Consider the following 57,671-nt stretch of genomic DNA (forward strand, 5'->3'; position numbering starts at 1 on the left):
TTGATGTTGCGTAATAATGCGCGATTAAAAATAATAGACCTACAATGGCGACCAGAACTAGATCTCGATGGTGAATATCAATTACAAGTTTTAAATTTTGTAGAGAATTTTAACCCAATCACTAACGAATTCGATACAGAACCTAATTGGGAATGTCCTGTTTTAAATTTTGCTATAAAATCTAGGTTAGTTCTTGTTGAAAAACTAGAAGACTTATTGCGAACGCTACCTGTTTTTGAGGACCCAAGAATGACAGAAAGAAGAGGTGTGATCAATGAACTTTCAGAATCATACCGTTTGAAAATAGTAGAAAACGGTATCTCTACCGACGACATCAATGATATACTAGAAAACGGCAGCGCTCAACTCCAAGTTTACATCTTAAATCATAAAGATCTCACACGAGAAATACTATTAAAGTTCGCAGAAAACGGAGTCACCAAAAAGGTAAAAAACCAGGCAAAGCAAAAATTGACAAGTAAAGGTTTTCGAGAGTAAAATCTAATGAAAGAATCTCTTTTCTTCATTACTTAGAAACCAAATGATATAAAGGCTCATAGAATCTAATAATTGATTCTGGAGTTATTATAAATACAACTTTAAACATGGATGTTGAATTCATACTTTGAAAGTAAACCATTATAAAAATAGAATTTCAAACAATCTCAACAGCTCATCGAATGAACACTATAGAAAATCGAACGAACTACATAGATACTTAAATCATCCTTTCCCACTGCGCATTGATGAAGTAGTTTTAAAATAGATTTATAAAACAATTATTATGAAAATATTATTTAAAGCTGCCTTAGTGGTAGTAATTTGTATGTCACTTTTTAGCTGTAGAACTGATGACGACACGCCTCCAACACCATTGAACACTGACGTATTTTTCAAGTATAGTTTAGATAATGGTGTTACTTTTAAAGAGATCACTTTTTATAATTATGACGCAAAATTTCATAATAAGATAGCACCAGATAGTGATACTTTTGCATTTGATATAGAAGGATCACCCAACTTTGTAGAAAAAGTTTCAGGACAATTTTTCTTTCCATCTGATTCATTTGCTACTTTTCTAACAAATCCAGTTTCGACAACATATCCATGGTCCTATCCTAATTATGGTACAAATCTGGCCAATGCTAGTACGTTCTTTTTTATGGATTCTGTGTCACCTAATCCTTTATTCATTAGTCTAGACAGTTCTATTACTTGTACTATTACAGAATATCCAAGTGCTATAAATGATTACATAGCATTTGATTTTTCAGGTAACTATATAGACGCCACTGATCCTAGTATTACTGGGATGATAACTGGTAGTGCAAGATTACAAAGAGGTCTCGATAGAATTGACTAAGATCATTCAATAAATTTTAGCTTCTTTAAGGAACAATCCTTCCAAGCTCATAGATTCCTAAACTGGATTCTTTGAGCTTTTTTTGATGTAACATGACCTAGGTCGTTGAACAACAAAATGCCTTAATTCATAGAAATTCGGTAATTTCACTTGCCTATTTCAATACCTAAAAGGTCATTGCTTAATGGTTGTTACACCATAACTTAACGACTACATTTATTAGTCTATTATTTTAAAAAATGAAAAATAAAACTTTTGGATATATAGAAGATTGGAAAACGAGTCACATGGCCTATTGGGTTCATATCGAGGCAGATGATAAGCCTTGGTACACATCTGAAAAATTTGATCCTCCAGCACCAGTTCGTCACGGCAGTTTAGGCTATCGTTACTTGACTATTGAATTAGATGGATTTAGATTTTCGTTTACTAGTGAAGCTCAATTTGAAGAATTTAAAACGATAATGGGTAGAAAACTACTTCCTACGACTATGGAGCTATCCAACAAAAGACCAGGAAGTAAAGGACCAAACAGTCATTGGTTAAGTCGTTTACCAGCCAAAACAAAACCATGGAGATACCGAGAAAAGTTAATTAAATTTTGTAACCAAATAGATTTTAACGAGAACTAAATAACTCACATAAGCAAAGCTTAAAAATGGACTATTCAGAAATAGCTCATAAGATCATTCAACTTAAAGACGCAGATCTAGCCTTGCGTGATGAGCTTATTAAAAAAGCTAGGTTGAATAAGGATATAAAAGATTAATTATGGGCAAATGAGGTTAAAGAATTTGGAATTATTTTTTATAACATGCACTTTATCGTAAAAAAATAAAAATCTCTAGTTATTAAAATATTCTTGTATATCTTTTAACTTCATTAAAGTATTTCTTTTGACGAATAAGCTACTCCTTATCTTACTACTATTTTGCTATAGCGCATCTACTTTTTCTCAAAACAGTACAAGTAAGGTTGCAGATAGTGTGAACGTTTTAATTTCCTTATCTAAGAATAAAAATATAAGTGGTAACTATAAAGATGGATTGAAATTTGCAACTTCAGCAGTGCAACATGCAAATAAAACTAAGGATAAACTATTGCAAGCACGGGCTTATGTGAGTCTAGCTAACACCTATCAGGCCATTAATGATAGTGATAATGCAAAAGAGTATTACCAAATAGCACTAGACAAAAAAACAGATGACTATTTTGTAAATGTAGCCTCACTTAATGGATTAGGTAATATATATTCAATAGATAAGAGTACAGCAGATAAAGCTGCAGGTTATTTTGAAAGATCGATATCATACACTCTAGAAGCAGGAAAAAATGAACATTCATTTTACACCTACTATAACATAGCTGGTATGTATTTAAATTTTAAAAATCCAGACAAAGCATATCCTTTTATTCTTAAAGCTAATGAGCTACTACCTAGAATTGAAAAAGAAAACCCTTTGCATCCATTATTGCAAAATTTAAACTTTGCTATTTATCACAACCAAAAAAGAGATCATAGCCTTGCACTTAAATATATTAATAAAGCTCTTAAAATAGCAGAAGAACATGCGCTTAATAAAGAACTCATAGATATATATGATTTCAAAAGCGAAATACATGAAGCGTTAGGAGCTTATGACCTGGCCTTAGCAAGTCTTAAGAAAATGCATTATTATAAAGATCTAGACTTTAATACAGAAAAAAGTCTTCAGGTAGAAGAAGTAACAGCAGATTTTAAGGTTAATGAATTTAAAGAAAAAGCTGAAGCCTCTCAATTAAAGGCAAATTTTATTACCGTAGTGGGAATCGGTACGTTACTATTTCTAAGTACTTCCTTTCTTATTTTTTACAACTATAAGAAGCAATTGTCTTATCAAAAACTTGAAAAAAAGAATAAAGCACTTGTACGAGCTAAGAATGAAGCTGAACATGCTAATAAATTGACATCAGACCTATTAATAAATATTAGCCACGATTTAAGAACACCGTTGTATGGAATTATGGGTATTACCGGAATGCTTATTGAAAACCCATCAATAATAAATACAAAAAAAGGGCTTTTAAATTCTCTAAAATTTTCTGGAGACCATTTAAAAGTCGTTATAAATAATATTCTTAAAATTAAGGAGGTAGAATCTAATAAAATCAGTTTAAAAGTAGCTAAAACCAATTTACACGATTTATTAAGAAACATAGTAAATTCATTAAATTATCTAGCCGATCAACAAGAAACTCAATTAACACTTGATATTTCAGATGACATATTAGAACACTATATTATAGATGGTAATAGTCTATCAGAAGTAATCACTAAACTCATTGATAATGCTATAAAGCATACTACAAATGGTGCTGTTACCTTTTCCATAAAATTGATAAATAAAGAGGCTACAAAGCATTATATTGAATTTAAAGTTTCTGACACAGGATCAGGGATTTCAAAAGAGGATCTGTCTATAATTTTTGATAATTTTAATCAAGGTAATCTAGAAGAAAATACTTCTTATGGAATAGGTTTAGGACTACCCATTGTAAAGTCTCTAATAAAGATGATGGGCAGCAAATTATATGTTAAGAGTGATGTAGGTATAGGATCTGAATTCTCTTTTATACTAGAATGTGAAGTTCCAAATGGAGAAACCACACGATATACTAGTACAGAACATAAAAGTCTACAAATATTAGTTGTCGAGGATAATAAAATCAATCAAATAGTAACTCAAAAACTAATAAATTTGCTAGGGCATGACTGTACCATTGCCATCAACGGACAAGAAGCTCTAAAAGAATTTAACAGTAACCATTTTGACTTAATCCTAATGGATCTCAACATGCCTATTATGAATGGGTTTGAAGCCTCAAAAGCAATTACTGCACAAAACAAAAATATTCCAATAATAGCATTAACAGCATTACAAATCAGTGAAGTAAAAGAGCGATGCAATAATGTTGGAATACGGGATATTATCAATAAACCAATAGATAAAGAAACTTTAAAAGCTATTATACAGAGTGTTTACAGTTAACATACCTAAACGATAACTTTTAAATTACAAAAATTATAAATCAATACTCGTTGTATCATTAGCTTCATTTATTCTTGTGATAATTCTAGACGGCATGATTCAAACTCTTAAATTTGCAGCCAGATAGTAAATGAGAGAATTACATTGCAAGAAGAATTAAAACAGCATAGAAACCAGTGTTATACTTGTATGAGGCCAGTAAGCACTTGCATTTGTAACCTTATTAAACCGTTGACAACTAACACTCGCTTTGTTATCTTAATGCATCCTAAAGAGTATAAGAAACAGAAAAACGGTACCGGTCACATGACCCACCTACAGCTGGACAATGCAGAAATTATCGTAGGTGTTGATTTTAATAAGCATCAACGTGTTAATGAAATTCTTTCAGATCAAAATAACGCTTCCTTCCTACTCTATCCTGGTAAAGAAAGTTTCAACTTATCCACCAGTAATAGTACAGAAATGAATGATTTTATGGGACAGCATCCCTATCTATTTATACTAGATGGTACCTGGCCATGTGCTCGTAAAATGCTTAAACTGAGTAAGAACTTACAACAGCTTAAAAGAGTGAGCTTTGACAATACTATTAAATCAAAGTTTATCATCAAGCAGCAACCAGAACCTCTATGCTTAAGTACGATTGAATCTGTTTACACAGTAATTAATTTGCTTAAAACTAACAATTTGGAAAATTGTGATACGAGTAAGTTTCTCGTTCCGTTTGAAAAAATGATTGAATATCAAATGGAATATTTCCTTAACCCAAATAGTAAGAACTATTCTCGAACAGCAAGCAAAAAGATCGCTCCTAAAAATCAATACAAAAAGAATACACAAAGAAGTACTATTCTAGAGTCGTAGTTTTCAACAAGAAATTTATAATACAAATACTTCTTTTTACTCATTAAAAACTAAACCAATTTAGGACACTGCGTTTAGAATACATAGTACTAACTCAAATATCGAGTAATACAAAACACTATAAGAGATAGATGTTTAATTCGCTTTCGCGAAAGCGATAACACATTACCACATAGGCAATTGTATTATACTTGTCTATTGTAGTACTTTAAGAATTTTAATAAGTTGTATATTTTCTCATAATATCTAAAACCTTAACAAATGAAAAAGAACATTTTATCGTTACTAACTCTCTTTGCCATTTTTCCAGTTATACAAGCACAAGAAATCCCCTTAGAACAATTAGAAACACAATCGATTAGTAATTCTAAGATGAATTCTAAATCTATTTTAGAAAATGAAATAGAAGGAATTCATGTGGATCACGTCGCTTTAGGAGATGAGAAAACTCAAGTAGATACATACCAAGAAGGTTATAGAACCATTTATTTATTCATGAAAGGATCAGGAAAAGTCATTGCGGCAGATAAAAGCTATGAAATTGTGCCTGAGACTATATTTTTACCTAATGCTATTGATCATATTAAAATAGAAACGACACCTAGTGAAACGTTGCACTATTTAAAGATAACCAGTAAATTAACGGATCAAGATATAATGGACTTAAAAGAATTCCCTAAAGAGAATACTGAAAATGTATATTATGCAAAATTCACCGATTGTAAATCTTATACAGAGCCTATTAAAAGTCCTAATACAGTAAGTCGTACTATTTTACCTAATAAAATTATTCCTAGAATAGCTATGGGAACCGTGCAAACTACTGGTCCTGATAAAGTAGGTGCTCATGAACACCCTATGTTAGAACAATTATTCTTAGGTTTAACTGATAATGATTGTACCGTGTATGCAGACGATGCTCAAGTAGATTTTCCAGAATACTCTGTTTTACACATTCCTCTAGGCTCCAGCCACTCTGTAACAGTAGAAGAAGATAAAGTTTTATATTATGTGTGGATGGACTTTTTTAAAGATAAGAAAGGTGAAGAATGGTTAAAAACTCACAATCAAGATGAGGATAAGGACCACAAAAAAAAGAAGTAAGATTCTATTATTTTGTTTTAATTAAAAAATCTCCCAAAAACAACAAGTTGTTTTTGGGAGATTTTTTTAATCTGAGATATCTATAACTAATTATCTTACAAATAGCTGTACTCTATCTACTGGTGTAGAGTTAGAAGGAAGACCTCCATTCCAGGAGTTAACACTACCTATAGAATAAAACCAGTTACCACTGTTAACTGTTCCATCTAGATAGGTATTACCACCAGATGATTCAAGTCCACCCCATCCATTGTTAGTCATAGAAATATTTATAGGTGTGTAACCAGTTACAGGACTTGTACTAGATGCTCCACTTCTAGGGTCAAATGTTTGGCTCCAGTGATTAGTTAAATTTAACGTTGGGTAATGCAATCTAAATTCATAACCTGCTGCAGATTTGACTTCATCTAGTTTGCTTAAAATAGAATACTTATTAGTAGTTAATCCTGGAGAGGCTACATTAAATTCGTTTGCTTCTGAATCGTTTGAAAAATAACCACCAGCTGTATTATGAGCAAATACTAAAGTCCAACCACCGCCATCGTTAGTCATATCACAATAACAATCATAAGATGGGTTACTACCAGCACCATCAGGATCTATCGTATAAACACCGTCAGTTCTAGCGCCAGCATTATAATAAGCGAGACAGGATTCAAACACATTAGTCACAGTAGTACTTGCACTACAACTAGCGCCACGTCCCATTAAGGTAACTGTAAAATTATCTGTTTGTTCATTTATAGGAGTACCAGTACCGTTTAATGTAATCGTATTTAAACCTATAGAAGTAAATGCTCCAGATGCAGAAAAGCTATATCCATTCACAGTATCGGTAGTAATGGTATAAGATTCTATCACATTAACAAATACGTCTACCGTTAGTGTATTACTAGGATTTAAAGGACTTCCCGCTTGGTAACCTCCATTTATACTAGTAGAAGAACAATCTAATGAGTTAATAGGCATTTCTCCTAAACATCCAGACCAAGAAGAGCCTTTATAGTATTGAAAACAATTACTGTCTAGATTATAAATAAAAAGACCTTCGGCAGGAGATAGAATATTATCCCTTTGTACTTCAGTCATTCTAGGTAATAAAACACCTTGATCTGTAGATTCTATATGTAATGCACTAGAAGCATCTGGAGCCGCAGTTCCTATACCTACTTGTGAAAAACCAACATTAAAACTAATCAGAACAATTATTAATACGCAATGAAACTTGAGCATAGAATTTAACTTAATATTAATAGTATTACCCTACAATTATAAGTCATTAAATCATTTAACTTTAGATAATTAATAAGAAATTTTAATAATAATTAGATTCCTTCATGCAACCACTTATAAACCGTTTTAAATAGTATAAATTATGCTGTATTTAATCGATAAATACAGTATTTACACGTATTAACAAAGCAGCATGTACTTATTTTAAACGCTTTTGTTTCATTAAATAGCTCCATATTTAAATTAAAATTAAACACTATATACCTACTTAGATGTTCTAGAACGCAACAAGTGTTTTACCTTTGTAGGAAGAACTTATTTTATGTCCCTTACCCATCGCATACTTTTTGAAGACAATCATCTTATAGCGATTAATAAACAATCTGGTGATCTAGTTCAAGGAGATAAAACTGGAGATGAAATACTGCCAGATTTAATTAAAGACTATATTGCAAAGAAATATGATAAACCAGGCGCTGTATTTTTAGGCGTTGTACATAGGCTAGATAGACCTACTAGTGGTGTAGTGATATTTGCTCGTACCTCAAAAGCATTGCCTAGAATGAATAAACTTTTTTCTGAGCATAAAACAGAAAAAACTTACTGGGCGATTATAGAAGGTAAAGCACCTAATAAAACCGCTCGACTAGAGCATTACCTCGTGCGCAATCCTAAACAGAATAAAAGTTATGCTCACGACCACGAAGTGCCTAATTCAAAAAAGGCTGCACTTTCCTATACTGTAATTAAAGAATTAGATCGTTACACCTTATTAGAAGTTAAATTAGAAACTGGTAGACACCATCAAATAAGATCTCAATTAAGCAAGATAGGTTGTGTTATCAAAGGCGATTTAAAATATGGAGCAAAACGCAGCAACAAAGATGGCAGCATACACCTACATGCTAGATTTTTAGAGTTTATTCACCCTGTAAAAAAAGAAGCTGTAAAAATTACCGCACCAGTAAATGTTAAAGACCCTATCTGGAAAGCTGTTTCAAAGCTTTAATTCTTATGTTTTCTTAATAGTTAACATTTTACGTTGATTATTACTTAGCTTTACTTTTCATAGTCACAAAATATGAATGCAAAGCAACTCCATAAATCACAACTAGACTTTTTTAAAACTCGTAAAACGGTAGATGTATCTTATCGCGTTAAGAGTTTACAGCTTCTTAAAAGAGCCATAGAAAGTCGAGAAAAAGAGATCTACAAAGCACTTGCTACCGATCTTTCTAAGAGTGAATTTGAAGCTTTTCTTACCGAGTACAATGTTATCTTAGGAGAACTTAAAAGCTACATTAAGAAAACTCGTAAACTATCTCAACCTAAAAAGGTTAGACCTTCTATACTCAACTTTCCATCTAGGTCAAGAAGATATCCAGAACCTTATGGTAATACATTAATTATCTCACCGTGGAACTACCCATTTCAACTCGCATTAGGCCCATTAATAGGTGCGGTAGCTGCTGGTAACACAGTGGTGTTAAAACCGAGCGAATTCACCACTGCTACCTCTCAATTATTAAGTGATATTATAGAAGAAGCTTTTGAAAAAGAGCATGTTTGTGTTGCTCTAGGTGATGCTACCGTGGCACAAGAATTAACTGCTTTGCCATGGAATTACATCTTTTTTACAGGTAGTCCGGCCGTAGGTAAAAAAATATATCAGGCCGCGGCAAAACACCTCACTCCTGTGACTCTAGAATTAGGTGGTAAAAATCCATGTGTCATAGATAGTACTGCGCATATAAAAGTTGCTGCAAAACGTATCGTCTGGGCAAAATTCTTAAACGCAGGACAGACTTGCATTGCTCCAGATTACTTACTCGTGCACAAAGATGTAAAGAATAAGCTAGTTAATGAGATTAAAAAACAAATTCATGAATTCTTTGGAGCCGATGTAAAAAACTCTCCAGACTTACCTCGCGTTATAAGAAACGATCAGTTTGATAGACTCATGGAAATGTTAGAAAATGAAACTATTCTACAAGGTGGTGATAATGACAGGGCATCGTTATACCTCGCTCCTACTTTGATAGATGAGCCTAGTCGTGAGAGTAAGGTGATGCAACAAGAAATTTTTGGTCCTATTTTACCTGTCATCAGTTATGAAAAAAAAGAAGACCTTGAACAGTGGATAGATAGTTATGAAAAACCTCTAGGTGCTTATTGTTTTACCAGCAATTCTAAATTTGAGAAATGGTTTTTGAACAGATTTTCCTTTGGCGGTGGTGTTATTAACGACAGTATCGTTCAGTTTATAAATGACCGCCTTCCCTTTGGTGGTGTCGGTAACAGTGGTATGGGATCGTACCATGGAGAAAAAACGTTTGAAACTTTTTCACATTACAAGAGTATTGTACATCGTGGCACCTGGATAGATTTACCTTTAAAATATGCTCCATATCAAGGGAAATTGAAAACTATAAAAAAATTACTTCAGTGGTTATAGCACTTATGAGGGTATTCACAAAACGGTCATAAAGTGTCGTTAAGATGTTGTTAGCACGCTTTCGCGAAAGCGGAACCACAACTATCTTTAAAGAAAAAAGACATGATTAAGGAAGGGTCTATGGTAAAGTGGAAATGGGGAAACGGTACCGCAACAGGTAAAGTAGAGTCTACGTTTACTAAGAAAGTAACGAGAAAGATCGATGGAAATGAAGTCACTAGAAATGGTGAAGAAGGAAACAAAGCACTTTATATTAAACAGGAAGATGGTGATAGTGTTTTAAAACTAGAAAGTGAAGTAGAACGTGCCGATTAATCATTTTAAATGACTAAATTTAACCATATAATATACCCATTTTGGATCTATCTTTAATTACATCACAACAATTGCTAGCGTCTAGCGCACAAAGCCTTTTGGGCTTGCTATTTATAGCGAGTTTTTTTGTGGTCGCCTGGTTGTGGTTTTTAAAAAGTCAACGCTCAAATACCGACGCTCCTAAGAGCTCTGTTTCTATAAAAATAGATAGAAACGGAAAATATAGATACGAAGCAGTACCTAATTCTGGTAATAGCAATCTTAAATTTTGGATTAAAATAATTATTGCAATTATGGCACTTGCTTTTTTATGGATTCCTATAAAATCGTTTATCAATCCGCAGTATTAAATTATGGCACAGTTAATTAAAATTTACGAGGATAATCCTAATCAAAAAGAACTAGAACGTATAGTTAAAGCAATGCGCGCTGGTGCTCTAGTTATATATCCTACAGATACTGTCTATGGTCTAGGGTGTGATATTACTAATAAACCTGCCTTAGAAAAAATTGCTAGAATTAAAGGTGTGAAACTAGAAAAGGCTAACTTTTCTTTTATCTGTGAAGACTTAAGTAATCTAAGTGATTATGTAAGCCAGATAGACTCTCATACTTTTAAAATATTAAAGCGCAACCTGCCAGGTCCTTATACCTTTATTTTACCAGGTAATAACAATTTACCGACTTTTTTTAAGAAAAAGAAAACGGTAGGAATACGTGTGCCGGATAATAATATTGCTATAGAATTAGTAAAACTATTAGGCAATCCTATTATCTCTACTTCTATTAAAGATGAAGATGAAGTGGTAGAATACACTACAGACCCCAGTCTTATTGCAGAGAAATGGGATAACCTAGTGGACTATGTTATAGATGGCGGTTATGGTGGTAACATAGGTTCTACTATAGTAGATCTTACTGAAGATGAGCCAATAATCATACGTGAAGGAAAAGGATCTATAGATTTATAAACCTTGATTTCTAGATTTCATAAGACAGAGTTTTATACTAGTATTCTAATTTTTGCGATTAGCATTATTACTTATATGTATGTTTTATCAGAAACTATACATTTAAGAGAGTCTACAATGGATATCAATATTCATGACACCTATTACCTTTTTTCTTCTATTGATTTCTTTACTCTTATTCTTATTTTCGGAATTATTTCAAGTTTGATAATTTTTATTTTAAGCTTGAAAAAATTTAAAGCTTTTTCATTACTATTATTAATATTTACAGTTAGTTTTTCTTTATTTGTCTATTCTACTTTATCAAATTTTGTATACTCAACAATTTATTTGCCTGATCTTCCAAAACGGTATTACATAAATACAGTTTTTCCAGAAGAAAATAACTTTAGGTTACTTATTATCATCTCTTTACTTATCTCTTTTCTTTCTTTATTGATTTTAATAGTTTGTAAACTCCTGAGAGTTAAAAAGAAGGTTAATTAATTCCTGTTTACTTTACTCACAAAGCTTTCTTATTTCACACTTTCTTATTAGAATGGTATCTATTTAATCTCTAATTTTAGAAGAAATAAAAACACTATAATAATGTCTTATTTAGAAAAAGAAACTGCACAACAAGATGCTAACGTAAGTATCTATTTTGAAGATCACGGTAGCGGACAACCTATAATTTTAATACATGGATGGCCTTTAAGTGGAGCACAATGGGAATATCAAGTACCTGTACTAGTAGATGCTGGATATCGTGTAATCACTTATGACCGTAGAGGTTTCGGTCGTTCTTCTAGACCATATAATGGTTATGATTATAACACTATGGCTAGCGACCTACATGACTTAATTGAACAATTAGATCTAGATAACGTTATTCTTGCTGGTTTTTCTATGGCAGGTGGTGAGCTGGCTCAATATGTTGATACTTATGGAACTAGTAAAATAGACAAGTTAATTTTTATAAGCTCTATCGCTCCTTACCTACTCAAAACAGATGACAACCCTAGCGGTGCTCCTGACGAAGTATTTAAAGGAATGGAAGATAATGTGAGAAAAGATCGCACAGGATTCTTAAAAGGTTTTGGTAATGGGTTTGTGAACTATGACGATAATAAAGATCGCATTTCTCAAGGTCAGCTGGACTATAATTTCCAGATAGCAGCTAGTGCAAGTCCTAAAGGCTCGCTGGATTGCATCAACGCATTCGGTAGAACAGATCTTCGTCAGGCACTAGAAAAAATAGATGTCCCTACCCTATTTATACATGGTGATGCAGATAACATAGTCCCTATAGAACCTAGTTCTAAACAAGGACACGAGATAGTAAAAGACTCAAAATTAGAAATTATCAAAGATGCTCCACATGGACTTTATGTTACTCATAAAGAAGAACTTAATCAACTGCTATTAGATTTTATCAAATAACATTTTTTAAAAATCTAAAACTTCATAGCGCTCTAGAGATTTTTCTAGAGCGTTTATTTTTTGCTCTATTTTATTGAAAAAACGTGCACGCTCTTTAGAATTAGAATGTGATAAGGAAGTAGCCTGTTTCAACTGGTGTTTAAAATATCCTTCAATGCGGTGCAACATATTACTAGCCGTAAATCTTATGTAACCCAACATGGTCATAGTGACAAAGCCAGCCACAGGCTTGTCATGCTTATAAGCAATAGAATTATTGGTCATTATTAATAATTCATGATAGTGTATGTCATAACGATCTGTAAGCAGTTCTTTTTGCTTTAAAGCAATTAGGTTTTTAATGTCTTTACACAATATTCTAGCATCCTCTAGTCGTAACATTCCTGCGGTAAGAAAATAATCAATCTGCTTGAGACTGCTAGTTACTGTAGTATCATTCCATATTTCACACACCTCAAATCGTTCAATGAGTTGTGCTATTTCCTTCATCGCCGACTTCATTTCCATAGTCAGGTGAAAGTTCTCATATTTAGTTTCCATAAATGTAGGATCCATAAGTTGCAACCACACATAAATTTTAAACCTAGCCAGTTCACTATTATCAAAATGATGGTATACAGGAATATCCTTTGCACTGTACTCAAATCGCACTCCATCTTTACCTAGTTGCGTGAGGTTCTTGACTGTTTCTACTAGATATTCTTCCATACTCTTAATAGAATTTACATGAGTAGTAGCCTCGCCTAGTGCACTTAATTTTACATCTTGCACCATAATATTATCCAGTGAGAACTGCCCTGTTTTTGCCAGTTCCATAGCTTCATCTGCTGTTAATTTTGCCTTGCCTTGAATACGTCTATAGGCAGCATCATAACTTATATCTAAGACATTTGCTACTTGTTGTATAAAAGATGTTTGATCGGTTACGCTTTCGCGAAAGCGATTAATAATTAAGTCTTGTTTTCCCATCTTGCGTTATTCACAAATTAAAAGTACGAAATACTTATTTAACGCAAATCTTGTTTTAAAAAACACAATAGATTTGGAACATAATAAAAAAACTACCTATTATGAATATTCCTAAAGTGCTCATTCTATTCCGTTTATTACTTGCTCCCATTATTTTAGGACTTGCCTATTTTATAGGTGACGATTCAAAAATCACTATAGTCGTACTTATGTATTTGGGGTTAATTTCTGACATTCTAGATGGTATCGTGGCTAGAAAACAAGGTGTCTCCAGTACTAGTTTGAGAAGAATGGATAGTCAGACAGATATGGTATTTTGGCTTTCTATAGGATTTGCCACGTGGATACTCTATCCACAACTTATTGCAAATAATTACGTTTCTATATATGTAATTCTTGCCATGGAGGTAGCATGTTATGTGATAAGTCTGGTTAAGTTTAAAAAGGAGACTTGTACGCATGCATTTCTATCAAAATTGTGGGGTATTACTTTACTCGTTGCTTTTACATCGTTGATAGGTTTTAATCATTCAGGAATTCCCTTTGCACTAGCGATAGTCATGGGACTTATATCACATATAGATAGAATACTTATCACTATCATACTTCCTAAATGGACGCATGATATACCGAGTGCATACCATGCTTATTTGATAAGAAAGGGTATCGATTTTAAAAGAAATGATTTATTAAACGGCTAACTAAAACCTATAATTATGAAAAACCTAGTACAACAATATTATGCCATATTTGAAGAAAAGGTATCTACTACTACATTTACACAACTGTGGATTATGCTACAAAAAAATCTAGGTACAAGTTACTTAGACTTAAAGCTAGACGAATTGTGCAACACAAAGAGAAAACAATTACTCTCTTTAATGCCTAGCCACATAAAGGTAGGAAAAGAGTCGGTATTGAGTATTCAATTAACCAATTCTAAAATTGAAGAATTGAGAATGGTTTTATTAACCTCTGGACTTTCTTTACTTAAATTAATTAGAATACCTGTTACTATGAAAGAGCAAGAACTCGCAATACCACCACAAATAATGAGAGATCTATTCTAGAGTTTCTGCTTGCAGTTCTCCTAAGAACTCGTAGAATTCTTCTTTAAATCGTTCATGCTTCTGACCAGTTGCCAGTCCATTATAACCGGTGTGTATACGTCTCACTTTACCAGATTTATCTATATAAATACTGGTAGGGTATGATAATACATGGTTAAGCATTGGCAACTTTTCATTTGCTGTTTTCTTATCTGTAGAACCATATTGAGCTAATAAAATAGGATACGTAACGTTCTCTGCCTTAATCAGTCTTTTTATAGATTGCATAGCAGCTTTTTCTGTAGGTGCATATTCAAATGCTAGACCTATAAATTTTACATTAGGGTTTTGAGAGTTGATATATTCTTGAAAAAATCTAGTCTCTTCTAGACAGTTGGGACACCAGCTACCTAATAACTGTACAACAACTACTTGATCTTTAAATTCTGCATCTTGTAAGCTAACTTGCTTTCCATTTACATCTTTAAAACTAAAATCTACAGAATCATACCCTTCTTTTAAATAAGTAAGCGTTGTAGCATCTGGTAGATTATAATCGTTATTAAGAACTGCGGTAAATGGTTCTTTCCAGTGATTACCACTATAAAAATATCCTTCTAGAACACTGTCTTTTACAGCTGCTTCAAATAGAAAAGCATGAGCACCGTCAAAGGTGGATAACTTTAAAGTATCATTTACCACAGCACCTTCAAGAAATCTATAATCTCCGGTTGTAGTTTCAAAAGTACCTGTAACTTTATTTCCTTCTTGAGTAAAAACACCTTTTGCAATGTAACGATCTGACTCACTGTCTGGACTGAAAACAGTTTCATAGCTACCAGATAAAAACGAAGATGTTGTAGCATCTTCAATCGACGCAAAACGATAATCTTTTCCTGCAGTCATTGTAAATGGTACTACTCTATCTAGACTAGGTTTAACGTGTTCTCCTGTTATCAACTCATTAGATTGAAATTTACCTTTAAAGTATCCTTCAAAAACTGGAGGTTTTATAAAAATAGAGTCTCCTTCTATGGTGATCTCTGTAACGATAATTTCTTCATTTGAATTAAACATCGTTAAGGTATGGTCTTCATTTACCTTTAATTGTACCGGTAATTCTTTATCATTACCTAAATCAAAGGTTAGTCTCCAGTTGCCAGGAGATAATGATAAAGCTACGACTTGGGTAGACTCTTCTTTACAAGAGGAAAGTAGTATAACGAGCGAAAGAAATAGTAATTTTTTCATACTGCAAGTTTATTGCATAATTATCACGTAATTATTACGATTCAATTTATTAATATTTATTTAGTAAATCGGCTATATTTTAAGAACTTCGCCACATGGAGCATCGACACTTTTTAATCTACAAACCTTATAAAATGCTTAGTCAGTTCATGACTAACGACAGGCATCAAAAAAACAAGAAGTTTTTAGGAGAGCTATTTGATTTCCCGACAGATAGCATGGCTGTAGGCAGACTAGATGAAACTAGTGAAGGCCTATTAATGATTACTACAGACGGCAAGTTGAGCAGTCATATCAATAAACATGGTAAGGTAGAGAAAGAATACTATGCACAAGTAGATGGAGTGATTACAAAAGAGGCAATTGAAAAAATGACCTCTGGACTAGAGATAAGTATAAATGGCTCTATTTACTTAACCAAAGAATGTCAGGCAAAAATAGTAGAACAAACCCCTGATTTACCAGCAACGTTACAACGTGTACGAGACGATCGCCACGGTCCTACTTCTTGGGTTTCTGTGACTTTAAAAGAAGGAAAATTTAGACAGGTACGTAAGATGTGCGCTGCAGTAGGATTTCCTGTATTGCGACTTGCTCGTGTACGCATAGGAGCATTTACCTTAGAAAATCTTAATAAAAAAACTGTTGTGGAAATTACCGACCTATTATAGTTTTCCTAACGAGAGGATCTACTTCTTTCCATGGATTTGTAATTGATCTCCATTCAGAAGCAGTGTTTTTTAATCCATTCATAGCCATTGCAGTGGATTTTATTTCATAACTCAAATTGGGATCAAATCGCATATTACCACCACATTCCCAATAACCTATTTCAAAATTGCCTTGATAGGGCTTCAAATAAGTTCTATACATTTCTCCTTTTGAATTTCTTATAGTAACCTCATACCAGACCTTATAACTCAAGAGAAAATAATTAGGCTCCAAGCCTACCAAAAGTGTAAAACCTACTGAAGATGATTGCTTTAATTCCTTTGCACCTACTATCACTTTATAATCTAAGTGTAAATCTTTGTGTACACTATAATCCTTTGCAGAGTCTACAATAAAAAATTTACCTTTCCATCTTTTTTTTTCAAACCATTCATCAGGTAAGTCAGCAAATTTTTCATCATTATATTTAAACTGAGAATAAAAAAAATACTTAGTTCCCATTTTTAATGGACAGTCAGGCTTTAATAGTATTTGAGCATGTAAATTTATTCTTGTAGAATCAAAAATAAGTAGGTCGATTATTTCACCTTGTTCAGATCTCAAGGAGTAATCAAAATTATTAATAGAAAATAGGCTCTTCTCTGTTTCCATTCCATTTTGTAGCATAAATAGTTGATCTACATCAATATTATGATTTTCAGGAAATAACTGTGTAGTACTTATTCCGCACTCCATTCCTAAAGATAAAAATGGAATAAAAAATAAAATTACTACTAAAGCCTTACTCATTCTTCAAAATAATCAAAGTAGCTTTTACACCAGACGCAAGGTTCCATATGTTTTGTTGTACTACTTTACCTTTAGTATCCATCACTTTAAACTCTGCTGTGTTGGGACCAGAAGACCCTTGGTTTAAGGCTTCAATTTCTATTTTATTGAATCCATCTTTAAGAGGTATACTAACTCCTTGATAGACATTTCTTAGGTATATTTTTTCCACAAGAATCTTATCATCTTGCCATATACGCACTAGATCTCCATCTTCAAATTGGTGATCTCTACAAACAAGCCTAAGTAATTTCTCACCGGTTCTTATTTCGCCTAGAAAAGTATCACTTCTAAAACCTGCACCTACCGGAGCATCTTTTTTAAATTTTTGCTTTTGATACTTAATACCTGGATCTACAAGATCGGTCTCTTGACGCATTTTGATCTCGTTATTTTCTTTGGGTCTGGTATATGTTTTAGTCTCCTTCTTTTCTGGAAACAACATAGATCCACCTGTAGTAGTTTGTGGAACTGGTTCTATAGTACGTGGAGCTGTGTTAGGAATCTCTTGTGCAAAAGAATACCCTGTAGATAAAATAAATATGAATGCAATAACCTTTCTCATACCTGCAAGTTATCAAATTCCCTGCCTAAAATGATCACAGAGAAGTTATTTTAAGTTAAAATGTCGTGATAACTCGTTGTTTTTAAGCAAGATTTAAACAAATGAAATTTATTATTAATTATCTATTCTGGTTACGCTTTCGCGAAAGCGTAACCTAAAACAGAAATCTTATAGTTTTTAAAACTTAATCTAATCGCTTGATTTTGGCACCTATTGCACGCAGTCTGCTATCTATGTTTTGATAACCACGATCGATTTGTTCAATGTTATGGATGGTACTTGTCCCTTTTGCACTTAAAGCAGCGATAAGTAAAGAAATACCAGCTCTAATATCTGGGCTAGTCATAGTGGTAGCCTTTAATTGAGATTCAAAATCATAACCTATTACACTCGCTCTATGTGGATCGCAAAGAATAATTTTTGCTCCCATATCGATAAGCTTATCCACAAAGAATAAACGGCTTTCAAACATTTTCTGGTGTATTAATACACTACCTCTAGCCTGTGTTGCCACTACTAGAACGATACTCAATAAATCTGGAGTAAAACCTGGCCATGGAGCGTCAGAAATGGTAAGAATAGAACCATCGATGTAATTCTGGATTTCATAACCGTCATTGTGTGCAGGAATGAAAATATCATCTCCACGACGTTCTATAGTAATTCCTAGTTTTCTGAAAGTTGCTGGAATGATACCCAACTCGTCATAAGCTACATTTTTAATGGTAACCTCTGACTTAGTCATCGCAGCAAGACCTATCCAGCTACCTATTTCAATCATATCAGGTAGAATGCGGTGTGTTGTACCACCTAATTTTTCCACACCTTCTATTATCAGCATGTTAGAACCTATACCAGAGATATTTGCACCCATGCGCACTAGCATGTTACATAGTTGCTGTAAATAAGGCTCACATGCAGCGTTGTAAATAGTTGTTTTTCCTTTGGCAAGAACCGCTGCCATAACAATATTTGCTGTACCTGTAACTGATGCCTCATCTAGTAGCATATACGCTCCATGAAGCTCGTCTGCCTCTACACCATAGAAATATTCTTCTTTGTTGTATCTGAATTTTGCTCCTAGTTTAATGAAACCTTCAAAGTGTGTGTCTAGACGACGACGTCCTATTTTATCACCACCTGGACGTGGAATATATCCTTTTCCAAAACGTGCTAATAATGGACCTACTAACATGATAGAACCACGTAGTCCACGACCTTGTATTTTATACTCTTCGGACTGTAACCAGTCTAGATTTATATTATCTGCTTGAAAAGTGTAAGATTCCGGACCATTTTTAGTCACTTTTACACCTAGGTTATTCAATAAAGCAATCAGTTTATTAACGTCGATAATGTTCGGAACATTATTAATCTCTACTGGCTGGTCTGTTAGTAAAACGGCACAAAGTATTTGAAGTGCTTCATTTTTAGCTCCTTGTGGTTGTATATCACCTTTTAATTGATGTCCACCTTCTATTATAAATGTTCCCATGTATTTCTTTAATTGTAATTTTTAAAAATAACGAACTCGCCGAAGTTTTTAAAACATTATGAAGGTTATAATTCATAATTAATGAACATGATAGATTCTTACCTTAATATCTATTTTAAAAGCGGTTTATATCTCTTAAAATAGTATAGAATTATATTTTACATTTGTTACCAACCAAATCCAACCTTAGTGAAAACCATTACCTTATCCATTGCCTTTTTACTTACAGCTTTATTCTCAATAGCTCAAGTAGAAACGGGAATCGCACCCAACTGGCTAGAAAAAGTAACTTACAGCCCTACTCCAGATGTTAATTATGATGATTTAAATCAAGGAACCTTAACCTTACTTTCCGATCACCAAGTAAACATACCTAAACAGGAGTCCTATACAAAATATGCTACTAAAATATTTGAAAATGTAGGCGTACAACAAGCATCTACCATAAATGTAAGTTATGACCCTAAGTATCAAACCTTAAAATTCCATTCTATAAATGTCCTTAGAGATGGAGAAGTTATCGATAAATTAAAGCCAGATAATTTTCAATTAATGCGCCGTGAATCTGATGCAGAAAATTATATGTACGACGGTACAATGTCTGCCGTTATGAATATATCTGACGTTAGGTCAGATGATATAGTGGAATACAGTTATACTATTAAAGGTTTTAACCCTATTCATAAAAACAAATTTTCTGACTCTTATTACCTCAATAGTTATGAACCTATAGGTAAAATGTCTATCACATTACTATCAGAAAATGAGTTACATATTAAAGGTATCAACAACCCTAGTGAGCCACAAATAACTACTGTTAATGGTTTAAAAAAATACCACTGGAATAATGAGAACACAAAAACAGTTACTTATGAAGATTACAGTCCTAACTGGAAAATAGATTACCAACTAGTAATTGTTAGTGATTATGATTCATGGAAAGAAGTGGTAAAATGGGGAATAGATACTTTTACCTTAAAAGAAAAACCAAATAGAGAATTATCAAAAACAATTAATAACATCAAACAAGAAAATTCTACTGATGGAGAGAAAATAGCTGCTACTTTAAATTTTGTTCAAGATGATATCAGGTATCTAGGTCTTGAAGACGGTATAGGAGCCTATAAACCTTTTATGCCTAATCAGGTCATTGAGCAGCGCTTTGGTGACTGTAAAGATAAAAGTTTACTCATGTCTTCTATGCTCAATGAAATGGGAATAGAAGCCTACCCTATGTTAGTTAGTAGTTTTTTAAAGCAATCTATCACAGAGTTTCTTCCATCACCTATTTTCTTTGATCACTGTGTAGTAAAAGTTATTGATTCTACAGGAACAGATTTATACTATGACCCTACCATTAGTAATCAAGGTGGTGTTTATAATAAAACACATTTCCCAGATTACCAGTATGGACTGGTTATTAAACCAGAAAACACAGACTTAGATCAAATTACGAGTCATTCTAAGAACACTGTAGAGGTTTATGATGTCTATGAACTAGAAGAAACTGGCAAAGGAGCTACTTTAAAAGTTAAAACTGTCTTCTATGACTATGAGGCAGATGCTATGCGAGGATACTTTAAAAACAATAGTATCAATACGATAACCAAAGAGTATAAAAACTATTATTCTAACTATTATTACAATATTGAGTCTACTAAAAAACCAGAGTTTAAAGACGATTTAGAGCTCAATAAATTTGAAGTAACCGAAGAATACAAGATCGATAGTCTATGGAGACCTATGCCAGAAAAAGATGGCTACATCATGGCACATTTTACACCTTCTAGCATAGAAGGTATTTTATATACTCCTAATAAGGAAGAGCGCAATGATCCTTTAGATTTATATTACCCATCAACTAAGCAACATAAAATCAAAGTGATATTAGGCTCTCGATGGGATGTGAATAACGAGCAAGAAGAATTTAATTGTACCGCTTTTGATTATAAATGGGATGTAAAATATAATAAGCGTAAAAACGAAATAGACTTAACATATTTATTAAAATATAAAAAAGACCATATCAACCCATCTGAATTTAAGGAATATTCAAAACAAGTAAATAAAGTAAATGAAACCCTAGGTTACCAGATATACATCCCTTCTAGCATGGCTGTAGGAAATAGTTTCATTAATAAAGCTAGTAAATCTTCTAATACAGTAGAGACTTTTATGATCATGCTTTTAGTTCTATTTGTAATCATTGTTATCATCTTATTAATAGTCTGGTACAGTCAGCGTAATAAGAAACATATCGACCCTTTTTATTAATATTAACCCTTTACATTTTTCGACTATTCATTCTGTATAAATAATAAATAGAAAAATATCTGATTAAGTACAAACTTAAAAAGGCTGAAAACTATACCGTATAGTTTTCAGCCTTTTTATATATCAACTATTTAAAGTTCGTAGTAATTAAATTCCTTAATACTGCTCCTCATCATTAGGAAAATCTACAGCCTTAACATCCTTAACGTAATTAGCAACAGCATTACCCATCTCTTCATAAAGATTTAAATAGCGTCGTAAAAAACGTGGGTTAAACTCATGTGTCATACCGAACATGTCGTGAGATACAAGAACCTGTCCATCTACACCAGCGCCTGCCCCTATACCTATTACAGGAATAGTAAGCTGCTCTGCAACCTTTTGTGCAAGTGCAGCAGGTACTTTTTCTAGTACTAGAGCAAAACAACCCCATCTTTCTAACGCTAGCGCATCTTGTACTAGTTTTTCAGCCTCTTCAGCTTCTTTAGCTCTTACCGTATACGTACCAAATTTATAAATAGATTGTGGCGTTAGACCTAGATGTCCCATAACCGGTATACCAGCATGTAGAATACGTTTAATAGATTCTTTTACCTCGCTACCACCTTCTAACTTCACACTATGGCCACCACTCTCTTTCATAATACGTATCGCACTACGTAAAGCCTCTTTTGGGTCACTTTGATAACTACCGAATGGTAAATCTACCACAACCAGTGCACGCTCCACAGCTCTCACCACACTACTCGCATGATAAATCATCTGGTCCAGCGTTATAGGTAACGTAGTCTCATGTCCAGCCATTACATTACTCGCACTATCACCTACCAGAATAACATCTATACCAGCACTATCGATAATCTTTGCCATGGTATAGTCATAAGCCGTTAACATCGAGATTTTCTCGTTGTTTGCTTTCATTTCAGTAAGTGATTTTACAGTCACTCTTTTATATTGCTTCTTTGCAGTAGACATAAAACTTGTTTTAAGTGTAGCAAAAGTACTAATATTACAGCTCAATTAAATTGTAAGATTATGAGACATCTATTTATTATTGTTTTCGTTCTCGCTTTCGCGAAAGCTAACTCTCAACAAACTGTACAACAAGACACTACACAAGTAGAAATTAAAGAAGAAATAAAAACACCTACCGCTGTAGATGCCGTAAAAAGCTTTTTTAAGAATTTTCATGCCCGCGATACTAGCGCATTGAAAGAATCGATGCTTCTAGATATACAACTCACGTCTATGACCATAAAAGGAGAAGAACGTAAAATAAGTACTACAGGAACCTCTCTTTTCTTAAAAAATCTAGCCGCAATACCAGACAGCATTCCATTTGAAGAGCGACTTATCGAGCTTAGTTATGACAGCGATTCTCAAATAGCGACCGTTACCGCTACCTATGAGTTCTATTATAATGAATTTCTATCCCACATAGGAACAAATAAATTTACCCTATACTTCATAGATGATAAGTGGATTATAGCCGGCATTGCAGACACTCGTATTTTTGGGTAAAAGTCGATAATTAGCAAATAAATGGATGTACGCAAACTGGCACAAAATCATATTGAAGCTATAGAAATTTCAGGATTAAAGCTTGAAATTCTAGAAGAAACTCTAGAATATTTTTGTTTTTCCTATTCACATCCTACGCTAACATTAGCTGGTGCTGGACCTACTTTTATTGATAAGATAGAACTAAGATTTTTTGAATATGGATCAGGTGATTCAGATCCAAAAGCAAATTTTATTAAAAAAATAAAAACAGAAAAACTTATAAGAAAGACATTACCTGAATTTGATATTCTAAAATCTTATAATCTCAACATAACTAAGATATTCAGAAAAATGAATTTAATAGAAAAGTTGATGGATTTGAACTTAGCTTACACGATTCCAGAAATAGTTGGCAAAGATATATTTAGAATTTCAAAACCATATAACTCAAATCTTATTGAAAAGCGATTAACAATCTTACCTTGTAAATTCTCTAATATACCGGCTGAAAAATTAAGCAATCTCATAATTAGCAATAAAGAAATAAAGTTAATCGAATTCACAATCACAGAATTTGAAGAAACCACAAAAACAAATCGAGTGGAAAAATCTACTGACGAAGATTTACTACCTACTTGGTAAAAGTATAAATACAACCACCTACCCCAATTACATCTCAATACAAAATTTCCCTTCAGCCGAAGGGAAAACAGGTTACACAGCTTTGCTGTGAACCAAAAGGGTTTGATGAGAGGCTTGTTCTATTGTAGTCGTTTATCATAAAAAATATTCTAGTATTAAACCTTACTTCTGAGATATGTAAACTCTCAATTTGTTTCGTATTTTCACAACTACAACTTAACCAAAAACACATAAAAGCACTTAAATACCCTTGTAATATTATATTTTTAGTTGCTTTCACCAATTACTATAATGGATATAATCTCACATACGTTTACAGGAATTGCCGTTGGTACTTTATCTGCTACAGTTTCAAATAGTTCATGGAAAAATAAGGGATTAATAATACTAATTGGTGCTCTTGGCGGTGCTTTGCCAGATATTGATGCGATTTCACTGTGGTCAAAATTTGATTCTACCATTGGATCATTTCTTGGGTTAAGTCATTCAGGTAGAGAAATATATTTTGGAAAATTTTGGTATTCTCATCATGCTTTTATGCATTCATTGATAACTCCTATACTAATTATACTGTTAATAAGTATAACCAAAACTATAATCCGCAGAGAATTCAAAATAAATAAAATTCTAAAGAGGATTAAGAAAAATAGATTTTTGAATCTAGCTTTCTTTTTGGGCTTTCTGTGTCATCTTCTTGAAGACATGCCGACACCTTCTAGTGTTTGGAGTGGAGTTAATTTATTTTTCCCTAGTTCAAATTACATAGGAGGATTTGGTAATATCTGGTGGTGGAATAATTATGATTTGGTATTAATAATAATCGGAGTAATACTATTGAACTTAACAATAAACCTTATTCCAGCTCATTATCACAAAATCAAAGTCAGATCTTGTATATCCGTATTCGTTTTTGGTATTACCCTATTTCTTATTCAAATAAATACAAGAACTACAGACTTTTCTTATAATGGTCATACCAACAATTATTACAATTATGAATTGCAATCTAAAAACATACAGAGAGACATACTAGGAGAGAATTTATTTGAAATAATGACTAACATCGATAATAAAATCCCTTTAAATTTTTAATTAAACTGCTCTACAAAACATTTCACATTCAGTCGAAGGGAAAACAGGTTACACAGCTTTGCCGTAAATAAAAAGACTTGAAGAGTAGCTAATTATACGATAGTCTCTAAAAAATAGTGAAATAATAGAAACAATTATTTTAACCACCCTAAACTAAAAAAGCTCCAATTCTAATTTAGAATTGGAGCCTTTTTTAATTAACAATAGTAATCTTATTGATTCCCTAAAATAATTGGTAAACCACCGCTTTCGCCACCGCCTATAACTACTACTTTGGAGTTAGGAGATTCGGCTAATTTTAAAGTAGCCTCAATTCCTTTTTCTGTAAGAATTTTGTCTGTTAAAGATGCGCTTAAAATTTTGTTAGCTACCGCTTTACCTTCGGCATCAATTTTTTGTCTTTGAGCTTCTTTTGTTGCTCTAGCAAGTCTGAACTCGTATTCTAATGCTTCTTGTTCTTGTTCTAGTTTACGCTCAATAGCTGCCTTAATTTTAGCTGGTAAAGTAACGTCCTTTACGAGAACTTCACTTACTATTATGTATTGAGAAGCTAGTTTATTTTGTACTTCTTCTAGAATCTCGTTTTGTATCACATCACGCTTACTAGAGTACAATTGTTCTGGTGTATAACGTCCTACCACACTTCTTGCAGCAGCACTTATACCTGGTATTAAGATATCGTCTTTGTAAGTACGACCCTTTTCTTGATGTAAATAAGGTAATTTTGAATACTCTGGCTTATACCATACCGTTGCATCTACCGTTACTTCTAGTCCATTTACAGATAGAACTTTCATTTGATCAGAAACAGAAAGTTGTCTTACTGGATAAATAATCATATCATTCCATGGGGCAATGATATGAAAACCTTCTCCATAAGTATTTTCTCTATCGATACCACTATTTAAAGTTTGAAACAAAACTCCTGCCTGCCCAGATTCTATTACTACCGAACTTTTAATAATGACGATAATAAGTAATACAACGCCTGCTAATGCAAACACTACTGCCTTGGGTAATTTTTCCATAATTCTATTTTTTTAAACTAATCCGTTATATTTTCTTAAAAACCATTCTAAACCGAGCAATAATAGGATAATACCTAGTAAGTACTGCCAGTCTATGAGGCTGCTCTGTTTAATCGTTGCTCTCTCGATGATTTGTAATAAAGGGTCGTTATTTAATTTATTAATTAACTGATTAACTTGTCCTTGATACATCACGTTAGACGGACCGACTAATTTTTTCATACCAGCATCGCTAGCATTTACTTGTTGTTTTTCTATATCGTACTCTAGAATACTGAAAGAGCCCGACCTAGATAATTGATCATTTTCTACTTTTACCGTAAATGTGTAATCACCAGCATTTAAACCACTTAAATCTACCGAGTACGAGTTACCACTCAATACAAATGGTCTTGTGACACTTTCCTTAGATTCCTTATTTTTTAAAACTATATTTAAGATTCCATTATCTTCAAACTCATAGTTTTTATCTAGGTATTGAGCATTAATTTCTATCGCTTTATTTTGATAGTAAAATGTCTCATAAGTAACCTCTAGTCTATTGCGTTTTTTATTACTCGCAAGGTATTGCACCTGACTGCTCACAAGATCATCAAAGTTTTTAAAGTCTTTATTATTTAAAAAGCTTTGAGCTCTCCACCTCCATAACCCACTTGCTAGAGTCACCGCATGTTTAGTTTCTCCATTTTCATACGTAAACCATATAGGTTGTGTAGTCGCAATACTACCTATTTGCTTATAGAAAAGAACATCTATATTAGTATTAAATTTAATATCACCGAATGGTACCGCCACAGGTGGATAATCTTCAAAATTGAGTTGATCTAAATTAAATGTTGCGTAAGAATCATTGAGTATAGGTTGTGCGTCATCATACTCGTTATCTGTTTCTATTTGAAATGCTTTATTATTAGCATTGAGATAACCTAAATCTGGATCTGGTCCAGTAATTACCCAAGTATTTTTATTAAATGCAGCTTGTTGTGAGTACGCTTTCGCGAAAGCGGAACCTACACCATACATCACAACCAAATTATAATCATTAAGATCATAAGATTGAGATGTGTTTTTAATAGTCACTTTACGTTGCTGGTTAGACTCAATAGCCTTTTTTAAATTACCGATATCTGGATGCATGATATCACTTAATATCAACACATTAGTTTGTTGATCGATCACCTCTACGGCAAAGCTGCGGTAATTATTCTTAGTATTTTTTTCACTAGATAGTGTTGCAATGGCAGCAACCATAGACTGTGTCCCTACTGAAGTACTGGTCAAATTAAAACTAGCAATAGCAGACCTGTGCGTAGCATCAAAGTTAAACGACTCTTTATATAAGGTCTTATTTCCTTGAGTAATGGTAAAATTGCGTGTCACATTTTCATTTCCTTGATAAGAGATAAAAACCTCTACTGGGAACTCGTTATCTAGATAAGAATATCTATTAACGTTTATGTTGGTAATTTGTAAATCGGCATATTGGGTGGTATCACCGTAAATAATAGGATATAAACTAGTCTTAGCATCTAACTTAGAGTATCCATAGCTGTTACCGGTAGTCTGGTTACCATCGGTAAGTACCACTATAGCTTTATTTCTATTTTTAAATAATTCTTGTGGTTGTGTAATAGCTTTACCTAAATCGGTATCAGCCTTATTAAATCCTAAGGAGTCTATGGGTTTTATATCTTCAGAAAATTGGAAAACCTGAATATCAAATTTAGATTGTAGATCTTCATTTTCTAGTAATAGATCGAGATCATTTTTAATCGTGCTTTTAGCATCTAAATAATCTACAGATTTAGAATCGTCTACCATAACGATAAGTTGTGGTAATAAAGACTCATAAGTTTTTGAGTCAAATCGAGGGGCAATAAATAGCAATAGAATACAAAAAACCGTGAGAAAGCGCAATAACGCAAACCACGGTTTTTTCTTAGTATTCTTAGTCTTACTTATGTAACCGTATTGAAAAAGAGCTATTAAGGCAGCTACTACTGCAGCAATAATCATTAAAATTACGGTCATGAAATAATTCTTTTATTATGTTAGCATTCCGCCATCCACGTTAAGTGTCTGACCTGTAACGTATGCAGATAAATCACTAGCTAGAAAAACACAAGCGTTTGCAACGTCTTCTGGAGTACCACCACGTTTAAGTGGAATGGCATCTCTCCAGCTTTGTACTGTTTCTTCATTAAGAGCACCAGTCATTTCAGTTTCTATAAATCCTGGGGCTATCGAGTTACAACGTATATTACGAGAACCTAATTCTAGTGCTACAGATTTACTAAAACCTATGATACCAGCTTTACTGGCAGCATAGTTAGTCTGTCCAGCATTACCTTTAACACCTACCACACTACTCATGTTAATAATGCTACCTTTACGTTGCTTTAACATGGTACGTTGTACAGCTTTAGTCATGTTAAAAACAGACTTAAGATTTACTTCTATCACTTTATCAAAGTCGTCTTCACTAATTCTCATTAATAAATTATCCTTAGTGATACCTGCGTTATTGATAAGTACATCTATACTATCAAAATCCTTACTAACAGCATCTACTAATTCTTGAGATTGTGTAAAATCGGCAGCGTTACTTTTGTAAGCCTTTGCCTTTACACCAGCCGCAGTAAGTTCTTTTTCTAATTCTAGAGCTGGACCTTCAGAACTGGCATATGTGAAAGCTATATTTGCACCATGTTGTGCAAATACTTGTGCAATCCCTTTACCTATACCACGACTGGCACCGGTAATGATTACGTTTTTACCTTCTAATAATTTCATAAGTAGTTGGTTTAATATAAAAAGCCAAAATAATTATTATCCACGAAATGAATAATAATTATTCTGGCTCAATAAAATTTATGCTAAAACTTCAGCAACTTTTTTACCTATTTCAGCTGGAGAATCTACTACGTGGATTCCACATTCTTTCATAATAGCTTTTTTAGCTTGAGCAGTATCTTCAGAACCACCTACTATAGCACCAGCGTGTCCCATAGTACGACCTGCAGGAGCAGTTTCACCAGCGATAAAACCTATAACAGGTTTTTTGTTACCAGTTTCTTTGATCCATTTTGCAGCATCAGCTTCTAACTGTCCACCTATTTCACCTATCATAACGATAGCTTCAGTTTCTGGGTCATTCATGAAAAGCTCTACAGCTTCTTTAGTCGTAGTACCTATGATTGGGTCACCACCTATACCTATAGCAGTAGAAATACCATAACCTTGTTTTACAACCTGGTCAGATGCTTCATAAGTAAGTGTACCTGATTTAGAAACGATACCTACTTTTCCTTTTTTGAATACAAAACCTGGCATGATACCTACTTTTGCTTCACCTGGAGTAATTACACCTGGACAGTTAGGACCTACTAAACGACAATTTTTATCTTTAATATAATCTGCAGCTTTAACCATATCTGCTACTGGAATACCTTCAGTAATTGTAATAATTACTTTAATTCCTGCATCAGCAGCTTCTTTAATAGCATCAGCTGCAAAAGCTGGTGGTACAAAGATGATTGTTACATCTGCTCCTGCTTTCTCAACAGCTTCTTGTACGGTGTTAAAAACTGGTTTTCCTAAATGTTCTTGTCCTCCTTTACCTGGAGTAACACCACCTACTACATTCGTTCCATAGTCGATCATCTGACCTGCGTGGAATGTACCTTCACTACCAGTGAAACCTTGTACTATTATTTTAGAATCTTTGTTTACTAAAACGCTCATTTATATATATTTAAGTTGAGTTTCTATTTATATTTTATTAACTAGTATGACTAGTCTGGTATACTTCTATGATTTTATTTTCTGAAAGCCTAAAGATAGAGATAAAATAGCCTACTGGTATTTCTTCTTGAGGATTTTCTAGTGTTTTTACGAACACTGTAAATCGAGCCACTACTTCGTCCTTTTCACTTAACAAATGTGACACCTCAGATCTTGTACTTACATAAGAAGAAGATACTGCTTCTGTAAGTCTTAGATAATCTTTATAATCAAATTCTCTATATCCAGAACTGGCGTGCCAATGCATGATAAAATCTGGATGTATGAATTCGCCAAATTCTTTGGGATCTACAAAAACATCTGAATCTAAAAAGCCTTTTACTATTTTCTTAGCTGCTGCTGACATCTATTTATTTTTGATAAAGTTAGGTAACATTCTTATAGCAGCCAGCTCTCTAAACTTTACTTTAGCATTTGAAGCTGGTGAGCCGAAAAGTACATCACCTGGTTGAACATCTTTTGAGACACCACTTTGTGCCATTATCTCGCATCCTTTGCCTAATCGTATGTCACTACGTATACCTACCTGACCCCATATTTTGACTTCATCTTCTATCACCACACAACCAGAAATACCGGTCTGACTGGCTACTAGAACATGCTTACCTAATACGGTATCATGACCTATATGTACTTGGTTATCGATTTTACTTCCATAACCTATAGTAGTATCACCACTGACACCACGATCTATAGTACATAAACTACCTATTTCTACATGGTCATCTATTACCACGCGTCCATTACTTAGTAATTTATCATAACCTTCTGGTCTACGTTTATAATAGAAAGCATCTGCTCCTAAAACTGTTCCAGAATGTATAATAACATTATCTCCTAAAATACATCTGTCATTTATCGATACATTACTATGTATGATACAGTTTTTACCCACTACAACATCGTTACCTAAAAAGGCATTAGGTTGCACAATCGTTCCTTCTCCTATTATAGGTGGATTGGATTCCGCTTTCGCGAAAGCGGAAAAAGGAGCAAAATATTGTGTTAACTTATTAAAATCTCTAAACGGATCGTCAGAAATAAGTAAAGCCTTACCGTCTGGGCAGTCTACTTCTTTGTTAATTAATACTATGGTAGCCGCACTTTCTAACGCCTTATCATAGTATTTAGGGTGATCCACAAAAACAATATCACCAGCTGTAACCACGTGAATTTCATTCATACCTTGAACAGGAAATGAAGCATCACCGACGTATTTACAATCGATGATTGTAGCGATTTCAGAAAGCGGATATGTTTTAGTGAACTTCACTTATTTTTTCATTCTTTCGTGATAGTTCCCTTTTTCAGTATCAATTCTAATGATGTCACCTTCGTTGATAAAAAGTGGTACCATAACCTCTGCTCCAGTTTCTACTGTTGCAGGTTTTGATGCATTAGTAGCTGTGTTACCTTTTAAACCAGGCTCTGTAGCTGTTACTTCTAACACTACGTATTGAGGCATGTCTACAGATAATGGAGAATCATCTTCTGTATTGATTTGAATTTTAACAACCTCACCTTCTTTAAGTAAACCAGGTGCATCTAGTACAGATTCTTGAAGCTGTATTTGCTCATAAGTCTCTGTATTCATGAAGTGATATCCTTCTTGATCTTGATAAAGAAATTGAAAAGCTTGTGTTTCTACACGTATATCTTCAATCTTATGTCCTGCAGAAAAAGTATTATCAATAACTTTTCCTGTAGTAATAGATTTTAACTTTGTTCTTACAAAAGCAGGTCCTTTTCCAGGTTTTACATGAAGAAACTCTACTATTTTATAAATATCGTGATTATAATGAATACATAATCCTTTTCTAATGTCGCTTGTACTTGCCATATCTTATTGTTTGCTGATGTATCCTCTCATGATACCTCGCTTTGTGTTTTTAATAAATTCTAATATTTCGTCACGCTCTGGAGTTGCGCTCATCTCTGCCTCAATGATTTCTACACCTTGGGAGACGTTATAATTTTTTTGATATAAAATTCTGTAAATATCTTGAATTTCGCGTATTTTTTCAAGGTCAAATCCTCTTCTACGCAATCCTACAGAATTGATACCCACATAACTTAAAGGTTCACGACCTGCTTTTACAAATGGTGGTACATCTTTACGTACCAAAGAACCACCTGTTACAAAGGCATGACTACCTATCTGACAGAATTGTTGCACTGCTGCCATACCTGCTAATACAACATAGTCTCCTACAGTAATATGTCCTGCTAGAGTACTGTTGTTAGAAAATATACAGTTATCACCTACGATACAATCATGAGCAATATGGCAATATGCCATAATCCAACAATTTTTACCGATTACGGTTTTCATTCTATCTGAAGTACCTCTATTAATAGTAACACACTCTCTAATAGTAGTGTTATCTCCTATTATTGTTACTGTATCTTCATCTTCAAACTTCTTGTCCTGAGGGATGGCACTTATTACTGCACCAGGAAAAATACTTACATTTTTCCCAATACGAGCACCTTCCATTATGGTCACGTTTGATCCTATCCATGTGCCTTCACCTATAACTACATCGTTATGAATGGTAGTAAAAGGCTCTATGACTACATTTTTGGCGATTTTAGCGCCTGGATGTACGTATGCTAGTGGTTGATTCATTATTTAACTTTTGAAATTTGTGCCATCAACTCAGCCTCGGCACAAAGAATACCATTTGCATAAGCATAAGCTTGCATGTGACAAATACCTCTTCTTATAGGAGATATTAAATCACATTTAAATATAAGTGTATCACCAGGAGATACTTTTCTTTTAAACTTAACATTATCCATTTTCATAAAGAAAGTTAGATAGTTCTCTGGATCTGGTACGGTACTTAAAACTAAAATACCACCAGTTTGTGCCATTGCTTCTACTATAAGAACACCTGGCATAACTGGTTGCCCTGGAAAGTGTCCTACGAAGAATGGCTCATTCATCGTTACATTTTTTAAACCTACAACATGACTGTCCGATAGTTCAAAAATCTTATCGATTAAAAGAAATGGTGGTCTATGTGGTAAAACCTCCATTATTTTTACAACATCCATAAGTGGTTCTTGATTAATATCCACTTGTGGCACGTTATCTTTAATATCTTTTTTAATGATTTTAGCTAACTTTTTGGCAAATTGAGTATTCACAAAATGTCCAGGTTTAGTAGCTATTACCTTACCTCTAATTCTATAACCTGTAAGAGCAAGATCACCTATCACATCAAGTAATTTATGACGTGCCGCTTCATTAGGATGATGCAGTTCTAGGTTATCTAGAATTCCATTAGGTCTAATGGTAATGTTATCTTTATTAAATGCTTTTTTAAGGCTCTCTGTAGTTTTTTCAGAAAGTTCTTTATCTACATAAACGATAGCATTGTTAAGATCGCCACCTTTTATAAGACCATGTTCTAAAAGCATTTCTATTTCATGAAGAAAACTAAATGTTCTAGAACTAGAGATTTCTTCTTTAAAATCTGAAATTTTGTTTAGAGTCGCATTTTGAGTACCTAATACTTTAGTACCAAAATCAACCATAGCTGTAATCTGGTAAGAGTCTGAAGGCATGATCATGATCTCGCTCCCAGTCTCTTCATCTTTATAAGAGATGATGTCTTTGATTACATATTCTTCTCTAAATTGCTCTTGTTCAATTTTACCTGCTTTTTCTAGAGCTTCAATAAAGAATTTTGAAGAACCATCCATAATAGGTGGTTCACTACTGTCTATCTCTATTAAACAGTTATCTATTTCTAGACCTACTAATGCCGCCAGTACATGTTCACAAGTGTTTATTTGCACACCTCTTTTATCTAGTGTAGTACCTCTTTTAGTATCTGTCACGTATGCTGCAGATGCTTCAATAATGGGACTTCCTTCTAGATCTACACGTTGAAATGCATAACCATGATTCTCTGGGGCTGCCTTAAAAACTAACGTTACTTCTTTACCTGTGTGCAATCCTACACCAGATAAGGTCACTTCATTTTTAATCGTGGTCTGCTTAAATTCTGTTACCGTCATTTATGCTATTATTTTTTTTCAAGAGTTGAAATTCTTGATTCTATTTTTCTAAAATTCTTAAATAAAACGTAAGACCTATTCCAGTCACCAAAATCAAATGCTGGCGAACCTTGTACGGTCTCTCCTTCTTTTAATCTTCTACCTATACCGCTTTGCGCCTGTATATTTACAAAGTCTTCTATAACTATGTGTCCAGCTATACCTACCTGACCACCTATTTTACAATTCTTACCTATTTTAGTAGAACCTGCTATACCGGTTTGTGCTGCGATCACTGTATTCTCACCTATCTCTACATTGTGCGCTACCTGAATTTGATTATCCAGCTTTACACCTGCTTTTATAATAGTACTTCCTAAAGTAGCTCTATCTATAGTAGTAAGAGCACCCACGTCTACGTTATCTTCTAAAACAACATTCCCTATTTGAGGTACTTTTTTAAAAGTACCATCTTTATTAGGTGCGAAACCAAAACCATCTGCGCCTATAACGCAACCTGAATTTATCACCACATTCTTACCCATTACTGTGTCAGACATAATGTTTGCACCTGCATGGATAATAGAATTATCACCTATAGTCACGTTGCTACCTATATTAACGTTAGAAAATATCTTTACATTATCACCGATTTTGACATTTGCGCCTACGTAACTAAAAGCCGCAAGATACAAGCCATCACCATAAGTTGCCGTTTCATCAATAAAACTAGGTTGTTCAATGCCTTGTTTATTCATTTTGGCCATTTGGTAAAACTCTAAAAGTTTTGAAAATGCATTATAGGAGTCCTCCACCCTTATCAAAGAACATGATACAGGTTGCTCTACAATAAAGTCTTTATTAACTATTACTGCACTCGCTTCTGTCGTATATAAGTAAGGTGTATACTTTGCATTTGATAAAAAGCTCAAACTACCAGTGGTACCTTCTTCTATTTTGGACAGTTTACTGACCTCTACACTTGAATCACCTTCAATAGTTCCTTCAAGGATTTCGGCTATTTGTTTAATGTTAAATTTCATTACCGCAAAAGTACTAATTTATATCAATCTTGTAGCTTAGGATAGCAACAGTAATATTTTCTTACTTCTTTAAGTAATGCTTTAAAGCTATCTTCTTTACCAGCCTTGATTAATTCTGTCAATTTTCCTTTTTTATTTAATATTTGAATAGGTTTCGCTTTCGCGTAAGCGAGATTAACAACAACACCAGAGAAAACAAAATAAGACGCTTCATGCGCAGAAAGATTGCGATAGGACATCAGGTTTTTAAGATGTTTAGCAACTTTGTTTTCTGAAATAGGCTTATTACTGAATTTAATTTTTAACAATTGCCTGTTTAAAATCATATGGCAAAGTTCACTAAGAACAAAATCTTCATGATCTTTACCCAATTTCAATGTTGCAATAATATCAGAATCATCAAGTGAAGCAAATCTTTCTAGATCATCTGTATTATTTACAAAATCTACCTGATCCGTTTTAATAAAATATTCTAGATTTTTAGGCAGCTCTACCGGTATATTCTTTTCTATCAATTCTTTGATACGCTTAATAACAGATTGTAATAAATGCTCTGCTCCTATACCTGTCTTGTGAAGATACACCTGCCAGTACATCAATCTACGTCCTGATAAAAAGTTCTCTACACTATAAAGTCCCTTTTCTTCTACCACTAACTGGTCATTCACAACGTTTAACATGGTAATTAATCGCTGGCTATTTATATTACCCTCGGCAACACCTGTATAAAAACTATCCCTTTTGAGATAGTCTAGCCTATCCATGTCTAGCTGACTAGAAATTAATTCTAACATAAAAGGACGATGATATTCTCCCTTAAATATTTGAATAGCAAGAGTTAAACTACCGTTAAATTCATTATTCAAATGATTCATGAAATAGGACGACAATTCTTCATGAGTGACACCATTAACTATTTGATATTCTAGTGCGTGAGAAAATGGCCCATGTCCTATGTCATGCAATAAAATGGCTTTATAGAGCGCGTCTTCCTCTGCATCTGATATCTCAACAGACTTAGACCTAAGTACTTGTACTGCTTTTTGCATAAGATGCATACAGCCCAGTGCATGATGAAATCTAGTATGGTGCGCACCTGGATAAACCAAGTAACTTAACCCCATTTGTGTTATCCTGCGCAAGCGCTGAAAGTAGGGATGCTCTACTATTTTAAAGATCTCTTCTGAAGGAATCGAAATAAATCCGTAAATAGGATCGTTTAATATTTTAAGTTTGTTCTGTAGTTTCAAAGGAACAGCTATTTAAACACAAATATAATGATATGGCAGAGATCAAAATACTATGGGTAGACGATGAAGTTGATTTACTCAAACCTCATATAATATTTTTAGAGAAAAAAGGATATACTATAGACACAAGAGTCAGTGGTACTGAAGCGTTAGAAGCGATAGAAGAAAATAGATATGATTTAATTTTTCTAGATGAAAACATGCCTGGTCTTACTGGATTGGAGACTTTACATGAAATAAAAGAGAAGCAAGCGCAACTTCCTGTCATCATGATCACTAAAAGTGAAGAAGAATATATCATGGAAGAAGCAATAGGTTCTAAAATTGCAGATTATTTGATTAAGCCTGTAAACCCTAATCAAATATTACTCGCCGTTAAGAAGAATCTAGATCATTCTAGACTGGTTAACGATAAAACAACCAGCGACTACCAGAGAGAATTCCGTAAGATAGCTATGGACATGTCCATGATTAATAGTTATGAAGAATGGGTACAATTGTATCAAAGATTAATTTATTGGGAAATAGAACTGGAAGATGTAGATGATTCTGGAATGTTCGACATACTAACTGCTCAGAAGAACGAGGCAAATCAGCAGTTCTGTAAATTTATTGATAAGAACTATCCAGACTGGTTTGACGGTCATGAGAGTAACCCTACCTTGAGTCACGATTTGTTTAAAAAGAGAGTTGTTCCACATCTTAAAGAAAAAGAGCCGGTTTTACTGGTAGTAGTGGATAACCTGAGGTACGATCAATTTAAGGTTTTTGAAAATTTAATTAATAACCATTACAAAAAACTGGAAGAGGAAGCCTACTGCTCTATTCTACCTACTGCTACTCAATATGCTAGAAATGCTATTTTTTCTGGATTAATGCCAGAAGACATGAAAAAACGTCATCCAGACTTATGGCTAGACGATACAGATGATGGCGGAAAAAACATGCATGAAAACGCTTTTCTTATCGCACAATTAAAAAGACTAGGCTTAAACATTAAGCACCAATACCACAAAATAACTAATGAAAACAATGGTCGCAAACTAGCAGATAATTTTAAGTCTCAAAAAGACAACGACCTAACTGTGGTCGTTTATAATTTTGTAGACATGCTATCTCATTCTAAAACAGAGATGGAAGTAATTAAAGAGTTAGCAAGTAATGATAAGAGTTACCGCTCATTAACATTGAGCTGGTTTAAAAACTCTCCCCTACTAGATATTATACAAAGAGGACAAGAATTAGGTTTTAAACTTATTCTTACTACCGACCACGGTACTATTAATGTAACTTCACCTAGCAAAGTTATAGGTGATAAGAATACAAGTTTGAATTTAAGGTATAAAACAGGTCGTAGTTTATCCTATGAATCAAAAGACGTACTAGCCGCAACAGATCCTAGCTCTATCAAGCTACCTAAAATAAATATGAGCAGCAGTTTCATTTTTGCTAAGGGTGATTTATTCTTTGCCTATCCTAATAACTATAACCATTATGTAAGTTATTATAGAAACACTTATCAGCATGGTGGTGTATCACTAGAAGAGATGTTGATACCGTTTGCTGTTTATGAACCTAGATAGAAGAAAATGAAATATAAATTAGAAGAAATAGATCGTATCGCACGAGAGATTTTAAAAAGATCAAAATCAAAAGTAATTTTATTTGACGCACCTATGGGAGCAGGTAAAACTACATTGATAAAATCCGTTTGTCGAGAGCTAGGTGTAGAGGGAGAAATCACCTCTCCGACCTTTAGTATCGTTAATCAGCACTCTGGAAGAGAAAATAAAATTTATCATTTTGATTTATATCGAATAGAAAATACTAATCAATTGTTTGATATCGGTTTTGAAGATTATCTAGAAAATGATGCATTTTGTCTGATCGAATGGCCAGAAATATCGATTTCATTATTATCTGATTATCAGAAGGTAAAAATAAATATATTAGATCCTGAGACTAGAGAAATTACTTTTATTGATTAAAAAACTGTTAAAACAATGTAACTTTCGTAAGTAATTAACTACCCCTTTTATCTAAAATAGGTGTTAGATAGAATAAAAAAGTGATTGAACGAAAAAACAAAAAAAAGCTATTACCTTTTTGGATATCGTTTGTAAATTGCTGTCACTTATTTACTTAAACCCTACATTATGAACAACAAGTCAATCAAAGCGTTAGCATTATTAGCAATTTTCAGTGTTTCTCTAGCTGGTGCAGCTGTACAGTTTCAACCAGAATCAACTAAAGAAACTAAATCGAAAAAAATCGAAAGAAGTTACATGGCCAAATTTAAAGTTCCTAAGCACGGATAAAATTTAATTTGGATCATAAGTATAAAGCTCACTACATTTACTTGCAGTGAGCTTTTTAAATTTAACACATTTATGTCCATAAAGAAAACATTTCAAAGAGGTAAAGGTAGCATTGCTGTAGGAAGTATGGTAGCGATAAGTATGGCTATTTTACCTTATGCTTTCTACTATTATGAGGCTCTACCAGACTGGTTATGGGATTTAAGTTTCTTTAAAGCATTATCAAAATCATTTGATGGTAATAGATTAATGGCATCATGGACATTTTTTCAAAAACTAGTACCTTTAGTATTATTACTTCTTTGGTTTTTAACTTGTAAACACTGGTGGTATCATACTATATTAATACCTATTAGCTTATACGTGTTCCAAATTTATAGTCTTTTAGATTTTTCAAATAATTATATAGACTCTGGAGAACTTTACTTTGTAGTCCCAGTTGTTATTTTTTCTCTATCCTTAACATATTTAGCACGTTTAAAAATATTCGATAAAATACATGGTATCGATATAAGTGAAATAGAAGAAAGTGTAAAAAAACCTAGTGATCGCTGGTTCAAATAATAAATAATTTATTCTCATGCCTACTATCTCTACACCTTTTACTAAGGACCAACTCATACCGCAGGAAGAACGTCTTGAAATTAAGCGTACTAAAAAGGAGTTGTTTATAGGTATACCGAAGGAAACGCAACATCAAGAAAAAAGAATATGCTTAACTCCTGATGCCGTTGCCGCTATTTGTGCACATGGACATCGTATTATTATAGAAAAAGGAGCTGGAACTGCTAGTAATTTCTCTGACAAAGATTATAGCAACGCCGGAGCAAAAATCACTACAGATACCGCAAAAGTATTCTCCTGCCCTACTATTTTAAAGGTAGCACCTCCATCTCTAGAAGAGATAAAATTAATGAAACCGCAAACGGTTTTAATATCTGCTTTACAATTAAAAACACGCGATCAAAATTACTTTAATAAACTAGCTGAAAAGAAGATAACAGCTCTAGCCTATGAATTTATAACAGATGATGAAGGCAGATTTACTGCAGTTAATGCATTAAGTGAAATATCTGGTATCGCCTCGATTCTTCTAGCGTCAGAGCTTTTATCTACAGGAGAGAACAGTACAGGTCATCTCTTTGGCAATATTACAGGTGTACCGCCCGTAGACGTCGTAATACTGGGTGCTGGTGTAGTAGGAGAATTTGCTGCTAGAACTGCCTTAGGATTAGGCGCTAGTGTAAAATTATTTGATAATTCTATATCTAAGTTACGTAACGTACAAAATAATATAAGCCAGCAGCTTTACACATCTACTATACAACCTAAGTATCTTTCTAAAGCGTTAAGACGTTGCGATGTTGCCATAGGAGCATTAAGCGGCGAGAATAGAACACCAGTGGTCGTATCCCAACCTATGGTAGAAAACATGAAAAAAGGTGCCATAATTATAGATGTAAGTATAGATATGGGAGGTTGTTTTGAGACCAGTGAAATTACTAGTCATGCACAACCTACCTTTAACAAATTAGGCGTTACTCATTACTGTGTTCCTAATATTCCCGCTAGATACTCAAAAACAGCCAGCATTGCGTTAAGTAACATATTCACACCGTATATACTCAACATGGCAGACGATGGCGGTATAGAGCATGCCATACGTATGGATAAAGGTCTTAAATGTGGTATTTATCTATATCACGGTATTGTAACTAATAAATCTGTAGGTGAATGGTATAATTTGCCATATAGCGACGTAAATTTGTTGATCTTTTAAACGAAGTATGAAATTTATACAAAGACTTGGATTTTACGGTGGTGGTTTTGCTATAGGAATAGTATTCTTACTCTTTTTTCTAACAGGAAAACGCACACAATGTACCTGGTTACCAGAAGATCGTGTTATCAACGACATACGTAAAAAGAATGCCATAAGATTCTCTCCAGAAATACGCACGATGTTAACCGATCGTAAACTAGATACACTTACCATTCAACTAATTTTAAAATATGGTAAAGTAGATTTTTCTAAATCAAATACCGATACCATACCCTGTAATTTCTACCACATCTCTGGTAGAGAAGAACTAGCAAACACTAGTTTATGGGTTAGAAATTGTGAACGATTTGTAAGAGTAGAAAAAGTTCTTAGTCAGTAAATGAATTAAGACTAAGAAATTCCTCTTCTTTTCATTTCTTGTTTTATTAAAGTAAGCTCTCTACCAGTCTGCCCTGCTACAGAGGTGTTTTCTTGTGCTCTTCTTATTAAGTAAGGCATCACATCTTCTATAGGACCGAATGGCAATATCTTAAACGTATTATGACCCAAAGCCGCAAGATTAAAGGTTAAGTTATCACTCATACCGTATAACTGTCCGAACCACACATCTGTAGTATTAGGTTCAATTTCGTTCTCTGTGAGCACCTTCATAGCATTTAAAGTACTCAGCTCATTATGAGTACCTATGCATAATTTAATAACATCTAGTCTATCTAGAATAAAATGCATCACGTTATTAAACATGTCGTCAGTTGCTTCTTTACTTTCACAAATAGGACTAGGGTAGTTTTCCTGAGCAGCTCTATGACGTTCTTTTTCCATATAAGCACCACGTACTATTTTTGCCCCTACTATGTAATTATGAGCCTTTGCATGTTCATAAAGCTCCATAATATACTCTAATCTATCATGACGGTAACACTGCACCGTATTATAGATATAAGCTTTACCATGGTTATATTTTTGCATCATCTCACCGATCAACTCATCTGCTGCATCCTGCATCCATGTTTCTTCACCGTCAAAAAGTAAAGAAATATCATTATCCACCGCTGTTTTACACAATAAATCTACTCGATTATATATGCGCTCCCACTCGGCTTGTTCATCTGGAGTTAGTACTTGATTCTCTGTTATTTTTTGCCATATGTAAAAACGTCCTATTCCAGTAGGCTTTACTACTTCAAAGGGTAAGGCATTATTCTCACTAGCCATATGAATTAAGGTAAGCTTCTTCCCTACCACTGCGTCAAAATCGGCCTCGTTCTCTTTTCCTTCTACAGAATAATCTAGAATTGAACTCACCCCTTTTTCAAACATTTTACCAACTAAAGGCATACACTCTTCGTCTGTCGTACCACCGCAAAATTGTTGAAAAACAGTATCTCGTATAATACCTTTTACAGGTAAGTGCCATTTTAAGGCAAGCATGGTAGCCTTAGAACCCAAATTCACTAACCAGGGTTTTGACATAGAACTGAATATAAAATGTGCTTTCTTTAGATCTTTATCAGATTTTAAAGAAAAGGCATTTGCCGTATTGTTAAAAGGATTTTCATTCATGTGGCAAATATAATTCCGAAATCGATTTAGTTAATCATATAGATGGTACTTTTGATAATTCTTAGTAAAGAGATTAAATAATTATTTATATTTCGCTTTCGCGAAAGCGGAATCACCACAATATCACAATACTATCATTTAATGAATTCTATAACAAACTCATCTTACAGCATACATTTTAAGGAAGAATCTTATATACAACTCAATAAATTTATAGCAAAGAAGAAACCTAGCTGTATTTTTATTCTTGTAGACGAGAATACGATGCAAAATTGCTATCCGGTTTTAATGCCTCAAATAGAAACTGAAGCACGTATAGAAATCATAGAAATAGATGCTGGTGAAGAATTTAAAAACATAGAAACATGCACTGGTGTATGGAACGCAATGATAGAACTGGGCTGCGATAGAAATAGTCTAATGATTAATTTAGGTGGTGGCGTCATTACAGACCTAGGTGGTTTTATAGCCGCAACTATTAAAAGAGGGATTTCTTTTATTCACATACCTACTACTGTTTTAGGAATGGTAGATGCAGCTATAGGTGGAAAAAATGGTGTGGACATAGGACATCTTAAAAATCAAATAGGTGTTATTGTACCACCAGTTATGACTTTAATAGATTCTACTTATTTAAATACTCTGGATAATAGACAGTTGCTCAATGGTTCTATCGAGATGTTTAAACACGGACTCATTGCAGACCGTGATTACTGGAAAAACATGAAAGACGTAGGTGCAGATTATTATTCTGTAACGTTTGATAAACTTATCCATCAAAGTGCAGTTATTAAAAGTGATGTAGTAAAAAGCGACCCTTTTGAAAAAGGACCACGCAAAGCACTTAATTATGGTCATACTATAGGTCACGCTATAGAATCTTTCTGTTTATCGAGCGACAGTCATGACTCTCTATTACATGGAGAGGCGATTGCAGCTGGACTGTATCTAGAATCTTACCTAAGTAATTTACACGCAGGCCTGTCTGACACGGATTTTGCCGAAATTGGAGACTGGTATAAAAGTCTGAAAATGAATCTTAACTTTAGCCCGCAGGATATTGAGAACATGCTAGAGTTAATGACTCATGATAAAAAGAATGTAAATGGCGAGATACGTTTTGTTCTTATAGACACAATAGGTTCTTTTATAACCGACCAGACAGTACCAGAAATAGATGTTATCAAAAGTTTCAGCCTGCTCTAAAGTTTAACAATAACTTCATTTTACAGCTTAGTAAATTATCAAAAATGATATAATTTAGATTTACCTAAAATGATATGGTAATGAGAAATATTATTGTTGATTATAAAAAACTAACTCCAGAGCTTCTTGCTTTACTTGTAGAGAAATACCCTGATGGCTATGGTGATGACGATGTGATTACTTTTAAGAATCATAAATATGAAACCATAGAAGCTGTAGAAGTTCTTACAGAAGATACCAAGTATCTCGTGAAAATTTCTAAACGCTTATCCATGCAAATGGAATCCTTTGACGAAGAAGACTATTCTGATAGAGAGATGTCAGACCCTGATGCGTTACCAGAAATAACCGCTGACAATCTTAAAAAAGTTGAAGAAAACCTCTAAAAATTATTTAATAAAAAAGATCTCTTTTTATTAGATTTGGAAAAACTAATTCTAAAATGGAGAATAAAAAACATTATAGAAAAGCTTTACTGATCATAATTCTAGTTAGTTTTTTATTAGGTAGCCTTTTTTACATGAGTGATATCAATTTTCAATTAGAATACTTCAATTGGAAACAATATATGAGTATGATGTTCATGATAGGTGTTCCTATCACCATAACCGGAATCATTACTATCTATATGTCTAGAAAAGCATTGATAAATAGAAAACAAGATGACACTATTAAATAGCTAGTAATTTTCTTAAATGATTAGAACGCATAAAAAATCCCCTTAAAGCGATAGCCTTAAGGGGATTTTTAATAATATCTATATGATAATTACTTAGCTAGTACAGCCTGTACTTTATCTGCAGCTTCTTGAAATTCAACAGCACTCTGTACATCCATACCACTGTTGTCTATTAGTTCCTTAGCGATTTCTGCATTAGTACCTTGTAATCTCACGATCAATGGTACATTCATAGCATCACCCATATTTTTATAAGCATCTACGATACCTTGTGCTACACGGTCACATCTTACAATACCACCAAAGATGTTTACAAGAATAGCCTCTACTTTATCATCTTTAAGAATGATACGGAAAGCCTCTTCAACACGTTTAGCATCTGCAGTACCACCTACATCTAAGAAGTTTGCAGGTTCTCCACCAGCTTGTTTGATAAGGTCCATTGTTGCCATAGCAAGTCCAGCACCATTTACCATACAACCTACGTTACCATCTAGATCTACGTAGTTTAATCCTACCTCTCTAGCTTCTACTTCAGTTGCATTTTCTTCTCTAACATCTCTTAATGCCTCAAGATCTTTGTGACGGAATAAAGCATTTTCATCTAGAGTGATTTTACAATCTACTGCGATGATAGTATTATTAGAAGCTTTAAGAACTGGGTTGATTTCAAACAAAGCAGAATCTGACCCTAAGTAAGCATTGTATAAAGAGTTAACAAACTTTGTCATTTCTTTAAACGCTTTACCGCTTAATCCTAAGTTAAAAGCAATACGTCTTGCTTGAAAACCTTGAAGACCATGTGCAGGATCGATAGTTTCTGTAAAGATTAAATGCGGAGTTTCCTCAGCTACAGTTTCTATATCCATTCCACCTTCTGTAGAATACATGATCATATTTTTACCTTGTCCACGATCTAAAAGTACAGACATATAGAATTCCTCTATTTCTGCCTCTCCTGGTTCGTATACATCTTCTGCAACAAGAACTTGGTGAACTCTTTTACCTTCAGCCGTAGTCTGAGGAGTAACAAGGTCCATTCCTATAATCTGTCCAGAGATTTCTTTTACTTGATCAAGGTTTTTTGCTAGCTTTACACCACCACCTTTACCACGTCCACCTGCGTGTACTTGTGCTTTGATAACGTGCCATCCAGTACCAGTTTCTTCAGTTAATTCTTTTGCAGCAGCTACTGCCTCGTCTGCAGTTGTTGCTACTTTACCTCTTTGTATAGTTACACCATAACTAGCGAGAATTTCTTTTCCTTGATATTCGTGAAGATTCATAAATGTTCTTTAATGTTCAATTTAAGTCTAGCAAAAGTAAGAAAGTGAACCTTGAATTTGAAACAAATCCTTCTAAAAGAATTCTTATTTTATAGATATTCCTCAATTATGCACAAGTATCTTATAATAAATGGAATTTTTAAGAAAATATTGACTTTTAATTCCTCTAGTCTATTACTTTTGTGGGCTTAATTTTTTAACATGAATAATCAAGATTTATTAAACATAGCCCGAGAACACGGTAGTCCGGTTTATGTCTATGATGCAGAGGTCATTGTAGCACAGTATCAACGTTTAGTTTCTGCCTTTGATAAGGCTAAGAATCTAAGAATACATTATGCTGTAAAAGCGCTGTCTAACATCTCTATCTTGAAACTTTTTAAACAGTTAGGCGCTGGACTCGATACCGTGAGTCTACAAGAGGTAGAATTAGGTCTGGCCGCTGGTGTAGACCCTAAGAAAATTATTTTTACTCCTAACGGTGTATCACTAGAAGAAATAGAAAAGGTTGCAGAAAAAGGCGTACAAATAAACATCGATAACCTTTCTATACTAGAACAATTCGGTTCTAAACATCCTAACACACCAGTTTGTGTAAGGATAAATCCACACGTTATGGCTGGTGGAAATGCAAATATTTCTGTGGGTCACATCGATAGTAAATTTGGTATATCCATTCATCAAATACCACACATCCTACGTATAGTAGAAAACACAGGTATGAATGTAAATGGTGTGCACATGCATACTGGTAGCGATATTCTAGATATAGGTGTATTTCTATATGCAACAGAAATTCTTTTTGAAACTGCAGCAAAATTTAAGGATTTAGAATTCATAGATTTTGGTAGTGGATTTAAAGTACCTTATAAAGAAGGTGATGTTTCTACAGATATTGAAGATCTAGGAGCTCAATTAAGTGAGCGTTTTAATAAATTTTGTAAAGAATACGGCCGTGATATTACCATGGCTTTTGAACCAGGAAAGTTTTTAGTTAGTGAATCTGGTCAGTTTCTTGCACAGGTCAATGTTGTAAAACAGACCACATCTACTGTATTTGCAGGGATAGACTCTGGATTTAATCATTTAATAAGACCTATGTTATATGGTTCTTACCATGGTATAAGAAATATTTCTAACCCAGATGGTAAGAATAGATTCTACAGCATTGTGGGATATATTTGTGAAACAGACACATTTGCAAACAACCGCCAGATATCTGAAATTACTGAAGGTGATATTCTTTCATTCTCTAACGCTGGTGCTTATTGTTACTCCATGGCTAGTAATTACAACTCTAGATATAGACCTGCCGAGGTACTTTGGTACAATGGTAAATCACACGTTATTAGAGAGCGTGAGACCATGGCAGACATTCTGAAAGGCCAGGTTCAGGTTAACTTTGAAGAATCTGTTACAGAATAACGTTACAGTTTCATTTATACTATTAAAGCTCGGTTCATAGAATCGAGCTTTTTTTGTGTTCCGCTTTCGCGAAAGCGGAATTATAACAACTAAAATTCAATTAAATACATACCAGATCGCACTACCTTTTAAAAGTTTGTATAAAAAAAGTCTGTGTTATTGTAAACACAGACCTTTTAATTCATCAAGCGAGTTAATCGTTTATTTAATAATTACCTTTTTAGTAACTACTCCTAGATTGGTATTCATTTTTATAAGATAATTACCACTAACTATTTGTGATACATCCAATTTAAGGACACCCACTTTTCCAGTCATGTCATATGTTCTCACTTGCTGGCCCAGCATATTGATTAAGTATAAATCACTTATTTCTATTTCTACAGGCTTTTTAATGTGCACCTCAGTAACATGATTAGGAGTAAACACCACAAGATCTGTTTCATCTAGTTGTTCTAATTCATTGCTCAAAGTTTCTGGTAATGTAAACACTACAGAAAACCTGTCTTCATAAATACCAGCAGTTAATACCGGACTTGTGTAATCGCCGTTCATTAAGTTTACATACGTATTTAAAACATTATCCCTAATAAAAATATTTTGAGTAGGTAATACATTAAGTAAGTCATCTATGGTAATACTAAAGTTACTATCATCTTTTAATTTAATAAATAACGGTAACTCTGCTCCGTTCTCAATAGATGGCACTCCTTGTATGGTAAGTTTATCTGTGTTTACTATCCAGGACATATCATCTATTTGCTCATCTAACAGTCTACCATCATAACCTCTATCCACTTGATAAGTAGTCAAAGAATCTACCGTAAGCAATAGCTGTCTGTGAATTAAGTTAGAAGAGTCAAAACCTAATCTTATCTTTAATCTAGTATCTCTTGATGTGTTGATAGCACCATCGCTAAGAATAGGGTCACTACCTGGTGCAGCTACAAATATACTCTCTCCGTCAGATTCTTTTTCAAATTCTCGTTGGCCGTTTCTAAATCTAATTTGTCCACCATCGTTAATACCAGTTACAAAGAACCCCTGACCTACTGGTATGTATCGTTTAGGCAATTTAGTCGGGACACCACCTTGATTTACATCTGGATTAGAAGTTCCAAAAGTCGCATTACCTACACCTCCAGAATAGTTATAAGTGGCATAACCACCTTGATAACTGGCTAAAATATGAGTGTCACCACCCCAATGTTCCCAAAAATAAACTGTTCCATCTGTATCTGGATTATCTGAAATAAAATCATGAGCATCCAAAGCACTAGGATATGGATTACCGATTAAATAATCATTTCCATTATCTATATCTAGGTTTATATCTCCATTATTAGGCTTACCTACAAAAATGTAATTTTGCGTAGAACCTGAGGCTCCGGTTCCTTTCATAGTCCAACCTTCTCCTGCTAGCTGAATTCCTGTAGGACCAGCATACTCCCAGTTTGCATAGGTATTACTAGTAGTATTACCATATTTATACAACCATCTACCTGAAATGGTAGCAGCAACTGATGCGGTACCAGGTGCACCATCTCTAACTCCTGTACCAGTAAAGGTTATATCTCTAGGATTATCGATTAAAGTACCATCTTTAAGAACACTAGCAATATCAAAACCATTATTATTAACTCCATCAGTAATAATACTCACTGGTGATGTCCAATAGTTATAATCATACGTATTAGAGGTACCTTGTTGATCTATTTCTATCTTACCTGTAGTAGATGGTATCAAATCACTATCTGTACTTTGAACTAGTTGAGACTCTCCTTGTAAATCGATAAAGCCATCTAAAGTCAAAATATGAGAAACAATTATTGCTCTATCATTATCTGTAGATAACTTACCTGTACTGCTTACATCTAATCCTAGAAACTTATAGTTCTTATTATCGGCAACCATTTCATGATCTACCTCTACTATATTCCAATTAATTACTTTGTTAACGCCATTAATAACTCTTCTTGCACCTGGTACAAAATTAACACTACCATTAACCCAACTACTATCATTATTCCAATTACCGTCTGTAGCAGTAATATATGGTAATGGCGCTGTTTGCTCATTAATACTAAAATTATCTGGCTGTATTAAACTACCTCTATGTCCATTACCAGACGCATCATTTAAGTGAGTACCTATATAAGTATTCATATTAAAATAAGCCTCTAGATCTGTCCATAACATACCAGAGATATCATTTCTAGTTATAGTTTCTGGTATGACAGAACCTTTTATCCCTGTGCCGCTTTTCTCTAGTTCCTGATTCATTATAAAGCGTAATTCTCTTTGAGTAATACTATTTGAAAATATTCTAATTTCATCTAGACTACCTGAAAAATTATCTACGATAGTATTCTTATCTACATATCTAGATCCGATACAAAATCTTGAATCATTATTTATAGGACTAAGAATATCTTGAGTAATGTCTAAAACGCCATCTATATAAATGTTTGCTGTGCTTCCTGCATAGGTAAAGGTTACATATCTCCATACATTGTTAGAAAGTGCTGTATTTGACATTATGGTAGAAACACCATTATGCGTCATAGCAACACGATTATCATCAGTAAGATAGAAATGATACCCATCTACACCGTTTGCTCTTTTAGAAACAATGGTTTTATTAGTATTACTATCGTTAGACCCATTAGTATTAACCCAAGCAGATATAGAATAATTACCAGTAAATTCAACCTCGTCATCCATTGCTACATAATCATCAGAACCGTCGAACAAGATATCTCTAGGCTCAATTACTTCATGCGCTACACCGAATTTCACGAATTTCACATCATCAAAATCATGATAAGCCTCTTGATTTGCGCCTACAGTCTTTAAAAACTTAGTTTCAATATTTGTGGTAAAATCTTTATCGTCTGCAATAATCATAACATAAGCATCATTACCAACTAATGCCGGTAAAGAAGCTAAACCTGCAGTGGAAACAGAAATTTTAACCTCTGGTATATCGTTAGCATTTTGTGAAATTTCCTTAAACTTCCAGGTACGTTCTGTTACATCTGTAAATGTAGTTACTAGGCTAGGACCCAAATTTACTTCTAGAGGACTAGGTAAAGCACTTAACGTAGATAAAGTACTACCCCACATTAAGAAATCTCCACTATCCTGAAAAGAATTAGGATTATTATTATTTGTGTCATAGATATCACCTAATCCTATAGTAATAAACGTATTTGGATCTACACTTTTAGCCTGCTTCTGGTTTAATAAAGAACAAGAATCAAAACCTATTCCAGCAACATTATAAGTAAATCCATTATCTGTACTAGCATTCCACAAAGAATTACCATCAGAATCAAAATATGCTCCAGGTACGTGAGGCAAACCTATAGCCGCAACTGGAAACAAGCCCAATGTAATTCCATATTTTACCGCTAGATAAGACTCTAAGCGTCTTCTATCTATATCTGATTTACGTTCTGAAAATGACATTATTTCTAACACATCTCCGGTAAAACTAGGTCCAAAAAATTCAGATCTACCTATCCAATATCTAGAGTTAAGTATATCAGAAAATTTAGCCTTATTAACTTCTTGCATTAATGCTGGACTCAAGGTCGTACCTAAATCTACACCGTCTAAAAACAGATCCATACCATCTCCTGCCGCATTAAGTCTTGCGTTAAATATTACAGGTCGATCATAATTTAAAGCTGGATGAATTATGGCTCTACCATACCCAGTATTAGCTCCTTGATTATACGCTGCGATATCTGGTGTCTGGTTTCCCATACCATCAGTAAATCTAACACTAGTATTATTAATGGAAACACCAGTAATATCTTCACTACCTATGTCTTCAAGATAATCATCCCCTAGAAACACATCTTCAGTAGGTCTAGATGCATTGATTCCTGCGGTAGGATTAATAACTATATAAATATCTCTGTTATAAAAACCAGATTTACCAAACATGGAATTAGAACCATCAAAAGATACAACAGGATTGAAATTTACGTTTTTTGTAGGATTATCGCTATAAGTAGGTCTCTCCACACCTGTAGCCGTAGCACTAGTCCACTCACTACTAATATTTGCTGCAGGGTCTAATGAAGAAATATTTGTCCACTGATCTATTTTATCACCGTCATTCAATCCTGTTAGAGTTCTAGTATTTAACCATAACTCAAGATTCTGACCTATTCCTAATCCACAATCTGAATAATTTTTTGTCAACTTATTGAATCCAGTAATTTTAAAATTATCAAATGCAAAACCATCTACTAAATAAGATGTATTATCTGCAGCAAAATAAAATTTAAATCTAATATTATTTTTATCATCAAAACCTTGTGAAGGTAAGTCGATGGACGCAGTTACCCATCCTCCACTATTTACCGTCCATCCACCAAATCCAGGTAAGACACCATTATCTCTTGATATGTACCAATTAGTCGCTTCGTCATTTTCTTTACCCAAGGTTTGATATGTAACACCGCCATCAGTACTATATAAGAGGGTTACGCCCTCTTGTCTAGAATTAAAAACCTCTAAATACATATCAAAGGACAAAGTCAACTTGTCATAACCTGTTAAATCAATGACAGGGGAAATAGCTTCAGCACGATCATTTGGTTCAAAAGTTCTATTAGATGAAAATGTTTTTTGTAAAAAAAAATATTGTCCAGCTCCAAAAGCTGTAAGGTCTGCACCTCTTACCCAGTTTCCATTTGGCGCTGTATTAGTTTCAGTCCATGCATTGTCTCCTAACCCTGTAGTAAAATCTGCATTAAAAACAGTGATTTGTCCATATGCAGGCATAGTAAGAATTATTATTAATCCTAGTAGAAATTTTTTCTTTTTATTGAGTAATTTTTTAATCATATCCCTATACTTTTAAGTACGACAACAAGTATAAATAATCGATGTAATACAAAAAAGCTTTTCATTATGCTATGCATACATAATAATTAACTATGTTTCATAATCTACTGTATCACAGATACATGAGTTAAACATAATTTTAAAAAATCAGATTAAGATACGTTTTTTATCGGTAAAATGAATATTAGTTAAGTTTTTAAACGATAAAATCTCGTATTATTCTTCCTTATTTCAGTTAATAAACAGAACGTATGACCTTTAAAACGCTAAGTGAACGACATAACGTTATAATTATCGATGAAATACATAGTGATTAATAGATTATAAATATAAATCTATGATTAATCAGAATTATTCTTTAAATCGATCCATTTAGAAAGATATTTGTAACGAGAATTTGAATGAAAATTTAGCATTTTTATAAAAAAATCATCCTTACTTGATAAAGCATTATTAACATTTGTTAAACTAGATATTTTAAATAATAACGCTTTCGCGAAAGCGGAATGGGAATAATTATTTTCTAAAATTCTTGAAGAACTATCGCTTAACTCTTGCCATTTTCTAGGATTTTGATACAAGCTTATCACTTTACTTACATAAGCATCTATATCGTCCTCGGTAAAACCAAATTCTTGCTTACCATTAAACATTCCTTCGGCTGCTATTTGTGACATTGCTACTGGTGTAGCGGCATGCAAAGCGTCAAATATCTTACCCTTCAAACCTGCACCAAAACGTAATGGAGCTAATAACAATCGATATTCCTGCAGTGTTTTAATAGCATTTGTTGCAAAACCTTTAACTATAAAACCTTGCTTAAGGTTGTGTAATTGTTCTATGCTTTGATTTTGATAAGCACCGTAAATATGTACTTCTACATCTGGTAATTGCTTTCTAATCTGTGGCCATATCTCATTTTTAAGATACAAGATAGAATCATAATTAGGTTGATGGAGAGAATTACCTATCATCACAAAATTAGATCTCTCGTTAAAAGATTTAGGTAAAGAGATTTTTAATTTATCATCCTTATATAAGAAAGGAATGTAAACTAGTTTATTTACCGGTATGTCAAAACTGTTTATCAAAACATCATGCTCTACCTTTGATATGATTATACTAAGATCACAGCGATAAATAGCTGCAATTTCTCTTATGGCAGCATCATTATAAAAACTAACATCAGTCCCGTTTTTAACAGCTACTTCCCTAGCCTTTCTTAAAAAATGTAAATCTTCTGTATCTAGAATATGTAAAGTATCTGGACTGTTATCTTTTACTCGCCAGCTGTATTGCTCTTCGGTCATGAAGCGATCATATAACACTATATCAGGTCTTAATTCCTTTATATATTGATCAAAACTAGAGTCATTAAGCAAGATCTCTTTTTCAATAATATCTAAGGCTCCTAAATCTACAGAATATGCCGATTTAAATCCTGCGCAACTAAAAATAACTTGATAACCATCTTCTTGAAAAACCTCTAGTAACTGTAATATTCTATATCCTGCAGCAGTGGTTTGCGGTTCTGGCCAGTTTTTACCTATTACTAGTAGTTTTTTCATTTTACAAAGTTAGTTCTTAAGGAGAACTAGTGCGACAAAAGTTAAAATGTATATTTTCAAATTTACATTCTAGAGCTCAAAATCAATGAAATAACGATTTCTATTCTTTATTGTTGAAAAGCAAGCTACCTAAAAGAAGATTATTGATAAAAATCCGCTGTAAAATATTTACTTTAGCGTTTTAAAATCATAAAGATTCCATGGGTAAAATAATTGCTATAGCAAATCAAAAAGGTGGCGTAGGTAAAACAACTACAGCAGTTAATCTTGCAGCATGTCTAGGAGTATTAGAAAAGAAAGTATTGTTAATAGATGCAGATCCGCAGGCTAATGCTACTTCTGGACTAGGCTTAGACGTTGAAGAAATAGAACAAGGTACTTACCAACTTATTGAAAACTCTGTCCCTGCCGCAGACCTAGTGTTACAAACAGAATCTCCTAATGTAGATATTATCCCTGCTCATATAGATCTAGTGGCTATAGAAATAGAACTAGTAGACAAAGAGAGTCGTGAATACATGATGCGTACAGCACTTGCTAGCATTCAAGATAACTATGACTATATTATTATAGACTGTGCTCCTTCACTAGGATTATTAACTTTAAATGCCCTTACTGCTAGTAATTCTGTTCTTATACCTATTCAATGTGAATACTTTGCACTAGAAGGTCTAGGTAAATTATTAAACACAGTAAAAAGTGTACAGAAAATCCATAATACAAATTTAGATATAGAAGGTCTATTACTAACTATGTACGACAGCAGGTTAAGGCTTTCTAATCAGGTAGTAGAAGAAGTAAATCAACATTTTGAAGGATTAACTTTTAAGACAATCATTCAACGTAATGTGCGTTTAAGTGAAGCACCTTCTTATGGTGAGAGCATTATTAATTATGACGCATCTAGTAAAGGATCTGAGAATTACCTGAGCCTTGCTAATGAACTTATACAGAAAAACGCTTAAGCAAAATGGCCAAAGCAACTAAAAAACAAGCGCTAGGAAGAGGATTATCTGCTCTTTTAAAAGACCCTAGCAACGATATTAAATCTACTGCAGATAAAAATGCAGATAAGATAGTAGGTAACGTGATCGATCTTCCATTGAAGGATATCGACATGAACCCTTTTCAACCTAGAACTAGTTTTAATGAAGAGCAACTTAAAGAGCTGGCTTCTTCTATTAAAGAACTAGGTGTTATACAACCTATTACAGTACGTAAGAAAGGTTTTGGTAAATATGAACTAGTTTCTGGAGAACGTAGATGTCGTGCTTCTAAGTTATTAGGACTAGAAACTGTACCAGCATATGTACGTCTAGCAAACGATCAAGAATCACTAGAAATGGCACTGGTAGAAAATATCCAGCGTCAGGATTTAGATCCTATTGAAATAGCTCTTTCTTATCAAAGATTAATTGAAGAAATAGATCTTACACAAGAGCAAATGAGTGAGCGTGTAGGGAAATCTAGAAGTGCTATTGCAAATTACCTACGTCTTTTAAAACTAGATCCTATTATCCAGACAGGTATGAGAGATGGTTTTATCTCTATGGGACATGGACGTGCTTTAATCACTATAGACAGTCTGGACCAACAGCTAGATATTTATCAAAAGGTATTGAGCGATGGTCTTTCTGTAAGAGAAACTGAAAAAATGGTTAAGGAGTCTAAAACGGACTCGCTTCCGCGAAAGCAGACTAAAACGAAGTACCTGCCAGAAAATATCTCTCAAAAAACATCTGAGCTTAATTCTTTACTAGACACAAAAGTTACTACGACTATGTCAAGCAGTGGTAAAGGAAAAATTACTATTAACTATGCTTCTAAAGCAGACTTTGAACGCATTGTAAAGTTAATCAATGAGTAAATACATAATTTACATAATACTTTTTATAGGCTTTGCTGGATTTGCACAAACACAGCCAGATCCTAATCCTAACTTTGGACCACTGCTAGTAGCACAGGATAGTGTTGCCACTGTATATGATGCAAACCGACCTGCAAAAGCTGCTTTTTATAGCGCTATTGTACCAGGTTTAGGTCAGGCATACAATAAGAAGTATTGGAAAGTACCTCTTGCCCTAGCTGCAGTAGGTATTCCTATTTATGTGTATACAGTTAATGATAAAGAATACAATCGTTTAAGAGATGCTTTTAGAATACGTCTAGCTGGTGGTACAAATGATGAGTTCTCTAATGCAGACGGAACTCCCATAATAACTACAGAAGGGCTAGAAAGAGCGCAAAGAACCTCACAACGTAATAAAGAATTAAGCCTTTTAATTACAGCAGGTCTATATGTATTGCAAATAATTGATGCAAACGTAGACGGGCATTTGAGCCAGTTTAGTGTAGATCGTAATTTAACTTTTCTACCTTATATGGATTACAACACACTAGCTATAGGTAACACCTACGGATTTAATCTCACCTATAATTTTTAATATGAAAATTGCATTATTAGGATATGGTAAAATGGGTAAAACCATTGAAAAAATAGCTCTAGAAAGAGGACATACTGTGGTTACTAGAATAGGTCGCAATGACTCTATGGAAGACATCACAAAGGCAGATGTTATTATAGAGTTTACTAGTCCAGAAAGCGTAATGAATAACCTCAAATATCTTATTCCTACTCAAATACCTATTATTTGCGGTACTACTGGGTGGAATGAAAATTTAGGCGAGGTAACTGATATGATTAAAGAACATAAATCAAGTATGGTTTATGCGTCTAACTTTAGTCTAGGAGTTAATATTTTCTTTGAGCTTAATAAAAAACTTGCCGCAATGATGAGTCAGTTCAAAGAATATGATGTTAAGATGCAAGAAATCCATCATACAGAAAAGAAAGATGCGCCTAGTGGTACGGCTATAACTTTATTTGAAGGACTAGCAAAAAGCGTAAGCAAAGAAAACTGGCATTTAGGAACAGATCTCAAAGAAGATTCTGTTTCAATTGAAGCTTTGAGAGAAGAAGATGTCAAAGGAACTCACAGCGTTACCTATCAAAACGAAATAGATAGTATAGAAATAACTCACACCGCACATACTAGAGATGGTTTTGCTTTAGGTAGTGTTATAGCTGCTGAGTGGATTATTAATAAAAAAGGAATTTACACCATGAAAGATGTTTTAGGGTTATAATAATCTCTACAACTATCTATCATACTACAATATAACAATATGAATTGGACAGAATGGTTAATCGTATTTATCTTAATCCAGTTAATTCACGGATTAGGAACCTGGAAAATGTATGTCGCTGCAGGTTTTAAAGCATGGCAAGCATTTGTACCTGTATTTAATGCGGTTACATTAATGAAAATAATGAATAGACCATGGTGGTGGACTATTTTACTTTTCTTACCGGTAGTAAACCTTTTAATGTTTATAGTTATATGGGTAGATACCTTGAGGTCCTTTGGTTACAATAAAGCGATAGATACGACTCTAGGAGTGGTGACTTTTGGTTTTTATATCTATTACATCAATTACACGCAACCACTTAATTATATACATGATAGAAGTTTAGACCCTAGAACTAGTGCTGGAGAATGGACTAATTCTATTCTATTTGCAGTAATAGCAGCAACTATAGTTCACACCTATGTAATGCAACCATTTATTATTCCTACTTCTTCATTAGAAAAAACATTGCTTACAGGTGATTTTCTTTTTGTAAGTAAATTCCATTACGGTGCTAGGTTACCTATGACTCCTATCGCCGCACCTATGGTACACGATACCATTCCTGTGTTAGGAGTAAAAAGCTATCTAGCAAGACCACAGTTACCATACACTAGAATACCTGGTTTTCAAAAAATAGAACGCAATGACATCGTGGTATTTAACTATCCTACAGATACCATTAATTCTTATCCTAATGACGATGGTAAATACCATTACAAACCTATTGATAAGAAATCTAATTATGTAAAGAGATGTGTTGCTATAGCTGGTGATACCATGTCTATGAAAGATGGTGTTATATACATTAATGGTGAAGAACTTATTTTACCAGAACGTGCCAGACCACAGCATATTTATAGCGTAATCACAACAAGATTAGATCTTATGGCAGATCAAGCTTATATGATCGAGAAATATGATATAACTGAAAACATATATCAGCCAGATAGAGATGCTAATCCTAACAAACTACAATTAACAGCAACAGATAAAGCCATCGAGCAGCTTACTAAGGATGGTATTATCACGTCTGCCGAAATGCGAAATCAAGAACTAGCAACACCTTATCGCAAAGATTTAAGAGACCGCAATGACATATCTACTATATACAATAAGCCCAATGCTTTTCCATATGATGGTAGATTATCTAACAATAATGATGACCGCGATCCATTTTTAATTCCTGCCGAAGGTATGACCGTAGACATAGACTACAAAAACATCTCTTACTTTGAGAGAATCATTGAAGTTTATGAAGGTAGTGAGATGAATATCTTTAACGATATAACTCTTAAAGGAAATAAAGTGTTACTAAATGGCCAGCCTCTTACCTCTTATACATTTAAGCAAGATTATTACTGGCTCATGGGTGATAATCGTGATAATAGTCTAGATAGTAGATTCTGGGGTTATGTACCATTTAATCACGTAGTTGGTAAACCAGTATTTGTATGGATGAGTTATGACGGTAATAAATCATTTACGTCTGCATTTAGGTTTGAAAGAATGTTTACTACAGTAAATGGATCTGGACAGCCTACTTCTTACTTAGTTTA

Annotated in this window: 56 protein-coding genes (2 of these 56 running past the window's edge); 34 read left to right on the forward strand and 22 right to left on the reverse strand. The window is 33.7% G+C overall.

What is annotated here, in order from left to right; genetic code table 11:
• The 6 genes from ACJJVN_RS08940 to ACJJVN_RS08965 all read left to right on the forward strand — a co-directional run.
• A protein-coding gene (locus ACJJVN_RS08940; protein ID WP_405377869.1) for a hypothetical protein crosses the window boundary here: on the forward strand, positions 1-498 show its 3' portion. Its footprint begins 111 nt before the window's first position; only the last 498 of its 609 coding nucleotides appear in the window; its start codon lies beyond the left edge, outside the window; it ends in the stop codon at positions 496-498.
• Between the two features lie 286 nt (positions 499-784).
• The gene (locus ACJJVN_RS08945) at positions 785-1,363 is read left to right on the forward strand and encodes a hypothetical protein (RefSeq protein WP_405377870.1); all 579 of its coding nucleotides are present in this window, start codon (positions 785-787) and stop codon (positions 1,361-1,363) included.
• Positions 1,364-1,602: 239 nt separating this feature from the next.
• Entirely contained in the window at positions 1,603-1,995 is a 393-nt protein-coding gene (locus ACJJVN_RS08950; RefSeq protein ID WP_405377871.1) for a hypothetical protein, read from the forward strand.
• Between the two features lie 264 nt (positions 1,996-2,259).
• On the forward strand, positions 2,260-4,392 hold the full coding sequence (locus tag ACJJVN_RS08955) for a response regulator (RefSeq protein ID WP_405377872.1): 2,133 nt from the start codon (positions 2,260-2,262) through the stop codon (positions 4,390-4,392).
• 144 nt (positions 4,393-4,536) lie between these two features.
• Positions 4,537-5,259, forward strand: coding sequence for a tRNA-uridine aminocarboxypropyltransferase (locus ACJJVN_RS08960; RefSeq protein ID WP_405377873.1), 723 nt, complete (start codon positions 4,537-4,539; stop codon positions 5,257-5,259).
• Between the two features lie 261 nt (positions 5,260-5,520).
• The gene (locus ACJJVN_RS08965; protein ID WP_405368592.1) at positions 5,521-6,363 is read left to right on the forward strand and encodes a hypothetical protein; all 843 of its coding nucleotides are present in this window, start codon (positions 5,521-5,523) and stop codon (positions 6,361-6,363) included.
• Positions 6,364-6,453: 90 nt separating this feature from the next.
• Here ACJJVN_RS08965 and ACJJVN_RS08970 read toward each other — a convergent pair whose 3' ends face one another.
• Positions 6,454-7,596 carry a fibrinogen-like YCDxxxxGGGW domain-containing protein gene (locus ACJJVN_RS08970; protein ID WP_405377874.1) on the reverse strand — a complete coding sequence of 381 codons (1,143 nt, stop codon included), beginning with the start codon at positions 7,594-7,596 and terminating at the stop codon, positions 6,454-6,456.
• Between the two features lie 322 nt (positions 7,597-7,918).
• Here ACJJVN_RS08970 and ACJJVN_RS08975 point away from each other — a divergent pair, with 322 nt between their 5' ends.
• From ACJJVN_RS08975 to ACJJVN_RS09000, 6 genes are all read left to right on the forward strand, one after another.
• Entirely contained in the window at positions 7,919-8,605 is a 687-nt protein-coding gene (locus ACJJVN_RS08975) for an RluA family pseudouridine synthase (RefSeq protein WP_104514897.1), read from the forward strand.
• 72 nt (positions 8,606-8,677) lie between these two features.
• Positions 8,678-10,051 (forward strand): aldehyde dehydrogenase, encoded by a 1,374-nt coding sequence (locus tag ACJJVN_RS08980; protein WP_405377875.1) that lies wholly within the window; start codon positions 8,678-8,680, stop codon positions 10,049-10,051.
• Positions 10,052-10,153: 102 nt separating this feature from the next.
• Positions 10,154-10,366, forward strand: a complete 213-nt coding sequence (locus ACJJVN_RS08985; protein ID WP_405377876.1) for a DUF2945 domain-containing protein — start codon at positions 10,154-10,156, stop codon at positions 10,364-10,366.
• 41 nt (positions 10,367-10,407) lie between these two features.
• Complete coding sequence (locus ACJJVN_RS08990; protein WP_405368601.1) at positions 10,408-10,716, forward strand: hypothetical protein; 309 nt, start codon at positions 10,408-10,410, stop codon at positions 10,714-10,716.
• A 3-nt stretch (positions 10,717-10,719) separates the two neighbouring features.
• Positions 10,720-11,337, forward strand: a complete 618-nt coding sequence (locus ACJJVN_RS08995) for an L-threonylcarbamoyladenylate synthase (protein WP_405377877.1) — start codon at positions 10,720-10,722, stop codon at positions 11,335-11,337.
• A 588-nt stretch (positions 11,338-11,925) separates the two neighbouring features.
• Positions 11,926-12,759, forward strand: a complete 834-nt coding sequence (locus ACJJVN_RS09000; protein WP_405377878.1) for an alpha/beta fold hydrolase — start codon at positions 11,926-11,928, stop codon at positions 12,757-12,759.
• Positions 12,760-12,765: 6 nt separating this feature from the next.
• Here the strand turns inward: ACJJVN_RS09000 and ACJJVN_RS09005 are convergent, their stop codons facing one another.
• Positions 12,766-13,728, reverse strand: a complete 963-nt coding sequence (locus tag ACJJVN_RS09005) for a hypothetical protein (protein WP_405377879.1) — start codon at positions 13,726-13,728, stop codon at positions 12,766-12,768.
• Between the two features lie 101 nt (positions 13,729-13,829).
• Between ACJJVN_RS09005 and ACJJVN_RS09010 the strand changes: the two genes are divergently transcribed.
• A complete protein-coding gene (locus ACJJVN_RS09010; RefSeq protein WP_405377880.1) occupies positions 13,830-14,429 on the forward strand; it encodes a CDP-alcohol phosphatidyltransferase family protein in 600 nt (199 codons plus the stop codon).
• Between the two features lie 15 nt (positions 14,430-14,444).
• Entirely contained in the window at positions 14,445-14,798 is a 354-nt protein-coding gene (locus tag ACJJVN_RS09015) for a hypothetical protein (protein WP_104514905.1), read from the forward strand.
• Here ACJJVN_RS09015 and ACJJVN_RS09020 read toward each other — a convergent pair.
• Complete coding sequence (locus tag ACJJVN_RS09020; protein WP_405377881.1) at positions 14,790-16,028, reverse strand: TlpA disulfide reductase family protein; 1,239 nt, start codon at positions 16,026-16,028, stop codon at positions 14,790-14,792. The two genes, ACJJVN_RS09015 and ACJJVN_RS09020, sit on opposite strands and share 9 nt — an antisense overlap.
• Positions 16,029-16,123: 95 nt before the next feature.
• Here ACJJVN_RS09020 and ACJJVN_RS09025 point away from each other — a divergent pair, with 95 nt between their 5' ends.
• Positions 16,124-16,699 carry a pseudouridine synthase gene (locus ACJJVN_RS09025; protein ID WP_405377882.1) on the forward strand — a complete coding sequence of 192 codons (576 nt, stop codon included), beginning with the start codon at positions 16,124-16,126 and terminating at the stop codon, positions 16,697-16,699.
• Here the strand turns inward: ACJJVN_RS09025 and ACJJVN_RS09030 are convergent.
• From ACJJVN_RS09030 to murA, 3 genes are all read right to left on the reverse strand, one after another.
• On the reverse strand, positions 16,683-17,489 hold the full coding sequence (locus tag ACJJVN_RS09030; protein ID WP_405377883.1) for a hypothetical protein: 807 nt from the start codon (positions 17,487-17,489) through the stop codon (positions 16,683-16,685). The genes ACJJVN_RS09025 and ACJJVN_RS09030 overlap by 17 nt on opposite strands.
• Entirely contained in the window at positions 17,482-18,093 is a 612-nt protein-coding gene (locus ACJJVN_RS09035; protein ID WP_104514909.1) for a hypothetical protein, read from the reverse strand. The genes ACJJVN_RS09030 and ACJJVN_RS09035 overlap by 8 nt, the downstream gene beginning before the upstream one ends.
• Positions 18,094-18,277: 184 nt before the next feature.
• Complete coding sequence (gene murA / locus ACJJVN_RS09040; protein ID WP_104514910.1) at positions 18,278-19,588, reverse strand: UDP-N-acetylglucosamine 1-carboxyvinyltransferase; 1,311 nt, start codon at positions 19,586-19,588, stop codon at positions 18,278-18,280.
• 189 nt (positions 19,589-19,777) lie between these two features.
• On the opposite strand from murA, the gene ACJJVN_RS09045 reads away from it, so the two are divergent.
• Complete coding sequence (locus ACJJVN_RS09045; protein WP_405377884.1) at positions 19,778-21,862, forward strand: DUF3857 domain-containing transglutaminase family protein; 2,085 nt, start codon at positions 19,778-19,780, stop codon at positions 21,860-21,862.
• 156 nt (positions 21,863-22,018) lie between these two features.
• Here the strand turns inward: ACJJVN_RS09045 and panB are convergent, their stop codons facing one another.
• The gene (panB, locus tag ACJJVN_RS09050; RefSeq protein WP_104514916.1) at positions 22,019-22,837 is read right to left on the reverse strand and encodes a 3-methyl-2-oxobutanoate hydroxymethyltransferase; all 819 of its coding nucleotides are present in this window, start codon (positions 22,835-22,837) and stop codon (positions 22,019-22,021) included.
• 60 nt (positions 22,838-22,897) lie between these two features.
• On the opposite strand from panB, the gene ACJJVN_RS09055 reads away from it, so the two are divergent.
• The 3 genes from ACJJVN_RS09055 to ACJJVN_RS09065 all read left to right on the forward strand — a co-directional run bounded on the left by ACJJVN_RS09055 (position 22,898) and on the right by ACJJVN_RS09065 (position 25,099).
• On the forward strand, positions 22,898-23,383 hold the full coding sequence (locus ACJJVN_RS09055) for a hypothetical protein (RefSeq protein ID WP_405377885.1): 486 nt from the start codon (positions 22,898-22,900) through the stop codon (positions 23,381-23,383).
• Positions 23,384-23,404: 21 nt separating this feature from the next.
• Positions 23,405-24,007, forward strand: coding sequence for a hypothetical protein (locus ACJJVN_RS09060; protein ID WP_405377886.1), 603 nt, complete (start codon positions 23,405-23,407; stop codon positions 24,005-24,007).
• A 291-nt stretch (positions 24,008-24,298) separates the two neighbouring features.
• Positions 24,299-25,099, forward strand: a complete 801-nt coding sequence (locus ACJJVN_RS09065) for a metal-dependent hydrolase (RefSeq protein ID WP_405377887.1) — start codon at positions 24,299-24,301, stop codon at positions 25,097-25,099.
• Positions 25,100-25,311: 212 nt separating this feature from the next.
• Here the strand turns inward: ACJJVN_RS09065 and ACJJVN_RS09070 are convergent, their stop codons facing one another.
• From ACJJVN_RS09070 to ACJJVN_RS09120, 11 genes are all read right to left on the reverse strand, one after another.
• Entirely contained in the window at positions 25,312-26,127 is an 816-nt protein-coding gene (locus ACJJVN_RS09070; RefSeq protein ID WP_405377888.1) for a prohibitin family protein, read from the reverse strand.
• A gap of 12 nt (positions 26,128-26,139) precedes the next feature.
• A complete protein-coding gene (locus ACJJVN_RS09075; protein WP_405377889.1) occupies positions 26,140-28,158 on the reverse strand; it encodes a hypothetical protein in 2,019 nt (672 codons plus the stop codon).
• 15 nt (positions 28,159-28,173) lie between these two features.
• The gene (gene fabG, locus ACJJVN_RS09080) at positions 28,174-28,920 is read right to left on the reverse strand and encodes a 3-oxoacyl-[acyl-carrier-protein] reductase (protein ID WP_104514921.1); all 747 of its coding nucleotides are present in this window, start codon (positions 28,918-28,920) and stop codon (positions 28,174-28,176) included.
• A gap of 78 nt (positions 28,921-28,998) precedes the next feature.
• Positions 28,999-29,871 (reverse strand): succinate--CoA ligase subunit alpha, encoded by an 873-nt coding sequence (sucD, locus tag ACJJVN_RS09085; RefSeq protein WP_104514922.1) that lies wholly within the window; start codon positions 29,869-29,871, stop codon positions 28,999-29,001.
• Between the two features lie 37 nt (positions 29,872-29,908).
• On the reverse strand, positions 29,909-30,277 hold the full coding sequence (locus ACJJVN_RS09090; RefSeq protein ID WP_104514923.1) for a nuclear transport factor 2 family protein: 369 nt from the start codon (positions 30,275-30,277) through the stop codon (positions 29,909-29,911).
• Positions 30,278-31,204: a UDP-3-O-(3-hydroxymyristoyl)glucosamine N-acyltransferase gene (locus ACJJVN_RS09095; RefSeq protein ID WP_405377890.1), complete on the reverse strand. Its 927-nt coding sequence runs from the start codon at positions 31,202-31,204 to the stop codon at positions 30,278-30,280.
• Positions 31,205-31,771 (reverse strand): elongation factor P, encoded by a 567-nt coding sequence (gene efp, locus ACJJVN_RS09100; RefSeq protein ID WP_405368626.1) that lies wholly within the window; start codon positions 31,769-31,771, stop codon positions 31,205-31,207.
• A gap of 3 nt (positions 31,772-31,774) precedes the next feature.
• A complete protein-coding gene (gene lpxA / locus ACJJVN_RS09105) occupies positions 31,775-32,560 on the reverse strand; it encodes an acyl-ACP--UDP-N-acetylglucosamine O-acyltransferase (RefSeq protein WP_104514926.1) in 786 nt (261 codons plus the stop codon).
• Positions 32,560-33,960, reverse strand: a complete 1,401-nt coding sequence (locus ACJJVN_RS09110) for a bifunctional UDP-3-O-[3-hydroxymyristoyl] N-acetylglucosamine deacetylase/3-hydroxyacyl-ACP dehydratase (RefSeq protein ID WP_104514927.1) — start codon at positions 33,958-33,960, stop codon at positions 32,560-32,562. The genes lpxA and ACJJVN_RS09110 overlap by 1 nt, the downstream gene beginning before the upstream one ends.
• 8 nt (positions 33,961-33,968) lie before the next feature.
• Positions 33,969-34,982 carry a UDP-3-O-(3-hydroxymyristoyl)glucosamine N-acyltransferase gene (gene lpxD / locus ACJJVN_RS09115; protein ID WP_405377891.1) on the reverse strand — a complete coding sequence of 338 codons (1,014 nt, stop codon included), beginning with the start codon at positions 34,980-34,982 and terminating at the stop codon, positions 33,969-33,971.
• Positions 34,983-35,005: 23 nt separating this feature from the next.
• The gene (locus tag ACJJVN_RS09120) at positions 35,006-36,232 is read right to left on the reverse strand and encodes an HD domain-containing protein (protein ID WP_405377892.1); all 1,227 of its coding nucleotides are present in this window, start codon (positions 36,230-36,232) and stop codon (positions 35,006-35,008) included.
• 32 nt (positions 36,233-36,264) lie between these two features.
• On the opposite strand from ACJJVN_RS09120, the gene ACJJVN_RS09125 reads away from it, so the two are divergent.
• From ACJJVN_RS09125 to ACJJVN_RS09150, 6 genes are all read left to right on the forward strand, one after another.
• The gene (locus ACJJVN_RS09125; RefSeq protein ID WP_104514930.1) at positions 36,265-37,815 is read left to right on the forward strand and encodes a bifunctional response regulator/alkaline phosphatase family protein; all 1,551 of its coding nucleotides are present in this window, start codon (positions 36,265-36,267) and stop codon (positions 37,813-37,815) included.
• A 6-nt stretch (positions 37,816-37,821) separates the two neighbouring features.
• Positions 37,822-38,220, forward strand: coding sequence for a tRNA (adenosine(37)-N6)-threonylcarbamoyltransferase complex ATPase subunit type 1 TsaE (gene tsaE, locus ACJJVN_RS09130; RefSeq protein WP_405368631.1), 399 nt, complete (start codon positions 37,822-37,824; stop codon positions 38,218-38,220).
• 168 nt (positions 38,221-38,388) lie between these two features.
• Positions 38,389-38,550 (forward strand): hypothetical protein, encoded by a 162-nt coding sequence (locus ACJJVN_RS09135; RefSeq protein ID WP_405368633.1) that lies wholly within the window; start codon positions 38,389-38,391, stop codon positions 38,548-38,550.
• Between the two features lie 72 nt (positions 38,551-38,622).
• Positions 38,623-39,114, forward strand: coding sequence for a hypothetical protein (locus ACJJVN_RS09140; protein WP_405368635.1), 492 nt, complete (start codon positions 38,623-38,625; stop codon positions 39,112-39,114).
• A 16-nt stretch (positions 39,115-39,130) separates the two neighbouring features.
• Entirely contained in the window at positions 39,131-40,330 is a 1,200-nt protein-coding gene (locus ACJJVN_RS09145; RefSeq protein WP_104514933.1) for an alanine dehydrogenase, read from the forward strand.
• 7 nt (positions 40,331-40,337) lie between these two features.
• Positions 40,338-40,712 (forward strand): hypothetical protein, encoded by a 375-nt coding sequence (locus tag ACJJVN_RS09150; RefSeq protein WP_104514934.1) that lies wholly within the window; start codon positions 40,338-40,340, stop codon positions 40,710-40,712.
• Between the two features lie 11 nt (positions 40,713-40,723).
• On the opposite strand, the gene ACJJVN_RS09155 is transcribed toward ACJJVN_RS09150, so the two are convergent.
• A complete protein-coding gene (locus tag ACJJVN_RS09155; RefSeq protein ID WP_405377893.1) occupies positions 40,724-41,896 on the reverse strand; it encodes a proline dehydrogenase family protein in 1,173 nt (390 codons plus the stop codon).
• 141 nt (positions 41,897-42,037) lie between these two features.
• On the opposite strand from ACJJVN_RS09155, the gene aroB reads away from it, so the two are divergent.
• The 3 genes from aroB to ACJJVN_RS09170 all read left to right on the forward strand — a co-directional run bounded on the left by aroB (position 42,038) and on the right by ACJJVN_RS09170 (position 43,781).
• A complete protein-coding gene (gene aroB, locus ACJJVN_RS09160; protein WP_405377894.1) occupies positions 42,038-43,102 on the forward strand; it encodes a 3-dehydroquinate synthase in 1,065 nt (354 codons plus the stop codon).
• A gap of 80 nt (positions 43,103-43,182) precedes the next feature.
• Positions 43,183-43,488, forward strand: coding sequence for a hypothetical protein (locus ACJJVN_RS09165; RefSeq protein ID WP_405377895.1), 306 nt, complete (start codon positions 43,183-43,185; stop codon positions 43,486-43,488).
• 56 nt (positions 43,489-43,544) lie between these two features.
• Positions 43,545-43,781, forward strand: coding sequence for a hypothetical protein (locus tag ACJJVN_RS09170; protein ID WP_405377896.1), 237 nt, complete (start codon positions 43,545-43,547; stop codon positions 43,779-43,781).
• 89 nt (positions 43,782-43,870) lie between these two features.
• On the opposite strand, the gene sucC is transcribed toward ACJJVN_RS09170, so the two are convergent.
• Entirely contained in the window at positions 43,871-45,067 is a 1,197-nt protein-coding gene (gene sucC, locus ACJJVN_RS09175; protein WP_104514939.1) for an ADP-forming succinate--CoA ligase subunit beta, read from the reverse strand.
• A 201-nt stretch (positions 45,068-45,268) separates the two neighbouring features.
• Here sucC and lysA point away from each other — a divergent pair, with 201 nt between their 5' ends.
• Positions 45,269-46,492, forward strand: coding sequence for a diaminopimelate decarboxylase (gene lysA, locus ACJJVN_RS09180; protein WP_405368642.1), 1,224 nt, complete (start codon positions 45,269-45,271; stop codon positions 46,490-46,492).
• A gap of 201 nt (positions 46,493-46,693) precedes the next feature.
• Here lysA and ACJJVN_RS09185 read toward each other — a convergent pair whose 3' ends face one another.
• Both ACJJVN_RS09185 and ACJJVN_RS09190 read right to left on the reverse strand, forming a co-directional pair.
• Entirely contained in the window at positions 46,694-51,355 is a 4,662-nt protein-coding gene (locus ACJJVN_RS09185) for a LamG-like jellyroll fold domain-containing protein (protein ID WP_405377897.1), read from the reverse strand.
• A gap of 341 nt (positions 51,356-51,696) precedes the next feature.
• Positions 51,697-52,923 (reverse strand): glycosyltransferase, encoded by a 1,227-nt coding sequence (locus tag ACJJVN_RS09190; protein WP_405377898.1) that lies wholly within the window; start codon positions 52,921-52,923, stop codon positions 51,697-51,699.
• A gap of 200 nt (positions 52,924-53,123) precedes the next feature.
• On the opposite strand from ACJJVN_RS09190, the gene ACJJVN_RS09195 reads away from it, so the two are divergent.
• The 5 genes in view from ACJJVN_RS09195 to lepB are tightly spaced (at most 39 nt apart) and all read left to right on the forward strand, a layout consistent with a single transcriptional unit that may run on beyond the window.
• A complete protein-coding gene (locus tag ACJJVN_RS09195; protein WP_104514943.1) occupies positions 53,124-53,888 on the forward strand; it encodes a ParA family protein in 765 nt (254 codons plus the stop codon).
• A gap of 5 nt (positions 53,889-53,893) precedes the next feature.
• Entirely contained in the window at positions 53,894-54,790 is an 897-nt protein-coding gene (locus tag ACJJVN_RS09200; RefSeq protein ID WP_405377899.1) for a ParB/RepB/Spo0J family partition protein, read from the forward strand.
• The gene (locus tag ACJJVN_RS09205; RefSeq protein WP_245890648.1) at positions 54,783-55,367 is read left to right on the forward strand and encodes a DUF5683 domain-containing protein; all 585 of its coding nucleotides are present in this window, start codon (positions 54,783-54,785) and stop codon (positions 55,365-55,367) included. The genes ACJJVN_RS09200 and ACJJVN_RS09205 overlap by 8 nt, the downstream gene beginning before the upstream one ends.
• A 1-nt stretch (position 55,368) precedes the next feature.
• Complete coding sequence (gene dapB, locus ACJJVN_RS09210) at positions 55,369-56,070, forward strand: 4-hydroxy-tetrahydrodipicolinate reductase (protein WP_104514945.1); 702 nt, start codon at positions 55,369-55,371, stop codon at positions 56,068-56,070.
• Between the two features lie 39 nt (positions 56,071-56,109).
• Positions 56,110-57,671: the 5' portion of a signal peptidase I gene (gene lepB, locus ACJJVN_RS09215; RefSeq protein ID WP_405377900.1), read on the forward strand. It continues 79 nt past the right edge of the window; only the first 1,562 of its 1,641 coding nucleotides appear in the window; the start codon lies at positions 56,110-56,112; its stop codon lies off the right edge, out of view.

The organism is Nonlabens sp. Asnod3-A02 (assembly GCF_045063755.1).
Lineage (GTDB): Bacteria > Bacteroidota > Bacteroidia > Flavobacteriales > Flavobacteriaceae > Nonlabens > Nonlabens xylanidelens.

What these genes read in the sequence shown, in the direction of transcription:
- ACJJVN_RS09010 (WP_405377880.1), top strand. Translation starts at nt 13,830, where the DNA reads ATGAATATTCCTAAAGTGCTCATTCTATTCCGTTTATTACTTGCTCCC.
- tsaE (WP_405368631.1), top strand. Translation starts at nt 37,822, where the DNA reads ATGAAATATAAATTAGAAGAAATAGATCGTATCGCACGAGAGATTTTA.
- fabG (WP_104514921.1), bottom strand. Translation starts at nt 28,920, where the DNA reads ATGAAATTATTAGAAGGTAAAAACGTAATCATTACCGGTGCCAGTCGT.
- ACJJVN_RS09170 (WP_405377896.1), top strand. Translation starts at nt 43,545, where the DNA reads ATGGAGAATAAAAAACATTATAGAAAAGCTTTACTGATCATAATTCTA.
- lpxA (WP_104514926.1), bottom strand. Translation starts at nt 32,560, where the DNA reads ATGAATCAACCACTAGCATACGTACATCCAGGCGCTAAAATCGCCAAA.
- ACJJVN_RS09125 (WP_104514930.1), top strand. Translation starts at nt 36,265, where the DNA reads ATGGCAGAGATCAAAATACTATGGGTAGACGATGAAGTTGATTTACTC.
- ACJJVN_RS09155 (WP_405377893.1), bottom strand. Translation starts at nt 41,896, where the DNA reads ATGAATGAAAATCCTTTTAACAATACGGCAAATGCCTTTTCTTTAAAA.
- ACJJVN_RS09090 (WP_104514923.1), bottom strand. Translation starts at nt 30,277, where the DNA reads ATGTCAGCAGCAGCTAAGAAAATAGTAAAAGGCTTTTTAGATTCAGAT.
- ACJJVN_RS08980 (WP_405377875.1), top strand. Translation starts at nt 8,678, where the DNA reads ATGAATGCAAAGCAACTCCATAAATCACAACTAGACTTTTTTAAAACT.
- ACJJVN_RS09110 (WP_104514927.1), bottom strand. Translation starts at nt 33,960, where the DNA reads ATGACGGTAACAGAATTTAAGCAGACCACGATTAAAAATGAAGTGACC.
- sucD (WP_104514922.1), bottom strand. Translation starts at nt 29,871, where the DNA reads ATGAGCGTTTTAGTAAACAAAGATTCTAAAATAATAGTACAAGGTTTC.
- ACJJVN_RS09165 (WP_405377895.1), top strand. Translation starts at nt 43,183, where the DNA reads ATGAGAAATATTATTGTTGATTATAAAAAACTAACTCCAGAGCTTCTT.
- ACJJVN_RS09075 (WP_405377889.1), bottom strand. Translation starts at nt 28,158, where the DNA reads ATGACCGTAATTTTAATGATTATTGCTGCAGTAGTAGCTGCCTTAATA.
- ACJJVN_RS09060 (WP_405377886.1), top strand. Translation starts at nt 23,405, where the DNA reads ATGGATGTACGCAAACTGGCACAAAATCATATTGAAGCTATAGAAATT.
- ACJJVN_RS09005 (WP_405377879.1), bottom strand. Translation starts at nt 13,728, where the DNA reads ATGGGAAAACAAGACTTAATTATTAATCGCTTTCGCGAAAGCGTAACC.
- ACJJVN_RS09205 (WP_245890648.1), top strand. Translation starts at nt 54,783, where the DNA reads ATGAGTAAATACATAATTTACATAATACTTTTTATAGGCTTTGCTGGA.
- ACJJVN_RS09185 (WP_405377897.1), bottom strand. Translation starts at nt 51,355, where the DNA reads ATGATTAAAAAATTACTCAATAAAAAGAAAAAATTTCTACTAGGATTA.
- lpxD (WP_405377891.1), bottom strand. Translation starts at nt 34,982, where the DNA reads ATGAAATTTAACATTAAACAAATAGCCGAAATCCTTGAAGGAACTATT.
- ACJJVN_RS09190 (WP_405377898.1), bottom strand. Translation starts at nt 52,923, where the DNA reads ATGAAAAAACTACTAGTAATAGGTAAAAACTGGCCAGAACCGCAAACC.
- ACJJVN_RS09035 (WP_104514909.1), bottom strand. Translation starts at nt 18,093, where the DNA reads ATGAGAAAGGTTATTGCATTCATATTTATTTTATCTACAGGGTATTCT.
- ACJJVN_RS09135 (WP_405368633.1), top strand. Translation starts at nt 38,389, where the DNA reads ATGAACAACAAGTCAATCAAAGCGTTAGCATTATTAGCAATTTTCAGT.
- dapB (WP_104514945.1), top strand. Translation starts at nt 55,369, where the DNA reads ATGAAAATTGCATTATTAGGATATGGTAAAATGGGTAAAACCATTGAA.
- ACJJVN_RS09055 (WP_405377885.1), top strand. Translation starts at nt 22,898, where the DNA reads ATGAGACATCTATTTATTATTGTTTTCGTTCTCGCTTTCGCGAAAGCT.
- ACJJVN_RS08965 (WP_405368592.1), top strand. Translation starts at nt 5,521, where the DNA reads ATGAAAAAGAACATTTTATCGTTACTAACTCTCTTTGCCATTTTTCCA.
- panB (WP_104514916.1), bottom strand. Translation starts at nt 22,837, where the DNA reads ATGTCTACTGCAAAGAAGCAATATAAAAGAGTGACTGTAAAATCACTT.
- ACJJVN_RS09195 (WP_104514943.1), top strand. Translation starts at nt 53,124, where the DNA reads ATGGGTAAAATAATTGCTATAGCAAATCAAAAAGGTGGCGTAGGTAAA.
- ACJJVN_RS08950 (WP_405377871.1), top strand. Translation starts at nt 1,603, where the DNA reads ATGAAAAATAAAACTTTTGGATATATAGAAGATTGGAAAACGAGTCAC.
- lysA (WP_405368642.1), top strand. Translation starts at nt 45,269, where the DNA reads ATGAATAATCAAGATTTATTAAACATAGCCCGAGAACACGGTAGTCCG.
- ACJJVN_RS08995 (WP_405377877.1), top strand. Translation starts at nt 10,720, where the DNA reads ATGGCACAGTTAATTAAAATTTACGAGGATAATCCTAATCAAAAAGAA.
- aroB (WP_405377894.1), top strand. Translation starts at nt 42,038, where the DNA reads ATGAATTCTATAACAAACTCATCTTACAGCATACATTTTAAGGAAGAA.
- ACJJVN_RS09030 (WP_405377883.1), bottom strand. Translation starts at nt 17,489, where the DNA reads ATGAGTAAGGCTTTAGTAGTAATTTTATTTTTTATTCCATTTTTATCT.
- ACJJVN_RS09200 (WP_405377899.1), top strand. Translation starts at nt 53,894, where the DNA reads ATGGCCAAAGCAACTAAAAAACAAGCGCTAGGAAGAGGATTATCTGCT.
- ACJJVN_RS09000 (WP_405377878.1), top strand. Translation starts at nt 11,926, where the DNA reads ATGTCTTATTTAGAAAAAGAAACTGCACAACAAGATGCTAACGTAAGT.
- ACJJVN_RS09065 (WP_405377887.1), top strand. Translation starts at nt 24,299, where the DNA reads ATGGATATAATCTCACATACGTTTACAGGAATTGCCGTTGGTACTTTA.
- ACJJVN_RS08975 (WP_104514897.1), top strand. Translation starts at nt 7,919, where the DNA reads ATGTCCCTTACCCATCGCATACTTTTTGAAGACAATCATCTTATAGCG.
- ACJJVN_RS09025 (WP_405377882.1), top strand. Translation starts at nt 16,124, where the DNA reads ATGGAGCATCGACACTTTTTAATCTACAAACCTTATAAAATGCTTAGT.
- murA (WP_104514910.1), bottom strand. Translation starts at nt 19,588, where the DNA reads ATGGGAACATTTATAATAGAAGGTGGACATCAATTAAAAGGTGATATA.
- ACJJVN_RS09150 (WP_104514934.1), top strand. Translation starts at nt 40,338, where the DNA reads ATGAAATTTATACAAAGACTTGGATTTTACGGTGGTGGTTTTGCTATA.
- ACJJVN_RS08945 (WP_405377870.1), top strand. Translation starts at nt 785, where the DNA reads ATGAAAATATTATTTAAAGCTGCCTTAGTGGTAGTAATTTGTATGTCA.
- ACJJVN_RS09015 (WP_104514905.1), top strand. Translation starts at nt 14,445, where the DNA reads ATGAAAAACCTAGTACAACAATATTATGCCATATTTGAAGAAAAGGTA.
- sucC (WP_104514939.1), bottom strand. Translation starts at nt 45,067, where the DNA reads ATGAATCTTCACGAATATCAAGGAAAAGAAATTCTCGCTAGTTATGGT.
- efp (WP_405368626.1), bottom strand. Translation starts at nt 31,771, where the DNA reads ATGGCAAGTACAAGCGACATTAGAAAAGGATTATGTATTCATTATAAT.
- ACJJVN_RS08985 (WP_405377876.1), top strand. Translation starts at nt 10,154, where the DNA reads ATGATTAAGGAAGGGTCTATGGTAAAGTGGAAATGGGGAAACGGTACC.
- ACJJVN_RS09140 (WP_405368635.1), top strand. Translation starts at nt 38,623, where the DNA reads ATGTCCATAAAGAAAACATTTCAAAGAGGTAAAGGTAGCATTGCTGTA.
- ACJJVN_RS08970 (WP_405377874.1), bottom strand. Translation starts at nt 7,596, where the DNA reads ATGCTCAAGTTTCATTGCGTATTAATAATTGTTCTGATTAGTTTTAAT.
- ACJJVN_RS09145 (WP_104514933.1), top strand. Translation starts at nt 39,131, where the DNA reads ATGCCTACTATCTCTACACCTTTTACTAAGGACCAACTCATACCGCAG.
- ACJJVN_RS09020 (WP_405377881.1), bottom strand. Translation starts at nt 16,028, where the DNA reads ATGAAAAAATTACTATTTCTTTCGCTCGTTATACTACTTTCCTCTTGT.
- ACJJVN_RS09070 (WP_405377888.1), bottom strand. Translation starts at nt 26,127, where the DNA reads ATGGAAAAATTACCCAAGGCAGTAGTGTTTGCATTAGCAGGCGTTGTA.